The sequence below is a fragment of the Methylobacterium sp. WL19 genome (genome assembly GCF_008040005.1).
Classification (GTDB): domain Bacteria; phylum Pseudomonadota; class Alphaproteobacteria; order Rhizobiales; family Beijerinckiaceae; genus Methylobacterium; species Methylobacterium bullatum.
In genome coordinates this window covers 1-45,642 of record NZ_VRVC01000023.1, presented here as the reverse complement: position 1 = coordinate 45,642, position 45,642 = coordinate 1, and the positions used below count along the sequence as shown (strand labels likewise).

General features: G+C 67.1%; 36 protein-coding genes, 1 tRNA gene, 1 pseudogene and 1 riboswitch. Of the genes and pseudogenes, 13 read left to right on the top strand and 25 right to left on the bottom strand.

Features of this window, described 5'->3' with window-relative positions:
* Together FV220_RS07020 and FV220_RS07015 are read left to right on the top strand one after the other, a co-directional pair.
* Positions 1–277: pseudogene (locus FV220_RS07020) on the top strand (peptidase domain containing protein); the annotation flags it as partial.
* Positions 278–387: 110 nt separating this feature from the next.
* A riboswitch (Fluoride riboswitch) is annotated at positions 388–541 on the top strand.
* A gap of 24 nt (positions 542–565) precedes the next feature.
* A complete protein-coding gene (locus tag FV220_RS07015) occupies positions 566–1,906 on the top strand; it encodes a voltage-gated chloride channel family protein (RefSeq protein WP_187273349.1) in 1,341 nt (446 codons plus the stop codon).
* Between the two features lie 37 nt (positions 1,907–1,943).
* On the opposite strand, the gene FV220_RS07010 is transcribed toward FV220_RS07015, so the two are convergent.
* The 6 genes from FV220_RS07010 to FV220_RS06985 form a co-directional block, all read right to left on the bottom strand.
* Entirely contained in the window at positions 1,944–2,198 is a 255-nt protein-coding gene (locus FV220_RS07010) for a hypothetical protein (RefSeq protein ID WP_018044353.1), read from the bottom strand.
* Between the two features lie 234 nt (positions 2,199–2,432).
* Positions 2,433–3,755, bottom strand: coding sequence for an ATP-binding protein (locus FV220_RS07005; protein WP_147830382.1), 1,323 nt, complete (start codon positions 3,753–3,755; stop codon positions 2,433–2,435).
* On the bottom strand, positions 3,752–4,498 hold the full coding sequence (locus tag FV220_RS07000; protein ID WP_056145144.1) for a response regulator transcription factor: 747 nt from the start codon (positions 4,496–4,498) through the stop codon (positions 3,752–3,754). Before FV220_RS07000 ends, FV220_RS07005 begins: the two co-directional genes overlap by 4 nt.
* A 58-nt stretch (positions 4,499–4,556) precedes the next feature.
* Entirely contained in the window at positions 4,557–4,823 is a 267-nt protein-coding gene (locus FV220_RS06995) for a DUF2312 domain-containing protein (RefSeq protein WP_018044356.1), read from the bottom strand.
* 82 nt (positions 4,824–4,905) lie between these two features.
* Entirely contained in the window at positions 4,906–5,214 is a 309-nt protein-coding gene (locus FV220_RS06990) for a DUF1244 domain-containing protein (RefSeq protein ID WP_056145141.1), read from the bottom strand.
* Positions 5,215–5,910: 696 nt separating this feature from the next.
* A complete protein-coding gene (locus FV220_RS06985) occupies positions 5,911–6,654 on the bottom strand; it encodes a DUF2259 domain-containing protein (protein WP_147830380.1) in 744 nt (247 codons plus the stop codon).
* Between the two features lie 324 nt (positions 6,655–6,978).
* Between FV220_RS06985 and FV220_RS06980 the strand changes: the two genes are divergently transcribed.
* Positions 6,979–7,251, top strand: a complete 273-nt coding sequence (locus FV220_RS06980; RefSeq protein ID WP_147830378.1) for a hypothetical protein — start codon at positions 6,979–6,981, stop codon at positions 7,249–7,251.
* Between the two features lie 84 nt (positions 7,252–7,335).
* On the opposite strand, the gene FV220_RS06975 is transcribed toward FV220_RS06980, so the two are convergent.
* On the bottom strand, positions 7,336–8,082 hold the full coding sequence (locus FV220_RS06975) for an N-formylglutamate amidohydrolase (RefSeq protein ID WP_147830376.1): 747 nt from the start codon (positions 8,080–8,082) through the stop codon (positions 7,336–7,338).
* Between the two features lie 205 nt (positions 8,083–8,287).
* Between FV220_RS06975 and FV220_RS06970 the strand changes: the two genes are divergently transcribed.
* Positions 8,288–9,616, top strand: a complete 1,329-nt coding sequence (locus tag FV220_RS06970; protein WP_056145088.1) for a glycerate kinase — start codon at positions 8,288–8,290, stop codon at positions 9,614–9,616.
* Between the two features lie 124 nt (positions 9,617–9,740).
* Positions 9,741–10,088, top strand: a complete 348-nt coding sequence (locus FV220_RS06965) for a DUF1036 domain-containing protein (protein WP_238253751.1) — start codon at positions 9,741–9,743, stop codon at positions 10,086–10,088.
* Here the strand turns inward: FV220_RS06965 and FV220_RS06960 are convergent.
* Together FV220_RS06960 and FV220_RS25415 are read right to left on the bottom strand one after the other, a co-directional pair.
* Entirely contained in the window at positions 10,057–11,550 is a 1,494-nt protein-coding gene (locus FV220_RS06960; RefSeq protein WP_147830374.1) for a glycosyltransferase 61 family protein, read from the bottom strand. The genes FV220_RS06965 and FV220_RS06960 overlap by 32 nt on opposite strands.
* A 44-nt stretch (positions 11,551–11,594) precedes the next feature.
* The gene (locus tag FV220_RS25415; protein WP_187273348.1) at positions 11,595–11,750 is read right to left on the bottom strand and encodes a hypothetical protein; all 156 of its coding nucleotides are present in this window, start codon (positions 11,748–11,750) and stop codon (positions 11,595–11,597) included.
* 358 nt (positions 11,751–12,108) lie between these two features.
* On the opposite strand from FV220_RS25415, the gene pyk reads away from it, so the two are divergent.
* Positions 12,109–13,545: a pyruvate kinase gene (pyk, locus tag FV220_RS06955; protein ID WP_018044365.1), complete on the top strand. Its 1,437-nt coding sequence runs from the start codon at positions 12,109–12,111 to the stop codon at positions 13,543–13,545.
* Positions 13,546–13,550: 5 nt separating this feature from the next.
* On the opposite strand, the gene FV220_RS06950 is transcribed toward pyk, so the two are convergent.
* The 5 genes from FV220_RS06950 to FV220_RS06930 form a co-directional block, all read right to left on the bottom strand.
* Complete coding sequence (locus tag FV220_RS06950) at positions 13,551–14,567, bottom strand: alpha/beta hydrolase (protein ID WP_147830372.1); 1,017 nt, start codon at positions 14,565–14,567, stop codon at positions 13,551–13,553.
* 6 nt (positions 14,568–14,573) lie between these two features.
* On the bottom strand, positions 14,574–15,218 hold the full coding sequence (locus FV220_RS06945; RefSeq protein WP_147830370.1) for a tetratricopeptide repeat protein: 645 nt from the start codon (positions 15,216–15,218) through the stop codon (positions 14,574–14,576).
* An 84-nt stretch (positions 15,219–15,302) separates the two neighbouring features.
* On the bottom strand, positions 15,303–15,428 hold the full coding sequence (gene ykgO / locus FV220_RS06940) for a type B 50S ribosomal protein L36 (protein ID WP_003601867.1): 126 nt from the start codon (positions 15,426–15,428) through the stop codon (positions 15,303–15,305).
* A 231-nt stretch (positions 15,429–15,659) separates the two neighbouring features.
* Positions 15,660–17,003 (bottom strand): HlyD family type I secretion periplasmic adaptor subunit, encoded by a 1,344-nt coding sequence (locus FV220_RS06935; RefSeq protein WP_018044368.1) that lies wholly within the window; start codon positions 17,001–17,003, stop codon positions 15,660–15,662.
* Positions 17,003–18,763: a type I secretion system permease/ATPase gene (locus FV220_RS06930; protein WP_056145099.1), complete on the bottom strand. Its 1,761-nt coding sequence runs from the start codon at positions 18,761–18,763 to the stop codon at positions 17,003–17,005. The genes FV220_RS06935 and FV220_RS06930 overlap by 1 nt, the downstream gene beginning before the upstream one ends.
* Positions 18,764–19,180: 417 nt before the next feature.
* On the opposite strand from FV220_RS06930, the gene FV220_RS06925 reads away from it, so the two are divergent.
* Positions 19,181–19,594 carry a PilZ domain-containing protein gene (locus FV220_RS06925; protein ID WP_147830368.1) on the top strand — a complete coding sequence of 138 codons (414 nt, stop codon included), beginning with the start codon at positions 19,181–19,183 and terminating at the stop codon, positions 19,592–19,594.
* 30 nt (positions 19,595–19,624) lie between these two features.
* On the opposite strand, the gene FV220_RS06920 is transcribed toward FV220_RS06925, so the two are convergent.
* From FV220_RS06920 to FV220_RS06910, 3 genes are all read right to left on the bottom strand, one after another.
* Positions 19,625–20,860: a DUF1501 domain-containing protein gene (locus FV220_RS06920; protein ID WP_018044371.1), complete on the bottom strand. Its 1,236-nt coding sequence runs from the start codon at positions 20,858–20,860 to the stop codon at positions 19,625–19,627.
* 126 nt (positions 20,861–20,986) lie between these two features.
* The gene (locus FV220_RS06915; protein ID WP_244973563.1) at positions 20,987–22,408 is read right to left on the bottom strand and encodes a DUF1800 family protein; all 1,422 of its coding nucleotides are present in this window, start codon (positions 22,406–22,408) and stop codon (positions 20,987–20,989) included.
* 302 nt (positions 22,409–22,710) lie between these two features.
* Positions 22,711–22,785 (bottom strand) — tRNA-Val (locus tag FV220_RS06910).
* Positions 22,786–23,531: 746 nt separating this feature from the next.
* Between FV220_RS06910 and FV220_RS06905 the strand changes: the two genes are divergently transcribed.
* Both FV220_RS06905 and FV220_RS06900 read left to right on the top strand, forming a co-directional pair.
* Complete coding sequence (locus FV220_RS06905) at positions 23,532–30,938, top strand: type I polyketide synthase (RefSeq protein WP_147830364.1); 7,407 nt, start codon at positions 23,532–23,534, stop codon at positions 30,936–30,938.
* Between the two features lie 55 nt (positions 30,939–30,993).
* Positions 30,994–32,367: an aminotransferase class I/II-fold pyridoxal phosphate-dependent enzyme gene (locus FV220_RS06900; protein WP_018044375.1), complete on the top strand. Its 1,374-nt coding sequence runs from the start codon at positions 30,994–30,996 to the stop codon at positions 32,365–32,367.
* A 169-nt stretch (positions 32,368–32,536) separates the two neighbouring features.
* On the opposite strand, the gene FV220_RS06895 is transcribed toward FV220_RS06900, so the two are convergent.
* The 3 genes from FV220_RS06895 to FV220_RS06885 form a co-directional block, all read right to left on the bottom strand.
* Entirely contained in the window at positions 32,537–33,706 is a 1,170-nt protein-coding gene (locus FV220_RS06895; protein ID WP_018044376.1) for a polysaccharide biosynthesis/export family protein, read from the bottom strand.
* 279 nt (positions 33,707–33,985) lie between these two features.
* The gene (locus FV220_RS06890) at positions 33,986–35,434 is read right to left on the bottom strand and encodes an LTA synthase family protein (RefSeq protein ID WP_147830362.1); all 1,449 of its coding nucleotides are present in this window, start codon (positions 35,432–35,434) and stop codon (positions 33,986–33,988) included.
* Complete coding sequence (locus tag FV220_RS06885; RefSeq protein WP_348642063.1) at positions 35,431–36,921, bottom strand: capsular biosynthesis protein; 1,491 nt, start codon at positions 36,919–36,921, stop codon at positions 35,431–35,433. Before FV220_RS06885 ends, FV220_RS06890 begins: the two co-directional genes overlap by 4 nt.
* Positions 36,922–37,223: 302 nt before the next feature.
* Between FV220_RS06885 and FV220_RS06880 the strand changes: the two genes are divergently transcribed.
* The 3 genes from FV220_RS06880 (at position 37,224) to FV220_RS06870 (ending at position 40,269) form a co-directional block, all read left to right on the top strand.
* The gene (locus FV220_RS06880; protein WP_147830357.1) at positions 37,224–38,531 is read left to right on the top strand and encodes a capsular biosynthesis protein; all 1,308 of its coding nucleotides are present in this window, start codon (positions 37,224–37,226) and stop codon (positions 38,529–38,531) included.
* A gap of 116 nt (positions 38,532–38,647) precedes the next feature.
* Positions 38,648–39,418: an SDR family NAD(P)-dependent oxidoreductase gene (locus FV220_RS06875; RefSeq protein ID WP_147830356.1), complete on the top strand. Its 771-nt coding sequence runs from the start codon at positions 38,648–38,650 to the stop codon at positions 39,416–39,418.
* Positions 39,415–40,269, top strand: a complete 855-nt coding sequence (locus FV220_RS06870) for a formyltransferase family protein (protein ID WP_147830354.1) — start codon at positions 39,415–39,417, stop codon at positions 40,267–40,269. Before FV220_RS06875 ends, FV220_RS06870 begins: the two co-directional genes overlap by 4 nt.
* A 249-nt stretch (positions 40,270–40,518) precedes the next feature.
* Here the strand turns inward: FV220_RS06870 and FV220_RS06865 are convergent, their stop codons facing one another.
* The 5 genes from FV220_RS06865 to FV220_RS06845 form a co-directional block, all read right to left on the bottom strand.
* Positions 40,519–41,385: a porin family protein gene (locus FV220_RS06865; protein ID WP_147830351.1), complete on the bottom strand. Its 867-nt coding sequence runs from the start codon at positions 41,383–41,385 to the stop codon at positions 40,519–40,521.
* A gap of 393 nt (positions 41,386–41,778) precedes the next feature.
* On the bottom strand, positions 41,779–43,431 hold the full coding sequence (ettA, locus tag FV220_RS06860) for an energy-dependent translational throttle protein EttA (RefSeq protein WP_026176022.1): 1,653 nt from the start codon (positions 43,429–43,431) through the stop codon (positions 41,779–41,781).
* A 300-nt stretch (positions 43,432–43,731) separates the two neighbouring features.
* Positions 43,732–44,016 carry a hypothetical protein gene (locus FV220_RS06855; protein WP_147830349.1) on the bottom strand — a complete coding sequence of 95 codons (285 nt, stop codon included), beginning with the start codon at positions 44,014–44,016 and terminating at the stop codon, positions 43,732–43,734.
* Between the two features lie 19 nt (positions 44,017–44,035).
* The gene (locus tag FV220_RS06850) at positions 44,036–44,950 is read right to left on the bottom strand and encodes a DNA/RNA non-specific endonuclease (protein ID WP_147830347.1); all 915 of its coding nucleotides are present in this window, start codon (positions 44,948–44,950) and stop codon (positions 44,036–44,038) included.
* Positions 44,947–45,147, bottom strand: coding sequence for a hypothetical protein (locus tag FV220_RS06845; RefSeq protein WP_147830345.1), 201 nt, complete (start codon positions 45,145–45,147; stop codon positions 44,947–44,949). The genes FV220_RS06850 and FV220_RS06845 overlap by 4 nt, the downstream gene beginning before the upstream one ends.
* A 307-nt stretch (positions 45,148–45,454) precedes the next feature.
* Here FV220_RS06845 and FV220_RS25775 point away from each other — a divergent pair.
* On the top strand, positions 45,455–45,642 hold a 188-nt coding region (locus FV220_RS25775), incomplete at its 3' end, for a hypothetical protein (RefSeq protein ID WP_246689397.1).

Genomic DNA, 45,642 nt, shown 5'->3' with positions numbered 1-45,642 from the left:
CACCCGTTTCGCCCGGCCCGTCGCCGCGGATGCCGATGCCCGCACGCAACTGCGCGCCCTGTTCGAGGTGGCCGCCGCGGAGACCGCACCGGCCAGCCGCGCCTCTCCCGTTCACGTCGCCCCGGCCCGCGCCCGCACCGATGCCGCACCGGCCGGCTTCGTCGCCCAGGCGGAGAGCGGCGTACGCAGCCGTTTCTCCGGACGTAGCCCAGGCGACGACCTCACCGCCGCGCGCTTCACCGGCTCGTCCACCCGTGCGGTGGCTGCCGGGCGCTGATCCTCGCTAACCTGATGGCCTCCGACTTCGGTCGGGGCCGACGCCCGGGCGGCGGCGATGGGGTGCGCAGAGGGCGGAACAGGCTTGACGCGTTGCCCGCCACGGGACACGAAGTCTGCGGCAATGGATTCTGCCGGGCGTGAAGAGTGCCTCACACAACTCCCGATCACGGTCGGTTCTCCCTCGGAGTGCGACGGCGCAGCGGGAGTTCGGTGAGAGACACTCAGCCGAACCGCCATAAGGGCTGATGATTCCTACCCTTTTGCCACGCAGCAAGACGGTGGAACCATGCCTGCTTCCTTTAAGAACCGGATCGCCGATCTGAAGCGCGCCACGATGGTCCGCGTGGCCTGGGCGATCGCGTTCGTCCGCTGGGCTGTGATCCTCGTGCCGATGGCGGCCGTGGTGGGCTCCCTCTGCGCGGCCTTTCTCTGGTGCCTCGACGTCGCCACGAACGCCCGCTTCGCGCATCCCTGGCTGCTGTTCCTGCTGCCTGTTGGGGGCTTTGCCATCGGCCTGCTCTACCACCGCGTCGGGCGCGGCGTGGAGGGCGGCAACAACCTCGTGGTCGATCAGATCCACGAGCCCGGTGGCGGCGTTCCCCTGCGCATGGCGCCGCTGATCGTTCTCGGGACCGTCGTGACCCATCTCTTCGGCGGGTCCGCCGGCCGGGAAGGCACGGCGGTGCAACTCGGCGCCAGCCTCGCCAGCGCCATCGGGCGCCTGGCCAGGCTCGATCCGGCGGGCACGCGCATCGTGCTGATGGCGGGCGTGGCGGCAGGGTTCGGGGCGGTGTTCGGCACCCCCATCGCCGGGGCCGTCTTCGCCCTCGAAGTCCTGGCCATCGGCCGGGTGGAATATGCCGCTCTGATCCCCTGCCTGCTCGCGGCCGTCATCGGCGACTGGGCCTGCCAGGCCTGGGGCATCCACCATTCGCTGTTCCGCATCGCCTATCTGGCGGATGCGACCGGCCCCATCGCCCTGGATCCGATTCTACTGGCGAAAGTCGCCGTCGCGGGTGTCGCCTTCGGGCTCGTGGCCCTCGTCTTCGCCGAGGCCAACCACATCCTCGGCGGGTGGTTGAAGCGCCTGATTCCCTACGCGCCCCTGCGCCCGGTCCTCGGCGGCCTGGCGGTGATCGGCCTCGTCTACGCGGTCGGCACCCGTGACTATCTCGGCCTCGGCGTCACCGTGGCCAATGCGGGAGGCTTGAGCATCGCGAGCTTCTTCGGCCCGGAGGTCCATCCCTGGTCCTGGGCCTGGAAGATCCTTTTCACCGTCGTCACCCTGGCTTCGGGCTTCAAGGGCGGCGAGGTGACGCCGCTGTTCTTCATCGGCGCCGCCCTCGGCAATGCCCTTGGCGGAGTGATGGGGGCGCCCCTCGACCTGATGGCGGCGCTGGGCTTCGTGGCGGTTTTCGCGGGCGCCGCCAACACGCCGCTCGCCTGCACGCTGATGGGGATCGAGCTGTTCGGGGCCACGCACGGCGTCGCCATGGCGGTCGCGTGCTTTGCCGCCTATGCCTGTTCGGGCCATCACGGCATCTACCTGTCGCAGCGCATCGCCGTCTCGAAGGGCGGCGCCGTCGAGCCCGGCTCCACCCTGCGCGAGGCGCGCACCCGGCGTTGAAGCGGCGGGAGGCGGCCACGCACCTCCCGCCCGATCGTCACTTCTTGTCGTGGCTGTGGCCGTGGGCGTGGCCATCCTTGTCGGAATGCAGCGGCTTCCCGTCACGTCCGACCTCCTTGGATTCCTGAACGCGCGGGTCGTCGCGATGGGCCGGGCCGCCCGACACGGTCCCGGTGTTCGGGACCGAGACGGAGGGGTTGCTGGCGTTGCCGTGCCCGTCGATGGCCAGGGCCGGAACCGCGAGGCCGAAGAGGATGCCGGTGGCGGCGAGGCTGCGTGCGAAGCGTGTCATGGTCGGTGTCTCCGTGGTTGCGCGGCTGCTCCGCCGCGTCGATCCAGGAGATGGAAAAGCCGTTTGACGCCCGCACGCCGCCTTCGTGACGAAGTGTGTCATACCGGACCTCGATGAGCCTGACTCATCGAGGTCTGCCCGCGCGACGGCGCGGCGGCGGTCGTCCGCCGGACCTCACCGACCCTGACCTATGGGTCAGGGTCGGTGAGACTTGGTATCAGGTGAGCCCTGGACCTACACGCGCGGCAGGATCAGCTCGGCCCGCAACCCGCCCTCGGCCCGATTGGTCAGGGTGAGACTGCCGCCCTCGGCCTGGATCGCGCGCCGGGCGATGGTGAGGCCCAGACCGGTACCGCCGGTATGGCGATTGCGCGAGGCCTCCAGGCGCGTGAACGGCGCGAACGCGCTCTCCACCTCCTCTGGCGCAATACCGGGGCCGTCATCCTCGATCCTCAGGACGACCGCGACCTCGCCGACTTCCAGGATCATGGCGGCTCGTTCGCCATAGCGCACGGCATTGTCGACGAGGTTCTCCAGGCCCCGCCGCAGGGCGACGGGTCGAACCTCCGACAGTGCCCTGCCGGGCCCGTCATACGTCACGGGCCGGCCGGCATCGGCGGCGGCATTGGCGACGCTCATCGCGAGACTCGCCACGTTGGTGATCCGGCGTGGCTCCGGGTCCGTATCGCCGCGCAGATAAGCCAGCGTCGAGTCGATCATGGCCTGCATCTCGTCGAGGTCGCCGGACATGGCCTGTCCCTCCTTGGTGTCCGCCAAGCGCTCGATGCGCAGGCGCAGCCGGGCGATGGGCGTGCGCAGATCGTGGGAGACGGCCGCGAGTGACTGAGTCCGCTCGGAGACCAGTCCGTGAATACGGTGCTGCATGGCATTGAGCGCGCGGGCGATTCCCCGCGTTTCGTCCGGGCCGGCCTCGGGCACGGCGACCACGGGGCCGTTGCCGATCGCTTCCGTGGCGCGGGTGAGGCTGCGCAAGGGCTTGGCGATCCGATGCACCAGCAGCACGGCGGCGAAGCCGACGAGGATCGCCACCGCCGTCGAGACGAAAGCCCAGGCCCCCAGGCGGGCGAGGTTCGGAGCATGGGCGGAACGGAAGGTCAGCGTGCCGCCATCGGGCAGCGAGAGCGCCCCGCTCAGATCCTGCGCGTGCAGCGCATCCTCCCCTTCCCCCATGGCGAGGACGAGCCCGGGGCCGAGGCTCGGCTGGAGGGCGAGGATGCGGGACCTGAGCGACCAGAGGATGGGATCGTCACGCTCCCGCGGGCGGATCGGAGGGGCCTTCGACCACCCGATCTCGAAATGTGGCGAGGACAGTGCCCTCGCCTCCGTGTCGCGCTCCATCACCGGCCGCCGGATCAGGCCTTCCCGCGCCAGAGCCAGCTGAGTGGCGAGCTGCTGCGCGAAGGCCTCGTCGGCGGCCGCGACCGCCGATTGGCGATAGAGCAGCAATGCCCCGGCATGGACGACCACGATGGCCACGAGCAGTACGGCCATGGTGCGCGCTTCGAGGCTTCGTGCGAGGGCGAGCAGCCGCCTCACCTCCGTTCGACCGTCGCGCTGAAGATGTATCCTGAGCCACGGACCGTCTTGATGATCGCGGTGTGGCCGTCCGGCGGCTCCAGCTTTCGCCGAAGTCGGCTCACCAGGGTGTCGACGCTGCGGTCCGAGGGTGAGCCGAGGCGGGCGCGGGACAGTTCCAGGATCCGCTCGCGGCCGAGGACGCGGTTCGGATGGTCGAGGAACACCAGGAGCAGGTCGTATTCCGCCCCGGACAGGTCGACGCCCGCGCCCTCGGGGTCGCGGAGCGAGCGGCTGCGCAGGTCGAGACGCCAGCCGTCGAAGGCTACGCTCTCGCTGCGGGACGCATCCGGCGCGGTCGCGGCGATGGCGGAGCGCCGGAGAACCGCGCGGATCCGGGCGAGCAGTTCCGGCCGTCCGAACGGCTTGGCCACATAATCGTCCGCCCCGAATTCGAGGCCGAGCACGCGATCCGCCTCCTCGTTGCGGGCGCTGACCATGATGACCGGAACCGTGCTCTTCGCGCGCAGGCTCCGCAGGAGATCGATGCCGGAGGCGCCGGGCAGCATCACGTCGAGGAGGACGAGATCGATGCCGCCCTCCGGCAGGAGCCGCCACATCTCCCCGCCGTTGCGGCAACCGGTGACGCGGTAGCCGTTTTCCCGCAGCAGGCGGGTGACGAGCATCCGCATGCCGTCGTCATCCTCCACGAGGAGGATGTGTGCCGTGCCGGCAAGCGAGGGCGTGTCGAGGAGCTGAGGCATCGTCGCTATCGCCCTGCCCGATGCGCGAAAGGATGGGCCGGCACGCCGCGATGTCGGCCTACACCATGCCGAGGGCCTGCATGTAGAGCTCTAGGATCGCCTCTTCCTCCTGGCGCTCGGCATGGTCCTTCTTGCGCAGGGAGATGATCTTGCGCAGGGCCTTCACGTCGAAGCCGGTGCCCTTGGCCTCGGCATAGACGTCCTTGATGTCGCCGGCGAGGCCGGCCTTCTCCTCCTCCAGGCGTTCGATGCGCTCGATGAAGCTCTTGAGCTGGTCGGCGGCAACCGAGGAGGCATCGACGGCGGGTGCGGCGGAAGCGGCCATGAGCGTCTCAATTCCTGATCTGACGCGCATCGGGTGGGATGCGCCGGAGGAGGCTGGTTAAGCGATCACGCTTACCGGAAGCTTAGTGCGGCTCGGCTTGGGCCTTCGAGAAGGCCGCCTGCTGCTCGGACGTGGCCTCGGCCTGGTTCAGCCGCTTCCATTCCTCATAGGGCATTCCGTAGACGCGCTCGCGGGTCTCGTCCTTGGTGAGGCCGAGGCCGCGCTCGTCGGCGGCGTCCTTCATCCAGTTCGACAGACAGTTCCGGCAGAAGCCGGCCATGTTCATGAGGTCGATGTTCTGGACGTCGCTGCGCGTCTGCAGATGCGCCACGAGGCGGCGGAACACCGCGGCTTCCAATTCCGTCCGGGTGGCGGTGTCGATCTCGGTCATGGCTGTTTCCTCATCCTCGGGCTCGCGGCCAGTCACCGCTTTCGCGCGAGGATATACCATCGCTCCCGCGCGGTCCCGTTTTCGGGCGCATGGCTTTCGGGGGCATGGCGATCCCGGCGCTCCTGCGCGCGCATGACCTCCCGCGGAAATGCGGGTTCATGCGGGAGGCGCCGGACACTTCGCTTGGGATCGCGAATAACGCGGCCCCCTAAGTAGTCACCTCGTTCCCGAGCGGCCAACGGCCTGTCCAGCGCCAGGACTAATGTCCGTAGCTCTTCGGGTGGGTTCATATTCCGCTGAGCCTGCAGCGTCCCTTGGGGATCTTGCCGTCCGGGTCTCGGCTCCGGTGGTCGATCGGGATGAGGAGTTACGGGAACTGTCAGAACGGTTGCGAAACCGGAGGGGCCGACCGTCGCTCCGTGCGGAAGGCCATTCAAAATTGGTGCGGGGCGCGGTTGATCCTGCATGGGTGTCAACGGGCCGGCGCGGCGGAACTGTCGCTGGCACCGCGGCGTCAGCCACGACAGCCTATAAAGCCATTCTGGAAGCCGCACCGAGCGTCGCGCGCACCGGAGAAGTAGAAGCCGTGCACGCGGATGTTCTGGTCAAGCTCGCAATCCTCAACCCCGAAACATAGTGTTGCAGGCTGATTGCCCGGCGCGGCGCAAACCCGAGCGATCTCGTCAGGCGTGAGGGCTAACTGCCAATTGGAACAGCGATGAAACGCCTGTCCGGACCCTCAAAGCCCATCGAATAGACCGAGACGATGGCGACCATACCTGGCGTCATGTCGGGTGCAAAGGAGACGAGACCATCGTACTGTCTGACCACTGCATAAAGCCGATAGCCCCGCGGGCAGCCACGGCTCTCCGGCACGGCGGTATCGCGATAAACCTCGCGAGCTTTTCCATTGACGGTCAAGGTAAGGGCAAAGCCCGATACATACTCCTCGCCCAGGGCCGCGCATTTTGGCGGGGCAATACCGTCCTCGATTGTTGACAGCACCAGCTCATAGTCCTGATCGGGATCCGCCATGCCGTCACCAGGGCGGCCGAAGCGCAACTTGCGCATATCGGTGTTCAGTGCACCATCGGCATTGAGGGCAGCGATATCTACCGGTTCACCAATGTCCAGCTTGTCGAGTATGGGCTTGGCCTTGGCCCGTACGCCGGCCACCGCCGAGGCGATGCTGCCGGTCTCGTTCTCGATTACCTGACGGAAGGGGGTGCCCTCGACCCGGCTCTTGGTGTTGAGGTCGAGAACGTACAGATTGGCATACGCAAAGCCAGAACCGTCCTGGATGCCGAATTCCTCGTAGGCGAAATAAGAGCCGGTGTTGGAATAGCCGATGAAGCCGATCCCGGCGCGGTCTCCGGCTGAGGCCGGCAAGGCCAGCAACATCAGCAAAACGGCCGTAAGCTTGCAGATATTGAATATCAATTCTCTGCTCTCCTAAGTCCCGGCGTCGGCAACCTGTTGACAAGGCCGAAAACCGGCAAGCGACTACCACGAAGTGATGTCGAGTCGCCATTCGTCTCGATGACAGCAATCACATTATGCCACTTGATCTCGGTGATGGCTGCTCCTCGCTCTCTTGCGTCTAACGCATCATGAGGCCTCAAATCAGCGCTCGCCCGGCGTCTCGCGCATGCAGGTGCCAAACCGCACGACGTTGCGGCAGGGTTCGTCCTACATCGGGGCTACACAAGAACTCACGGCCCACCGCCCTCTGACGGAGACCGCGACATTCAATAGGATCCAGTCATGAACACCCGTTTCGCTTCCGCCGTTGCCGCTTTTGCTTTGAGCCTCGGCGCCGTTGCTTCGCCTGCGCTCGCTCAGAGCTATAACGCGCCCGCCGGTATCTCTGCCTACGCGGCCCCCGGCAGTGCAGGCCGTCAGGTCGTCGCCGATGACGATTTGACCACCGGGTCGGTCGTCAGCCGCCGCAGCGTCGATTCCGCCCGCGAAGGCAACGCCGAGCAGAACAGCTTCCCGGTCTGGCAGTACGGCCGCACCTCCGGCGGCCCCCGCTAAACACAGTCTGCTCAAATGACGAAAGCGGCGAGGCGTGAGCCCCGCCGCTTTCGTATGTGCTCTCTGTTCATCACCGAATGACGGTCAGCCGGCTTTCGGCATCAGCGGTCGGAGGAGCTTGGCGAAACGCGCCGCCCATTCGATCTGGCCCGGCTCCAGGGCGATGAGATCCTGCCGGATCTCCACGAGGGCGTTGGGAAGGCCGCGCGCGATGGCGTGGCGATCGATCGTGTCGCCCGGCAGACCGCCGCCATAGGGCTCGTTGTCGCCCACCGTCAGCCCGGCCGGGTCGGCGCGCAGGCCGGCGATGAGGGGCGCACTCATCCGGTCGTCCCCGTCCCACAGGATGCCCACATGCCAGGGCCGCATATAGCCGCGCCACGAGGCCGTGAAACTGTGCATCGTGACGATGGAAGGCGGCACGCCTACCTCCGTGGCCCGCGCGACGGCCGCATCCACCGCCTCGTCGAACGGCACGTAGAAGCGCCGGATGCGCTCGTCCTTGCCGGCTTCGTCGATGCGGGCGTTGCCCGGCACCACCGCACCATCCGACAGGCGCATGACCAGCGTCGGGTCCTCGCGCCCCCGGTTGGGGTCGATGACGAGGCGCGAGAACCGCGTGAGGATGGCCGGCACGCCGAGATGTGCCGCAAGCCGCCGCGTCACGTCCGCCGCGCCGATATCGTAGGCGATGTGGCGCGCGAATTCCCGTTCCGGAACGCCGAGCTGCGCCAGATCCTCCGGTACGTGATTCGAAGCGTGCTCGCAGATGAGGAGGAGCCCGGATGCGGGATCGCCTGGGATCGTCTCGACGGGATGCGGCGGAAACATGAGGTGGTCACGGTCCTTCAGGGCCGATTGGGGGAAAATCCCCCTGGGCAGGCAGGAAACACGCCGCCGGTCGCGTCATCGCGCGCTTGCCGAGGCGGCAGGGCTCGGGCACAGCACGTATAGGCGATCGCGCCGCCACGGCAATAATCCGGCGGACAAGCAATCCGGCCCGCGCGATCGGACCTTGATGAGACACGGACACGCCATGACCGCGCCTTCACACGCCTCGCCCGCTTCCCCCCCTTCGTCCCACGATGCCGCTCGCGGCCTGCTTCTCGGTTTCCTCGACGAGGCGATCGCCGCCGCGCATCCCTCCCGCTGCCTGGTGCCGCACCTGCCCGCGCCGGGGCCCGGCCGGCTGATCATCCTCGGTGCCGGCAAGGCCGGCGGCAGCATGGCCGCCGTGGCGAGCCGGTTCTACCGGGAGCAGCACGGTGTCGACGAGAGCCGCATCGTCGGCCTGGCGGTGGCCCGCCACGGCTACGGCGAGGATGCCCCGATGATCCGCATGGTCGAGGCCGGGCACCCGGTGCCGGACCAGGCCGGCATCGACGCCACCATCGACGCCCTGAAGATCGCGGCCGATGCCGGTCCGGAGGACGACGTGCTGGTGCTGCTCTCGGGCGGCGGTTCGGCCAACTGGATCGCGCCCGCCGGCGACCTCACCCTCACCGAGAAACAGGCGGTGACCAAGGCGCTGCTGCGCTCGGGCGCGCCGATCAACGAGATCAACGCGGTGCGCAAGCACCTCTCCCGGATCAAGGGCGGACGTCTGGCCATGATGGCCCGCAACGCCCGCTCGATCCTGACGCTGGCCATCTCCGACGTGCCGCACGACGACCCAGCGGTGATCGCCTCAGGCCCGACCGTGCCCGATCCCTCGACGCTCGCCGACGCCCGCGAGATCTGCGAGCGCCGCAACATTCCCCTGCCAGAGACCGCCAAGGCCCTCCTCAACGATCCGGCCAACGAGACCCCGAAGGCGGGCGACCCCTCCTTCGCCCGGGCCGAGTACCGCATCATCGCCCGTCCCATCGACGCCCTGAACGCGGCGTCGGAGGCGGCCAAGCGCGCCGGCTACGAGGTCGTGATGCTCGGCCCCGACGTCGAGGGCGAGGCCCGCGAGGTCGCGGCGGAACACGCCGCCCTCGCCAAGGAGATGAAGGCGGCCGGCCGCAAGGTGGCGATCATTTCCGGCGGCGAACTCACCGTGACCATCGTCGGCGAGGGCCATGGCGGCCCGAACCAAGAATACGCCCTCGCCCTCGCGATCGGCCTCGATGGCGAATCGGGCATCCTCGGCATTGCCGCCGATACCGACGGCACCGACGGCGGACGCGGCGAGGCCACCGATCCGGCCGGGGGGCTCGTCGACCCGACGACGCTGGAGCGCGCCCGCGCCGCCGGCCTCGATCCGGCTGCGATGCTCGCGGACAATGATTCGACGAAGTTCTTCGCCACGATCGGCGATCTCGTCCAGCCGGGTCCCACGCGCACCAATGTCAACGATTGCCGCATCATCCTCGTCGGTTAACGGCGTGAGCCGTCGCCGTACGACCCCCTCCCCGCTGCGCGTGGGGAGGGGGAAGGTTCTCTGGCTCGCCTCTCCGCTGGCCGCCCTCTTCCTCACCGCCTCGCCCGCCCGGGCCGATCTGCGGATGTGCAACCAGACCGCAAGCAAGGTCGGCATCTCGCTGGGATATCGCGATACGCAGGGCTGGGTGACGGAAGGGTGGTGGGACGTGGCGCCCAAAGGGTGTGAAACCCTGCTGCGCGGCGCTCTCGCCGCGCGGTTCTATTACGTCTACGCGGTGGACTATACCCGCGGTGGCGAGTGGAACGGCCGCTCGCTCATGTGCACCCGCGACACCGAATTCACGATTCGCGGCGTCGAGGATTGTCTCGCGCGAGGCTACGACCGCAACGGCTTCTACGAGGTCGATACCGGCGAGCAGAAGAGCTGGACGATCCAGCTCACCGACCCGAGCCAGCCGGGGGCGCCTTGAGAGTCTTCTTGAGGAAAGTCGTGAAGGCCGGCAAATCGACTGTCCATGCATCGAAGCCAGGATGCTGGGGTTCGAGCCACGCAGAATATCGATGGCCCTTGACGATTGAAAGGCGAGCGTAATTGAAACGCAGCTGGTACGTCCCATCCATGATCGGAAGGATTTCGATCACTTGAAGGCCGGGTTTCGCGACAATGATGTGAGATAGTCCAGCCCCGTGAGGGGACATGATGACCGAAGCATGCCGGGCGATAGCAAATTGGTGCCAAAGAGGGATCTTTGAGAACTCCATCACGGTGAATCCGAGCTTTCTCGCTACGGCTTCCACATCGACTTCATTCTTCATCACACGCCGGGCGGCGTCTCTTCGTGTCACATAGACACGATCTGGCAGTTCAGCGTTGTTGCTTGCGGCCAAGGTGCTCGCGCGTTCACCAAGTTCTTCGTAGATGCTATCCAGATGGCGCCATCCTGACATACCACGGAAACCGACCCGCGCGACCAACAGGCGTTCGACGAAGACCGATCTGTCGAGCTTTTGAACTGGTTTTCCGAGATCGAGCATCTCAAGAGTATCTTGCTCGAAGCCGGACCGCGCAGCATTGAGGAGGATTTTGCATCCCTCGTTTTCAATCAAACCACTGCTCTGGATCCATGCTAGTCTTGGAAGATAATCAATGAGCCAATGATAAATTCCGCGGCTTCCACGATTGAGACCAAGCGCGAGCGGTATGGTCTCCGTCTGGGTCCTGTCGGTTACATCGAGGGGGAACCCCTTCGAGACGACGATCGCTCTATTCTCGGTCCAAATTTGCCCGGATGGATGGGTGAAAACGTTCCTGTACTCGGAAACTATAGGTTTGAGGGGGCGCGCAATGAGCTTGTTAAAGACTGCAACTTCGCGCTTCAAGCCCTTGAGATGATGCGTGGCAGTGTTGGGCGAAGCAACGAGCTTGACGCTGCCGAAAACTTCCTGAACAGGCTGAGGGGCAAAAATCAGTTCGGATATAGTTGGTTTTATCGATGATCCGCCTCCACTCACCTTTGCGACCAGATCGAGTAGCTCGCGTTTGAGCTTGGCGTCGCGCAGGTGCTTAAAAACGAGGCCAGTCGACTTGAGGAAGCGTGTCGTATCGTGAAGGGATAGCGTGTCTATGAGTAGGCGGGCCGCCAGATGTGCGCGCTTGTTAACAGCAAGTTGCCGCGCAGTCGCAAACTTTACCGCTTGCGGAAGCGCTGCGCTGGGGAGATCCTTTAAAATGCAGCCGATGACATCGTCGTCGGCAAGGATGAAAGCAGCCTGCAAGCGTTGAAGAAGCAGCTGCGGTTGTTGCGTAATGAGCTCAGGGTCGTCAGTAATCGCTATTACCTGGTCCCAGCGATTGGCTGCTGCCTCATCGCGGCAGGTCTTTACTGCTTTTCGTGCGCGGCTAACAGGTGTAGAAGGGGCGCCAAATAGCACTGATCACTAATCCTGTTGTTGATCGAAAATTTGGCCGAGCAGATTCAGGATTTTCCCGCCTCTGATGTGCGGCTAGAAATACGCTTCTGCTTACGCTCCGCCTTCCGAGCCTCAATGTGAGAGTCCTTTCGCGCCTTGATGCGGGCCTGGCGCTTCATTTCGGCTTTTTCCGAACGAGGAGGGGCATGCTGTTCGTTCATCCAACTCACTCCTATCTAATCTCGACACAAACCAGGCGTGGCGTCCAGCATAGCACGTGCGGGGTACAGCATGCCGGACAAGTCTGTAAACCCGGACACCTTCACGAAGCAGGTGATTTTGGGTTGGCAAGGTTCGAGCGTGTAGCCCATGATCCCGCGTATAGTCTCGCAGTCCGCGAAGCTGGCGAACGTGCCCTTCACTCAGATTGCTCCATAGGCGGCAACCGCCCCCTCGGTGGGGCCTGAGAGAACAAGTCTCAGCAGCTTGACGTGTAAGCCGTCGCAGTGCTTCTGGCCCCCTACCCCCAATCGGTCGTTCGAACCCGACGGGTATCCTCAAAAAAACTTGGAGACCGGAGTGAAACGCTCGCGCCGCACGAAGATCATCGCCACCCTCGGTCCGGCTTCCGACACGCCGGAGATGATCGAGAAGCTGTTCCGCGCCGGTGCGGACGTGTTCCGGCTCAATATGAGCCACCTTCCGCGCGAGAAATTGCCGGAGAAGATCGAGGTGATCCGTACCATCGAGCGCGAGTTGCGCCGGCCGATCGCGGTCCTGGTGGATCTCCAGGGTCCGAAATTGCGGGTCGCCGCCTTCGCCGAGGGCGGCGCCATCCTCGAGAACGGCGCCTCGTTCGTGCTCGATTCGGATCCGACGCCGGGCGACATCCATCGTGTCTACCTGCCGCATCCCGAGATTCTCTCCGCGCTGGAACCGGGCCACGTCGTCATCATCGATGACGGGAAGTTGCGCCTGGTCGTGACCGAGGTCTCCGAGGGACGCGCGGTGACCGAGGTCGTCATCGGGGGCAGGATTTCCAACCGCAAGGGCGTGTCCCTGCCCGACACCGTGATCCCGGTGGCGGCGATGACCGAGAAGGATCGCGGCGATCTCGAAGCCGGGCTCAATGCCGGGGCGGACTGGATCGCGGTCTCCTTCGTTCAGCGTCCCGAGGACGTGGCCGAGGTGAAGAAGGTCGCCGCCGGCCGCGCCCTGGTCATGGCCAAGATCGAGAAGCCGCAGGCCCTCACCCGCCTCGACGAGATCATCGAGATCTCCGACGGGATCATGGTGGCGCGCGGCGATCTCGGCGTGGAGATGCCGCTGGAGCAGGTGCCGGGCGTGCAGAAACGGATCACGCGCGGTGCGCGGCGCCTCGGCAAGCCCGTCGTCGTCGCGACGCAGATGCTCGAATCGATGATCACGGCACCGGTGCCGACGCGCGCCGAGGTCTCGGACGTGGCGACCGCCGTCTACGAGGGTGCCGATGCGGTGATGCTGTCGGCCGAGAGCGCGTCCGGCGCCTTCCCGATCGAGGCGATCTCGATGATGAGCCGCATCGCCGAGCAGGTGGAGCGTGACGCCCTCTACTGGACGATCCTCACGGCGCAGCGTTCGGAGCCCGACGCCACCGCATCGGACGCCATCGCGGCGGCCGCCCATCAGATGGTCGACGCCCTCAACCTCACCGCCATCATGGCCTGGACGCATTCGGGATCGACGGCCCTGCGTCTCGCCCGCTCGCGGCCCAACGCCACGATCATCGCGCTGACGCCGAAGCGCGAGACCGCCCGGCGACTGGCCATGTGCTGGGGCACGCACCCGATCGTGACCAACGATGCCAGCGACGTGGACGACATGGCCTTCCGCGCGGCGAAATTCGCCGTGCGCGAGCGCTTCGCCGAGATCGGCGACCGGGTCATCGTGGTGGCCGGCGTGCCGTTCGGGACACCGGGCGCCACCAACCTCGTGCGGATCGCCTTCGTCACCCGCGATCACGCCGCGAGAGCCTGATCGGATCAGCGCGCGACGGGCTGCTCATGTCTCGTCGCGCCGATCCGGGTGGCGAGCCCTTCGACCGCATCCACGAGGGCGTCCGTCGCCATGTATGGCACCATGTGCCCGATGCCCGGCAGGAGAACGAGCCGGGCGCCGGGGATGAGTTTGGCGAGGGGGGCGGCATGGCGCGTCGCCGGAACGGCGGCATCCGCATCGCCGGAGACGATCACTGTCGGAACGGCGATCTCACCGTAGCGTGGAGCCTGGGCCGCCAAGGCGGAGGGCAGGCCGATCAGGTCTTCGAGATTCGCGAGCATCGTCGCGGGGCGCAGCACCAGGGCTGAGCGGCTCCGCTCGAGATAGTCCGCGGGGAGTTCCTGCGGCCGGAAGGCCGCACGGCCTGCGCGTTCCAGATAGTAGAGGCCGATCGGTGTCGCGACGGTGCGGCTGAGCAGCCATGCGACCGGAGGCTTCAGGGCGAGACGGTAGTACCACGGCAGAGGCGCCATGGCCGGAAACGGCATCGCCACAGGCGCCACCAGGACGAGACCCGAGACGACTTCGGGATGGTCGAGGGCGATGGCGGTGGCCAGGGCGCCGGACCAGGAATGGCCGAGCAGGACCACCGGGCCGGTCCCCATGCGCTCGACCGCCTGTGCGATCGCATGGCCCTGCACCGCGGGGCTTCCCCCATCACGGCCGCCGAGGCGGTCGCTCCAGCCGTATCCGGGCCTGTCGAAGGCAATGACGCGAAAGCCGTCCTGGGCGAGCCTGCGGCCGACGCCTTCCATCGGGTCGGCCGCGTTGGCGGAGGCTCCGTGAAGAAGCACGACGGTCCCCTTCGACGACGTCGTCGGGCCGGCCTGGATGGTGGCGAGCCGCCCGCCATCCACCTCGATGAAAGGCCCCTGCGGCGGAAACCGGGCGCCGACCCGCAAGGTGACGATCAGGGTGACGAGGGCTCCGCCCGCGAGAACGCTGACGATCACCCCGAGCATCGCGCCCGCGATCAGGCCGAGCCAGTGGAGGAGAACCATGTCCGGTTACAGGTCCCGGCCGTCGATCTCAGGGACAAGCCGGTCGATGGCGCTCTGGAGCTTCTCCATGCGCGGATATATGGCGGCGGCGCGGCGGAAAGCGTCCAGGGCGCGACGCTTGTCGTCCATGGACAGATAGATCCGCCCCAGCGCAGCCCAGGCCTCGTAATGCCGTGGTTCCAGCACCAGCGTCCGCTGCAGGTCGGCCACGGCGTTGGTCTGGTCGGTGAGAAGCCAGAACACCGTGGCCCGCCGGTTCCAGCCCTCGGCCCATTGCGGCTCGAGGGTGGTAGCGCGGTCCATCAACTCGACGGCGAGGGCATAGTCGCGGCCCGACATCGCCTGACGGGCACGTTCCGTGAGAAGGTCGGCGGTGGCGCTGCCGGAGCGCCCGAGGCGCTGCTCGATCAGGCGGGAGATGCCTTTGGCCTCCGCATCGTCCTCGGACGCCTTCAGCCTCGCATAGAGATCCTCGAGGCTCGGCGCCTGCACTTTCTTGGGTGCATCCTTGCCGTTTTCCTCGCCTTGTCCGGTCTCACGGCCCTGGCTCTGTGGCGGCAGAGCGTCGGCTGACGACACCCCAAACGAAAAGACCGCCGCGCTCAGGAGCGCAGCGTTGAACAGAATGCCAAAATGCCGGGACAGCGTCATGAAAGCGAGCTTCCTCGCCCTTCACGCCGCCGTCAACAGGCCGGCTTGACGCGGCTGCCCCGAATTGCCGGGCAGCCCGCAGCCTCAGCCCTGACGGGCCTTGAAGCGCTTCTGCGTCTTGTTGATGACGTAGACGCGGCCCTTGCGGCGCACGAGCTGGTTGTCGCGGTGACGGCCACGGAGGGACTTGAGGGAGTTGCGAATCTTCATCGGTCTCACGTCGGCCGGGTTTGAGCCCGCCGCCTGTCCATAGGGTCTCGGGAACGAGGCACCTCGGTAAGGCGTCCTCGGCGATGGCAGTTCACGCATCGCGGAAAGGCGGTTGCCATATCAGGCTTGAGCGCCTGAAGGCAAGGTGCAACCGACCTGCCGGGGATGCGGATTCTTCAAACTTTCGCCCCGGCGCACGGCCGGGGCCTTCTCGTCCGCCGTTGGACGCCCTCAGCGCTCGCGCCAGGCCTTGGCGATCTGGTCCGTCAGGGGCTTCGTCAGGTAGGAGATGACCGAGCGGTCCCCGAGTTGCATGAAGGCCTCCACGGGCATGCCGGGCACGAGTTGGACCTTGCCGAGGCGCTCCACCTGATCCTCCGTCATGCGGATGCGCGCGGTGTAGTAGGTCATGCCGCTCTTCGGGTCCTGCGAGACGTCGGCCGAAACCCGGCTCACGATTCCGTCGATCTCGGGCGTCGTCCGCTGGTTGAAGGCCGGGAAACGTAGGACAGCGCGCTGATCGACGCGCACGTTGTCGATGTCCTGCGGCTGGATCCTGACCTCGACGATGAGCTTGTCGGCGTCGGGCACGATGAGCATCGCCGGCTCGCTGGGAACCACGAGACCGCCGATCGTATGCACCGTCAGCTGGTGGACCGTGCCGTTCTGGGGCGAGCGCATGTCGATACGCTTGAGCTGATCCTCGGCGGCGATTCGCTTCTCCACATATTCGGACCAGCGGCCACGGATCTCGGCGAGCTCCTTGCCGGTCTCGGTCCGCATGTCCTGGTCTATCTGGAAGATCTGCAGCTCGATCTCGGTGATCTTGCCCTTGGCGGATGCCGTGGAGGCGATGAGTTGCCCGCGCTCGCCCTGCAGCCGGGCGCCGTCCCGTTCCAGGGCGGTGACGCGGGAGAGCGGCACGAGGTTCTTGCCGTAGAGCTCGCGCACGCCCTTCAGCTCGGTTCCGATCAAGGCCGTTTCCCGCTCCTTGGCGGCGGCCTGTTCGGTGAGACCCTTGATCTCCTCGCCGAGCTGGGAGACGCGCTCGCGCAGCTGCGCCTTCTGGCCCTCGCGGCCGGCGACGCGGGCTTGGAACAGGCGGGTCTCGCTGTCGACCAGATGGGCGACGGACGGATCCTTCGCCTTGCGGGCTAGAAGGTCCGGCGGGAAGGTGATCTCGGACGCACCGTCGCGCTCGGCCTCGTCACGCGCCCGACGGGCGGCGAACTCATCGAGCGCCTTCAGGATGATGTCGAGATTGGCGCGGGTCTGGGTCTCGTCCAGGCGGATCAGGATGTCGCCGGCTTTCACCCGCGCGCCTTCCTTCACCCGCAACTCGCCGACGACGCCGCCGGTGGGGTGCTGCACCTTCTTCACGTCCGATTCGACCATGAGCTGGCCCGGCGCGATCACGGCACCCGAAATCATCGTGAAGGTGGCCCAGCCGCCGATTCCGATGACGAGGACGGCGCCGACTCCGATCGCGGCGGCGAGGTGACGGCGGATCGACCCGTTGGCGGTGGGCCGGATTTGAGCGGCGGGGAGCCCGGTGGGCGACAGTGCGATGGCCATCACGCGCTCTCCTGCAGGGTGGCGACGTTCGCGCCGGTACGTTGTGCGGCGACGGGCTCGGCGGCGGGAGCCGGAGTCGACCGGAGGACGCGCTTGAGCACCTCGTCCTTGGGGCCGAAGGCCTGGGCGCGCCCGTCGGCCATCATCAGGATCATGTCGACGGCGGCCAGAGCGCTGGGGCGGTGCGCCACGACGATGCAGATGCCGCCGCGCTGCCGCACCCCGACGATGGCCTGGGTCAGGGCGTTCTCGCCCTCCCCATCGAGATTCGAATTGGGTTCGTCGAGCACCACGAGGAAGGGGTCGCCATAGAGCGCCCTCGCCAGTCCGACCCGCTGGCGCTGCCCTGCCGACAGGCCCGCCCCGCCCTCGCCGATCCGGGTGTCGTAGCCTTCCGCCAGGCGCAAAATCATCTCATGGATACCCGCTGCCTTGGCGGCCGAGATGACCGCACCCGATTGGGCATTGGGATCGAACCGGGCGATGTTCTCGGCGATGGTGCCGGCAAACAACTCCACCTCCTGCGGCAGGAAGCCGATATGTGGCCCGAGATCGGCGCTCGACCATTGGTCGATGGCCGCGCCGTCGATCCTGACCTTGCCGCGCACGGGCGGCCAGACGCCGACGATGGCGCGGACGAGGCTCGACTTGCCCGAGGCGCTCGGGCCGATGATTCCGAGCCCCTGCCCCCGCTGCAGGGACAGGCTGACATCCTGCACGACGATGCGCTGGGTTCCCGGCGGTGCGAGGGTAACGTTTTCGGCCACGAGGCTCTGCGACGGAGCGGGCAGAGCATGGGGCTGTTCGACGGCGGGCAGGCGCGCGAACAACTCCGAGAGCCGTGCCCAGCTCTGGCGCGCCTGCACGAATCCCTTCCAGTTGGCGATGGCGAGTTCCGCCGGAGCCAGGGCGCGGGCGACGAGGATCGACGAGGCGATGATGACGCCCGCCGAGGCCAGGTTGTTGATGACGAGCCAGGCTCCGAGGGCGAGCACGCCCGATTGCAGTGCCATGCGGAACACTTTCGAGCCCGCTCCGAAACCGCCCGCGACGTCCGAGACGGCCATCTGAGACTGCATGTAATCGCGGTTGGCGCCGCCCCAGCGATCGGCGAAGCGTCCCTGCATCCCCATGGCGGCCAGCACCTCGGCGTTGCGGCGCCCGGCTTCCGCGAGGCCGTTGCGACGCATGCCGTGGGCGGTTGCGGTCTGGGTCGGGGCGCGGGTCGACCGATCCGTGGTCAGGGCCAGGACCGCTAGGACCGCCGCGCCGACGAGGGCCGCGATACCGATGAGCGGGTGGAACAGGAAGCAGATGAAGACATAGATCGGCATCCACGGCAGATCGAAGAAGGCCGAGGGCCCCGTGCCGCCGAGGAAGGCACGCAACTGGTCGAGGTCGCGCAGGGGCAGCAGCCCATCGCCCGGGGTCGCGCCCTTCAGGGGAGCCCGCACGACGATGTCGAACACTCGCGCCGAGAGGGCTTCGTCGAGCGAGGCGCCGACGCGCGCGAGGATCCGCGAGCGGATCGTCTCCAGGACGCCCTGAAATCCGTAAAGGACGAGAGCGAGGATCATGAGGCCGATAAGTGTCGGAACGCTCCGGCTCGGAATGACGCGGTCATAGACTTCGAGCATGAAAAATGAACCGGTCAGATACAGAATGTTCACCAACCCGCTCATCACGGCGACGCCGATGAACGCCGTTCGGCAACTTGCCAATGCCGAAATGATTTCGGCCGATTCCCGCCCCTTAGCCACTGCCGCCCCCGCCGTCGCGTTCGATTGTCAAGTTTAGTGTGAATGGTAGTCTGCGATACCGTTTGGGAACGGCGGCCCGACACTCGCCTCCTTTATAAGAAAAGCGTGAAGTCGAGAACTCGAAAACATGCTGCTGCGGTTGGATTATGGCCGTCTGTGTCCGGAGGGCCCATCTCTCGCGACATATGCCCCCGGCTCTCGCCGCCTCAGGGGGGGGGGATGAACCGCTTCTTCCCCCCCGAGACGTGGCCTTCGTATTCGGAAGAGGAAACGATGCGGTCGGCACAGGTGAGTGGTCGACGACTTGCTAGCGCGTGTCGGCTGCTGAGCCCGTAAAGAAACCCCGAGCAAGCATGGTCCGTAAACGTTCTCGGCCTATGGTGGTTCGAGAAACGGTGAAGCGCCGGAGCGTCTTACGTGCGGTCGGACAAAGAAACGGAAACGTCTCCAGAGCCGGTATCACGGCGCGAGGACCGTAACTCGACGAACTGGATAGCCAACGTTCGGCTTCCCGATGGTCGGGAAATCCCATGCACCGTGAAGGACGTCTCGAAATCCGGCGCCAAGCTTGGTATTCCAGCCTACCACGCGCTGCCCGAGTCGTTCCTGCTCCGCATCATCGGCCGGGACTTCGTCTGCATGGTGAAGCTCGCCTGGAGGCGCGGCGACTATGTCGGCGTGAGGATCGAGCGCGTCGGCAAGGTGGCGCCACCGCGCGTCCGGGACGAGCCGCCGCAGCCGGTGGCGACCTCCTTGGACAAACCGGAGGCGATCGACGAACCGGGCGGCGTCGGTATTCCTTCGCGCAGACGGAAACCATCGTCCTTCTGACGCGGGATCGAAGTGGTCTCCGTGACCGCGTCAGGCCCGGATCAGGTCCCTCATGCCGGGCGCTTTCTCGCTGCCGGGGAAGACCTTCTCGGAAAGAACCTTCTCCTCGAAGCCGAACTGGTCGATCAGCAGGCCCTTCATCACGGCGCGCAGATCCATCGTCGGAGCGAGATCGCGGCCTTCGAACAGGGCGCTTTCCTTGAGGCTCGGCCAGTCGGCGATCACCCGCCCTCCCGCCACCGCTCCACCGACGAGGAAGGCGACCGTGGCCGTGCCGTGATCCGTGCCGGACGAGCCGTTCACATGCACCGTGCGGCCGAATTCGGTGACGATCAGCACCGATGTCTGGGCCCAGGAGGCACCGAGCCCCTCCTTGATCGCCGCCATGCCGGCATCGAGGGAAGCGAGGTTCTTGGCCAGGCGCCCTTCATAGGGGCCTTGCGAAGAGTGGGTGTCCCAGCCGTCGAAATTCATTACGGCGATGCGGGGGCCGGTCACCGGCGCCATGAGCGAGGCCGCGGCGCGGGCGGCCGAGGCGAAGCTGTTGGGGCCCTTCAACGGCTGCTTGCCCATCGCCGCCATGCTGGGATCCGAAGCGATGAAGTCGTCGACCTGCACGCCCTCCCTCAGAGCATTGGCCAGGGCCTGGTCCTTGTCGTCGTAGAGGGCCTGAAGCCGCATCAGCGTATCGGCCGAGGCGTAGGGCAGAGTCTGTGGCTGCCATGTCTCGACCTGGGCCGGACCGCGAAGGATCAGCGGTGTCGTTGCGCTCACGGAGAGAGCCTTGGCCGGCCTCAACTCGATGCCCTTGGCCTTGGGAATGAGCGAGAGCGCGCGGTTGAGCCAGCCGGTATCGACTCCGGTACTCGATCGCGTCATCCCGTTCTCGAGGACCTCCTGCGCGTCGAAATGCGAGCGGGCGCGGTAGGGGGTGGCGACGGCATGGAACAGCGTGGCCTCGCGCTTGGCATAGAGATCCGCCAGGTTCGGCATCGCCGGGTTGAGCGAGAACAGCGGGTCGAGCCGAAACGGCGTATGCGTCGGGGACAGCTTGAAGTCGGAGCGGATCGCCGCGAATTGCGGATCGCCCACCGGCATCACCGCCGAGAGGCCGTCGAGGCCGCCGCGCAGCACCACCACGAGGAAGCGCGGGTCGCGGCCGGAGGCGGCCCAGACCTTGGGCACATAGGGCCATGCGAAGAGGGCGCCGGCACCGAGCAGCAGGTTGCGGCGCGTGGGCAGGTGGGCGTGTTCCTGAGGGTTCATGGGGTCATCGCCTCTCGACCGGCTAAGCAGAGTTCGCAAAAGTGGTCATCGGTTTTGCGCCTTGAAACCTGCGACATTCCAAAGGCTTGAGCGAGGTGAAGCAGTGGCTCGCCAACGCGAACCCGCTCAGCGCCGCTGGAATTCCGGGCTCAGCATCAGCAGGGCCAAGGCCTGTTCGGAGCTTTCCCCCTGCCTGATCACGCGCCGTGTCTCGTCCGAGAAATAGCTGCCGATCCGGTCGTCCACGAGCTTGCGGATGTCCACGTGATCCGCGTTGAGCGTCGCGCATTGCTGCGCCCAGTCGATCCGGCTCTTGATACCGTCCGAGGTCACCCAGGCATCGTCCTCCTCGGCCCAACCCTTCGGGGACGGGGCCGCCAGGAACGGCTGGCCCATGGCGAGGAGCGAGGCCTTCGGAGACGGTCTGACCGGCGCTTGCCCGAGGAGGCGGCCGGTCGCGGCCAGGAACTCGAGCGGCGGGCGCAGCTTCACGGGGGCAGCGGCCCAGGCCTCGTCGCTCCGGATCAGGGCGGTGGTCACGGCCTTCAGATCGCCGTCGCTGTCCCTGAAGACTTTGGCGAGGCTGTTTTGCAGCGAGTCCGACACTTTTTCCGAGACGAAGGCGCGTGCCATCCGCCGCGTCACGTAGCGCGCCGTGGATGGGTGACGGGCGAGGTCGGTCAGGACGGCGAGGAATTCATCGGCTCCCGCCTCGGCGTAGCGCTTGCCGAGGATGGTCTTCGGCCCGGGCTGATGCTGGCGTTCGCGGAACACCACTTCGCCAAAAGTCTCGGATTGCGGCTTGAGATCCACGGTCCAGCCGGTGAGGACGGAGGCCAGGGCGGTGACGTCGGCCTGGCTGTAGCCACCGTCGACGCCGAGGGTGTGAAGTTCGAGCACTTCGCGCCCGAGATTCTCGTTGAGGCCGGATTTCTTGATACGACCGACCTTGGAATCGGGCCCGATGGACGATGCGTTGTCCAGATAATAGAGCATGGAGGCGTGCAGGATCGCCGCCTTGGCCATGTCGTGAAAGCGGCTGAGAATGAATGGCCGAATGGCTTCACGCTGGAACGAGCCTGCCGTCAGGCTGGATTTCCCCTTACCCGCGCCGACGGTGAAGTGGTTGCTCCAGTGCAGGAACAGCCGCTCGTGCAGGGGCGCCTTCGTCGCAGCCGCCAGTCTCAGCCAAGCGATCAACTCATCGGGGTTTTTCGTGGTCGGAGCCTGCGTGACTGCGGTCTCGGGCTCCATCATGCCGCCAGCCATCGACGGCTCGGTACCGGGCGCCATGGCCATGGCGCCGTCCTGTTTCACCTTGGCATTGCCGGACCCCGTATCCGCCATCGCCTCGCGACGTTGCCGCGCAATCTGACGGCGTTGCATCATCGCCTGCAACTGGTCGCTGCTGGACATCAGCTTGGCTTCGGGGACCGTCAGCGGCATGTCGAGCTGGGCACGGACGTAGCCGCGCGGATCGTCCACGGCGGATAGATCGATGGCGCCGCATCCGAGACCGAACCGTCCGACCGCATTCGAGAATGCCAAGTTTCGGCTCATCATCATCTCCGGCATCCGGGACCGCTGGCCGAGATGCCCGGCACCGAATGAAAGCGCTCGTCTTACACGATCTGTCTGAGGCGGTTCTGTGACCGGGCCTTCGGCTCACGCAAGCGTGACAGTGGCGGGCATCGGCCGATCGAACCACGACTACATCGGACCAGACTCGTCGACAGGATCCCGTGCAGGTTATGCCCAGTGCGTGAAAACCGGTCCGGGACCAGGCACGAACGAGAAAAGGCCCCGTTTCCGGGGCCTTTGTTCTCTCGACCATTCCACTGAAAGAGGAATGGTGGGCGCGACAGGGATCGAACCTGTGACCCCTACCATGTCAAGGTAGTGCTCTCCCGCTGAGCTACGCGCCCCGGCTGAAGCGTTTCCGCTGCAGCGAGGAGCGGCGTATAGCTTTGGGTCGGAACGGGCGTCAAGGGCCTTTCGTCCGGAAAGAGCGTGTTCCGGTAGCGCAAGCACGCTTTCTCCGATGGCGCCGCCTCCTCCCACGAGGCCTGGGACGCGGCTGTCATGTTGCGCTGCGGCGACAAGGGGTGGAGTAGACGGCAGGCTCGGCACGAGGTTGATTTTCACGGCCGGCTCAAGATTGGCTAGATACTTGATGGGTTATGATTTCGGCAGAAAATTAAACGATCATGTGGGCCATTTTTATTCATAAATTCAAATTTATATCTGTAACAGTTGAAACTCATAATAAGTTATGTTTCTTGAAATGCATGTTAAAAGAAAGATTCTGCTTGAGGTAAGCACGGTGGTGTCATGAATTTTCCATATTGATCGATCCATCCCAGTTTTATGATGTGATTGTTTCAATCGATGTAATGTCGCGGCTTTTTTGCAGATGATCGATCTGGTCCGTATGCTTCTGGCGGGATCGATGATTGGAATGTTCTATCGTCGACGTGTCTGATGCAGGGTGTGTGATTTATATCAGCCCTCGAGACTGCCCGTATCCTGATGTCTGCCTGGCCTCCGTGCTGCAGCAAAGCTGCCATGGGTTGGACACGGTTCCGGCTGCATATTATGCATCACAGGGTCGCCGGTCCGTTGCGAGTGCGAGACGGTGGTTTCCTCGATCAAGAGCGTGTGCGAATCGAACGTGATCAAACGTACAGACATAGCGATCGTCGGCCGTTCGTGCCGGTTGCCCGGCGCTGCCAGCGTCGACGGCCTCTGGCAGCTTCTGAGCGAAGGACGATGCGCCGTTGGCCGCATCCCTGAGGATCGCTGGTCGCTGGAGCGGTTCGGTCACCCGCGCGCTCAGGAGCGCGGCAAGAGCTACACGTGGTCGGCGGGCGTTCTCGACGACATCTGGTCGTTCGATCCCGGCGTGTTCGGCATCTCGCCGCGCGAGGCCGAGCAGATGGACCCGCAGCAGCGGCTTCTCCTCGAACTGACCTGGGAGGCCCTGGAGGATGCGGGTTTGCGTCCCTCCGCCGTGGCGGGGTCGCAGATCGGCGTGTTCGTGGGCGCCTCGTCCCTCGACTACGGCAACCTGCGCGTCCTCGATACGTCGTCGGGCGATGCCTATGCGGCGACCGGCAACACGCTCTCGATCCTGTCCAACCGGATCTCCTATATCTACGATCTGAAGGGGCCGAGCTTCACCGTCGATACGGCCTGTTCCTCCTCCCTCGTGGCGCTCGATGCCGCCGTCGCGGCGATCGCCAGCGGCCGGATCGACACCGCGGTGGTGGCAGGCGTGAACCTGCTCGCGAGCCCGTTCAACTTCATCTGTTTCTCCAACGCGCAGATGCTGTCGCGCACCGGGCTCTGCCAAGCCTTCTCGGCCAATGCCGACGGCTATGTCCGGTCCGAGGGCGGCGTCGTTCTCGTGCTGAAATCGGCGCGTCAGGCGGCCCGCGACGGCGATACCGTGCGCGGCGTCATCGCGGCGAGCGGCGTGAATTCCGACGGCCGGACCACCGGCATCTCCCTGCCCTCCGGCTACGCACAGGGTGCCCTGCTCGAACAGGTCTACCGCGAGGCGGAGATCGATTTCGACGCGGTTGCCTTCGTGGAGGCGCACGGCACCGGCACGGCGGTGGGCGATCCGATCGAGGCCGGCGCCATCGGCGGAAAGATCGGACGTCCCCGCAAGGAGCCGCTGCCGATCGGCTCGATCAAGAGCAACATCGGCCATACCGAGCCGGTCTCGGGGCTCGCCGGTCTTCTGAAGGCAAGTCTCGCCCTGGAGCACGATCTGCTGCCGCCCTCGCTTCACGCGGCCGAGCTCAATCCCGATATCCCCTTCACCAAGCTCAATCTCTCGGTGGTCACCGCGCCGTTGGCGATCCCGCGTGGCCGCGGCGAGCGTTTCGCCGGCGTCAACTCGTTCGGCTTCGGCGGCACCAACGCCCATATCGTCCTCACCGACGGAGCGCCGGCCCCCGCCGCGAGCGATGCCGGGCGCCCGCCCGAATTGCTGCTTCTTTCGGCCCAGAGCCGTGCGGCCCTCAACGAACTCGCCCTCGACTACGCCGAGCGGTTCGAGCAGGCCGATGACGCCCAGACCGTGCGCATCGCCGCCGCCGCCGCCCATCGGCGCGAGCGCCTGTCCACCCGCCTCGCCATGCCCCTCGACGTCGACCTGCCCGCCACCTTGCGCGCGGTCGCCGATGCCGAGGAGACCGATATTGCCCGCGTCGGCACTGCCGTGGACCGCAATGCGGAGGTCGCCTTCGTCTATTCCGGCAACGGCAGCCAATGGGTCGGGATGGGCCGCGAGGCGTATGAGCGCAGCGCCACCTTCCAATCCGCCTTCGACCGGATCGACGTCCTGTTCGCCGAGATCTCGGGCTGGTCGCTGAAGGAAGCCCTGTTCGCCGAGGACCTCGCCGAGCGCATGGTCCTCACCCGGGTCTCGCAGCCCCTGATCTTCGCGATCTCCAGTGCCTCGACCACGGCCCTGAAGGCCGCCGGCCTCGTCCCCTCCTTCGTCCTCGGCCACAGCGTCGGCGAGATCGCGGCCGCCGAGGGTGCCGGCATCCTGAGCCTGGAACAGGCGGTGAAGGTCATCTTCTACCGCAGCCAGCATCAGGAGACGACGCGGGGTCTGGGCACCATGGCCGTGCTGCTGGCGCCCGTCGAGGAGATCGAGATCTTCCTCAAGGATTATCCGAGCCTCGACATCGCGGCCTATAACAGCCCGAAGGCCGTCACCGTGGCGGGCCCCGTCGCCGATATCGACGCGGCCATGAAGGCGCTGGCGCGCAAGCGCCGCCGTGGTCGCAAGCTCGACCTCGCCTATCCCTTCCACGGCCGGCTGATGAACCCGACCGAGAAGCCGCTGCTGCGCGATCTTGCCGGGCTCACGCCTCATCCCGGCGCTATCGCCATGGTGTCCACCGTGACCGGCACGGTGCTCCCCGGGGGGGAGTTCGACGCCGGCTATTGGTGGCGCAACATCCGCGAGCCGGTGCGCTTCTCCGATGCGGTCCAGGAAGCGACCCGCAAGGGTGCCCGGATTTTCGTCGAGGTCGGTCCGCGTGCGACCCTTCTGCCGCATATCGGCGACTGCATCGAGCCCCTCGGCATCGAGAACGCCACGGTGGGCGTTCTCACCAACAAGCCCGTCGGCAGCGACCCCTTCGCCCGCGCCCTGGCCTCGGCCCTCGTCCACGGTGCCGCCGTCGACGAGGCGGTGGTCTTCGGCGAGAACCCGAAGGGCGACGTCGCCCTGCCGTCGTATCCGTGGCAGCGCCGGCCCTTCCGCCTGTCCGAGACATCGGAAGGCGTCGGTGCGGCGACCGCCCGTGTCTATCACCCGCTCTACGGTTCCCGGTTGTCGCCGGACGGGCTCGAATGGCTCGGCCATGTGGACATCGCCACGGTGCCCGATCTCGACGATCACCGCATCGATGGCCAGGCGATCCTGCCGGGTGCGGCCTTCATCGAGATGGCGCTGGGCGTCGCCCGCGAAGCCATGCGCAGCGACGACGTCGTGCTGGCCGAGTTCGAGATCCTGTCGCCGATGGTCTTCGCCGAGGAGGCACTTCGCGAGGTCGCCGTTCGGCTCTCCGGCAGCGGTAATCAGATCCAGATCCTGAGCCGGCCGCGCCTGACCCAGGCGGGCTGGCAGCTGCACGCCTCCGCCAAGGTCGTGGACGGCACCTTCGCCGCCCGGCCGCGGCAGGACATCGACATCCCGGCCGAGAACGCCGTCGAGGGTGCCGGGCTCTATTGCCTCGCCGCCGCCTCCGGCCTCGATTTCGGGCCGAGCTTCCGGCAGGTCGCCCTCAGCGCACGCGTGGACGAGACGACCATCGTCTCCCAATTGAAGCCGGCCGAAGCCGATCTCCGGTTCGGCCTCGTGCCGGCGCGGCTGGACGCCTGTTTCCACGGCCTGATCCTGCTCTTCGCCGACCTGATGGGCGAGGGCTCGACCAAGGCCTACGTTCCGGTGCGCTTCGGCGAGATCAGGCTGATCCGGCCGGGCGCGGTCATCGCGCGGGCGATGATCCGCACCCGGCGCTGCAACGAGCGCAGCATCCTGGCCGACTTCACCTTGGTGGACGAGGCGGGCGAGGTGATCGCCACCCTGCGCGAAGGCCGCTTCCAGGCCCTGCGCACCAAGTCCGGTCAGGATCTCGCCGCCTATGCCATCGCGCAGCGGTCCGAACTCGCCACCGAACCCACCGCGATCCCCCTCGACCGGCGTGCCCGCATCGCCGATGCCGTCCGGCCCGGCATCAAGGCGGCCCTCGCCCCGGCGGATGCGGCCCTCTCGCCGGGCCATCTCCTCCTCGAAGGCTGGGCCACCTCGCTGGCCTACCGCATGGCCGAGGGGCTGCAGCGCTCGGGCACCGTCGCCATCGACGAGCGTGTGCCGGAGGCGATGCGGCCCTGGCTGCTGAACGCCCTCTACGCCCTCGAGAGCAGCGGGCTCGCCACCCTCGACGGAACGCGCTGGACCCTGCGCAAGGATGTCACCCTGCCCGCGCCCGACGAAATCATGCGCTGGATCGCGGCCGACCATCCCGAACTCTCCGCCGAGCTGGTGCTCACCGCGGATCTCGGCGCCGTGGTCGCCCGCCTCGTGGCCGGTGAACTCGCCAGTCCGCCGACCCTGTCGCAGAACGCCCTCGACGCCTTCGTCCTGCGCAGCGCCACCGCCCGCGCATCGTCCGACGTCATCGCGGCTGTCTGCGAGGGAGCACGAGCGGACCTGCCGAAGGACCGCTCGCTGCGCCTTCTCCAGGTCGGGTTCGGGCCGCTCTCAGCGCAGGCCGCCGCCATCGCCGACGACATCGCCGCCCAGCTCACCGTGTTCGAGACCGATCGGCGCCTCGCCGAGCGCGCCCGCCTCGCCCTGCCCCGCGGCGTCACCGTGATCGAGGACGAGGCGGATCTGACGGAGGGCGGCTTCGACGCGATCCTGGCGAGCAACGTCTTGCACCGATCCGAGCGCGGTCTCCTCGGCAAGGTCGCCGATGCCCTCGCCACCGGCGGGTTCCTCTTGGCGGTGGAACCGGGTGCGTCGCTGTTCCGCGACCTCGTCTTCGGCCTGATGCCGGATTGGTTCGAGAGCGTGGACGGCATGCCGCTGGGTCGCCTCGACGACATCACCGGCTGGCAGCGTTCGCTCAGCGATACCGGCCTCGTGCGCATCGCCGTCGACCGGGCCGCCTCGGCCAATGGCGACGATCTTCTCTTCCTCGCCGAGGCGCCGGTGCGGGCCAAGGCCGCCACCGGCCAGACCTTCACCTTCATCATCGGATCGCGGGATTCTTTCGCCGCCGAAACCGCTTCCTCGCTGGCGACGCTCCTCGTCGCCGCCGGCGTCCACGTCTCGATCATCCTCGATTCCGAGCAATCCCTGCTCGAACTCGAACGGGAGACCCCCGACACGGTGGTGTTCCTCGCCGGGGCCTTCGGTGCCGGCGGCGAGGCCGCAGACCGGCTGCGCGAGCGCTGCCTCGGCCTCAAGCGCTGCGTCGAGCATCTTGGGACGCGCCAGACCCGTCTCTGGGTCGTCTGTCCCGGCGCGACGCGCCATGACGGGGCGGGCGCGGTGGAAGCCGGTCTCTGGGCCTTCACCCGCACCCTCGCCAACGAGGTCGCCAATCTCGACATCCGCCGCATCGACCTCACCGAGGCGATGCCGACCAAGATCGCCTCCGAGCGCCTGCGCGACGTGATCCTGTCGGGCACCCCCGAGACGGAGATCGTCCTCGACGTCGATGCCACCCGCGTGATCCGGTTCTCGCCGGGGCAGCTCTCGCGCCGCCCTGCCGTCGATGCGGTGCCCGCGCCGGCCGCGCAGCTGGAGCGCAGCGCCACGGGAGGTCTCAACGACATGCGTTGGGGGCCGGCCGAGCGGCGCACTCCCGGACGCGGTGAGGTAGAGATCGCCGTAGAGGCCACCGGCCTCAATTTCCGCGACGTTCTCTGGGCATTGTCGATGCTTCCCGAGGAGATCCTCGAGGACGGCTTCGCCGGACCGCGCCTGGGTCTCGAAGTCGCCGGCCGTGTGGTTTCGGTGGGCAAGGGCGCCGCGGCGTTCAAGGTCGGCGATCGCGTCGTCGCCTTCGCCCAGTCGGGCTTCTCGACTCACATCGTCGTGCCCGAACTCGTCGTGGCGCCGAGCCCTCCCGGCCTCGACCCGCAGGCGGCGGCGACCGTGCCGGTCGCCTTCCTCACGGCCTATTACAGCCTCGTCAGCTGCGCCCGCCTGCGGCGCGGCGAGTGGGTGCTGGTCCATGGCGGCGCCGGCGGCGTCGGTCTTGCCGCCCTGCAGATCGCCAAGCTGAAGGGCGCGCGCGTCATCGCCACCGCCGGCTCGCGCGAGAAGCGGGCGCTCGTGAAGGCGCTGGGGGCCGAGCACGTCCTCGATTCCCGCTCGCTGGCCTTCGTCGACGAGGTCCGCCGCATCACCGGCGATGGCGTCGGCGTGGTGCTGAACAGCCTGTTCGGCGAGGCGATGGAGCGCAGCCTGAACTGCCTGAAGCCGTTCGGCCGCTTCATCGAACTGGGTAAGCGCGACTACGTCGCCAACACCCATATCGGCCTGCGGCCGTTCCGCCGGAACCTGTCGTATTTCGGCGTCGACCTCGATCAGGTGCTCCAGCACCAGGGTGAGGACGGAGCGCGCCTGTTCCGCGAAGTGATGGCCCTGTTCACGGAAGGCGGTCTCAAGCCCCTGCCGTTCCAGCCCTTCACCGCCGACGAGGTCTCGGACGCGTTCCGGCTGATGCAGCAATCCGGGCATGTGGGGAAGATCGTCATCGCCCCGCCGAAGCCCGGCAGCATCGTGGTCGAGCGCAAGTCCGATTTCCGGGTCTCGGCGGAGGGCGTGCACGTCGTCACCGGCGGGCTCGGCGGCTTCGGCATCGAGGCGGCCCGGTGGCTCGCCGACCGGGGAGCCCGTCACCTCGTGCTCGTCGGGCGAAAGGGCGCATCGAGTCCGGAAGCCAAGCAGGTGGTGGCCGATCTCGCGGTCCGCGGCGTCAGCGTCGCCGCGATGGCCTGCGACATCACCAGCCGCCGGGCGGTGGACGACCTCATCGAGGAGGTCGAAAGCGGCGGCCGCAAGCTCGCCGGCGTGATCCACGGGGCGATGGTGCTGCAGGACGGCCTCATCGCCAATCTCGACGCCGCTTCCCTCGACGCGGTGATCCGCCCGAAGGTCGTCGGGGCCGAGCACCTCGACGCCGCGACGCGGGGCCGGTCGCTCGATTATTTCGTCCTGTTCTCGTCGGCCACGACCTTCATCGGCAATCCCGGCCAAGGGGCCTATGTCGCCGCCAACGGCTTCATGGAGGGCCTCGCCCGTCGTCGCCGCGCGCTGGGACTGCCCGCCCTCGCGGTCGCCTGGGGCGCCATCGGCGATGTCGGCGTGCTCGCCCGCAACCGCGCGGTGATGGAGACCCTGGCGGGCCGTGTCGGCGTCACGCCCATGGACGCCCGCCGCTCCCTCGACCTCATGGCCGAGGCCCTGGAAGGACAGGGCTCGTCACCCGACGATGCCGTCCTCGCCATCGCGTCGATGCACTGGGGCAAGGCGCGCGAGCGCCTCGCCACCATGCGCTCCCCGAGCTACGGCGACCTCGGCTCGGACCAGCAGGCGGAAGCCGGCACGGTGGCCACCATCGATATCGGCGGCCTGCTCAAGAGCCAGGACCTCGATGCCGTGCGCAAGACCGTCTCCGACGCCATCGTCGAGGACATCGCCCGCATCCTGCGCCTGCCCAAGGACGATATCAGCCGCGTGCGCCATCTCTCCGAGATCGGCCTCGATTCGCTGATGGGCGTGGAACTAGGCGCCAGCCTGCAGGAGCGCTTCGCCCTCGACGCGCCGCCTTCGGGCATCTCCTCGGGATTGACCGTGGTGGAATTGGCGGAGACCCTGATCCAGTCGGTGGCCGCCCCCGTGGACGACGCGTCGGCGGCGGTGATGAGTCTGGCCCAGCGCCATGCCAGCGAGGGCGTCGACGTGCGCACCCTCGAGCCGTTCCACGAGCTCGTCGAGCAGAACAGCCTCCAGATCAAAGAAATCCTGCCGTAAGGGAGGGCTGGCCCGAGCCAGCCCTCGTGATCCGCAACTGGAAGACCCTATCCGTATGTCCAACCCACCCCGTCCCGACGGTGGCCGCGCGGCACTCGCGGGCTTCGTCACCAATCGCCTTGGCCGCAACGCCAGCCGTCAGGCCGCCCCGCGCCCGGAGGCGAAGACGACGGACGCCTCGGTGCAGAAGTTCGAGTCCCTGCCCGGCTACCGGGAATTGCGGCTGCAGCGTTCGGCCGCCGACCTGATCGGCCTCGGCAATCCGTTCTTCCGGGTCCACGAGACCAAGGCCGGCGCCACCACGCGCATCGCCGGCAAGGGCTTCATCAATTTCTCGTCCTACGATTACCTCGGGCTCAACGGGCACCCGGATGTGAGCGAGGCGGCGCGCCGCGCCATCGACGAGTACGGCACGTCGGCCTCGGCGAGCCGAATCGTCGCGGGCGAGCGGCCCGGACATCTCAGCCTCGAACAGGCGCTGGCCGAGCATTACGAGACGGAAGCCTGCGTGGTGATGGTGAGCGGGCACGCCACCAACGTCACGACCATCGGCGCCCTGCTCGAACCCGGCGACGTGATCTTCCACGACGCCTTGAGCCACAACAGCATCGTCACCGGGGCGCAGCTCTCGGGCGCCCAGCGCCGCTCCTTCGCCCATAACGATCTCGACGCCCTGGAGACCCTGCTCGGTGCCACCCGGCACGAGCACCGCCGTGCGCTCATCGTGGTGGAGGGTCTCTACAGCATGGACGGCGATGCGCCGGATCTCGCCGGCCTCATCGCTCTGAAGCAGCGCTACGACGCCTGGTTGATGGTGGACGACGCCCATGGCCTCGGCGTCCTCGGCCGGAGCGGGATCGGCCTCGCCGAGCATTGCGACGTCGATCCGCGCCTCGTCGACATCTGGATGGGCACGCTGTCGAAGACGCTGTCCTCCTGCGGCGGCTACATCGCCGGGCCGGCCGCGCTGATCGAGTATCTCAAATGCACCGCCGGCGGCTTCATCTATAGCGTCGGCCTGTCCCCGCCGCTGGCCGCCGCCGCCGAAGCCTCGCTCGCCCTGATGCATGCGGAGCCGCACCGGGTCGAGCGCCTGCGCCAGAACGGCCACCTGTTCCTGTCCTGCGCCAGGAAGCACGGGCTCGATACCGGCACGAGCCTCGGCCTCGCCGTCATTCCCGTCATCGTCGGGGATTCGCTGAAATCGGTGACCCTGTCGGACCGCCTGTACAAGCGCGGCATCAACGTGCAGCCGATCATCCACCCGGCGGTGCCCGAGCGCTCGTCGCGCCTGCGCTTCTTCATCACCTCCGAGCATACGCCCGAGCAGATTCGCGAGACCGTGGCGGCCGTGGCCGAGGAACTCGCCGAGATCGAGAAGGGCGGCTCGCTGATCGAGCAGCTCATGGCCAAGCGCGGCAAGCCCTGAGAGCATCCTGGCCGGCTTGGCCGGGCAGGCGGCGCGGCATCACCCGCGACGAGTGTGATCCTGAGGCCGGCACCATCGGCCGGATGGCGCGACGCGGAAGCCCCCGTATCGCGAGGGCAGCGCGTAACGATCGAGCGATCCGCCGTCCTGCCCCTACGGGGCTCACCCTTCAGAAAGCGCCACCCACGCGGACGCCGGTGGTGATCGGCTGGGACGCCGCCGCGAAGACCGAGAGGACCTTCTTGACCTCGGTGAACGGCGCGTTCGAGACGTAGATCATGTCGCGGTTGCGCATGCGGAAGGCCTGGGTGAGGAACAGGCTGTTGGGGTCGCGCATGTCGAAGCGATAGACCACCGGCACGAGCGGCGTGCCGAGGAGCGGGCTGCCGGGCTTCAGGCGGCGCACCACCGGAGCGGGCTCGAAGCGGAACAGGAAGGTGCCGGTGGGGTCGGCATCGGCGTCGCTCTGGCCGCGCGCCTTGGCCAGCGCCTGCGCCAGGGTGATGCCCTCGGCCTGGAACGGGATCTCGTTGGAGGTGCCCAGTGCTCCGATGGCCAGGAAGGTCTGGGGATCGCGCACCAGGGTGAGGTTATCGTTGGGGCGCAGGTAGATGTTCTCTTTGGGGTTCGACACCACGGTGGTCAGCGGCACCGTTGCCGTCCTGCCGTTGCGCGACAGGCGCACGAAGGTCTCGCTGACCGGGGCTTTCACGCCGCCGGCCGTGGCGATGACATCGAGGATGCGATCGCCCTGGGTGCCGAGCGGGACGCGGGCGCCGCCCACCGCCTCACCCCCGACGGTGACGGATTGCGAGACCGGCCGGCTCACGGTGACGATGACCTGCGGCTGGATCGCCTTGCCGGCGAGTTCGGTCTCGATCAGCGCCTGGACGTCCTGGGCACGGCGCCCCGCGACTTTGATCCGGCCGGCATAGGGCACCGAGATGGCCCCGTCCCGCGAGACGATCTGCTCGGGCAGCTGCGCCGCCTTCGAGCCCGCGGACATCGAGTTGACCGTGAGCGGACCGGAATAGAGGCCCCCCGAGCCAGCTTCGAACACCGAAACGGCGACCGCGTCACCGATCCCGATCACCGGTTCCGAGGGCATGCGTCCGTCACCGAACGAGGACAGCAGGCTGTCGAGGGGGCGTCCGCGCAAGGCCTCCACCACGGCGGAGTTCACCTCGATGAACTCATAGCGGGCGAAGGTCCCCTCGCTCGTCGCCTGATCGCTTCCTTCCACCACGGCGGAGGTCGACGGACCGGCGGCGGGCAGGAAGGCGTTGCAGCCCGACACCGTGACGGCGATGGCGATGGCCAGCGTGGCTTTGGGTAACATCGAACTCTCCTCAGACCCGCCCCCACGACGAGTGTCTTGTCGGATCACGTGTCGGTCGGCGGATACGAACCGTCCGTCAGCGCCGGTCTCGGTCGCCAGCCGTGCCGGCCGGTGCGAGGCCGGTCGTCACGAACGGTCCACTCTTGATAGCGCCAAATCTCTTCGATCGTTTAACGATCGTTCCACTATCCCATTGTCGGAACGATGCGCGGGTCCGCCTCGGTCACGTTCGTGTCAGCACGATGGTGAGGCGATAGCCGATCCCGGTCGCTCTGCCGATCACCCCTTGATGAGTGACCGGAGGAAACGGCCGAGCTCGGGGGCGGTGGAATCGACCCGCTGTGGACCGTCACGGAAGGTTCCGAACCCGAAAACGGCATAGTCCGTGGTCGTGTCGCCGAAGCCCGGCCGGCAGGTGGGCAGGGACGGGGCGTGATCGCCATAGACGCATAGGATCGCATCGCGCCCCTCGAGGCCGGCGATCAGGGTCTCCATGGCCCGGGCGGTATGGGCGACGTGGTGGAGATACTGCGCCAGCGGATCGTCGATGCCGTCGAGCCGGCCGGGCTTCCACGGCCCATGGTTCTCCATGGTCACGGCGAATACGAAGACGGGTGTCGTCGCTGCCTCGACCTCCGCGAGGATGCGCGCCGCCAGGGCCTCGTCGCCGATATACGGCCCAATGCGCGGGGCACCGGCAAAATCCTCCTCCATCACGAGGCGCGCGAAGCCGAACCGCCGCATCACCTCGGCACGATGGAAGAAATCGCGGTGGAAGGGATGCACGAAGACGGTCGCGTATCCCGCCCGCAACGCCCGCCGGGCGATGCTCGCCGGCTCGTCGCCGCCGTTGCTGAGATAGGGATCGTAGCGTCCGAATCCGAGGCTGTCGGGCTCTCTTCCGGTGAGCACCGCATGTTCCGTCCGCATCGTATAGGCGCCGTGGGCCGGGACCGTCAGCCGGCCGTGGCGCGAGGCGCGGGTCCGGATCGTCTCCATGAGCGGCAGGGCCGGCCCGCCGAGCCGCGTCGGGTCGACGAAGGATTCGAGCTGGACGACGACGACCACTGGCGGCGGATGAGATTGGCCGAGGGAGGGGTCGTCGCCTGCCTCCGGCGGCGGTGGTTCGCGTCTCCAGCGCAGGGCATAGGCGATGATCGTGGCCGGCAGCCCATAGCGCGCGCAATCCGCATCGAGATCGGGCCGGGGAAACCGGGCCGCGAGCCACTGCGCCGGACGTCCGGTGCCAAGCGAAGAGGCCAGCCCGACCAGGAGGCATGGCAATCCGATGAGGGCGACGAGGGCGACGCTCGGCTCTTCTGGCAGCGCCGTGGACTCGATCCAGTACCACAGGGCGACCAAGGCGAGGCTCGCCCCGAGGGGGATGGCCATGTGCGGGTCTGTGAGCGGCCGCGTATAGTAGAGGTCTGGATGGCGCGGCACCTGCCGCAGCAGGGCGAAATCGCTGAAGACCAGCGGCTCGCCGATCACTGCCTGTTTCAACCGGCTGACGACGACGAGGATCGCGACGGTGAGAAGGCAGGAGAAGGCCGCGAGCCAGGGACGCCACGAGAAGCAGAACCAGAAAGCCGTGAGCAGCGCGTAGCCGGCAAGGCGCAGGGCCAATTCGGCGGGACGACGGCCGATGGGCCGGCGACCCGCACCGTCCCACGCCTCGATGGCGAGGGAGCCGATCAGTGCCATGGCGAGAGCGGCGGGGATCGTCATGCCTTGTCGCCACCTTTGCCGATCCCCCGCCGCGCCCGGATCAGGCGGACGATGGGGTTCAGCACGGCGTAGCGCAGGCGCATGACGATCTGTGCCCGGCGGCTGAGGGCGAGCTTCGATGGCGCCGCCGCTTCGCGGCTCTCGCTCAGCCGGTCGAGGAGCAGTTCGGGCGTGCACGGCTTCATCGCCACGGGGTCGAGATAGAGCGGGTAGACGAGGAGCGCGCCTGCCACGAGTTCGTCGAGGGCGAGCCGCCGCCCCTTGTCGGCGCCGGGCGCGAGGTCCTCGGTCAGCCCCCAGCCGGCGTAGAAGGGGCGGCCATGGACCGCCACGCTCAAGCCCCGGATCAGGGCCTCGAACCCTGCGAGCGAGGTCATCGTCTCCACATGGTGCGCCCGGTCGAGGAGATCGACGATGGAGAGGCCGGCCACGATCCTGTCGGCCAGGGCCAGAACTTCGGCCTCCGGGATCGCGCCCGGCCGGAACCCGGCCTCCACGTCGGGATGCGGCTTGTAGAGGAGGAAGTCCGTCGGATTGCGGGCGCGGGCCGCGCGCAGGAGTTCGAGATTCGAGCGGACATGCGGCGAGCCGTGCCGCACCGAGGCATCGTCCTCGACCTGGCCCGGCACCAGCACGATGCGCCGGTCCTCGGGCCAACCCGATGCGTCTCCGGACAGGCCGACATTGTATTTCGTCAGGCGCCGTTCCACCACGAGTCGGCGCAGGGCCGATGCCCGGGCCACGAGTTCGGGCGGAAAATCCTCGGTCTTGAGGATGCGCGAGAGGCGGCTTTCGGTGCGGGGATCGTAATAGATGCCGCTGTCGTCCACCACGATGGAGGCGCCCGGCTGCAGGCTCGCCCCGAGGCCGACCGAGCGTAGGAACCCATCCTCGATCCGCGCGAGGGGAATGCCCTGTTCCGCGCAGAGCGCCGGCAGTCGTTCAGGCATCCGCGTCGCCCAGGCGAGGATGCGGGCACGACTGGCCCTGGCCTTCGCCACGGCATCCTCGGCGTTCATGGCGTGGACGGGCTTGCCGGACGGGCCGCCGACGAAGACATCGAGGGCTGGCCGCTTCCAGCGCGAGATGCCGACGAGGACGGTGGGGCGGGAATTGTCCCGGAACCGGCCTTCCAGCCATGCCACCTTGTCGCGGCATTCCCCGAGCGAAATCGGTCTCCGCGTCCATGGGTCGAATGCGTGGATCCCGGCCTCTCCCCCGAACGGCGCGCCGTCGAGCGTCAGACGCAGGGTCGAAAGTCCCTTCGCCGGCGAATCGTAGGGGCTGAGCAGGGGGCCCGGTTCGACGGTGAGAATCGCGCGACCGGCAAGCCGCAGGATCGACGCCGTGAGGCCGCCCCGGCCCCAGACCACGCCGATCGTCCCCGGCGTCCAGACCCGGCCGAAACGGAGGCCTGTCACGGATTCGATCTCAGCCCGCAGGGCCCGGACGGGCCGGCTCGCGGTGAGTAGCGATCCTGTCGCTATCGATGCGGCCGAGGCAGGTGGCGTCGAAAGATGGGGCAACGGCAATCGCTGATCCGGTTCGGGAGGGGCACCCATACGACGATCCGCGCCCTCAGGCGATCCGATCTCGCCTCGCGACGGACCATCGGTGTCGGGGTTCGACGGGGTCGACAAGGCGCCTTGTTGCCGACACATCACGCCCCCAGGAATTCCATCGACGAGGCCGTGCTACGCAATTGCCGCGTTGCACCATTCGTGCAATGAGGGCGACGTACGTGCCCATTCGACACGCCCGCCTAGGGCGCAGGAGCAAGCACTTCCGCATGTTGCCGACACGCGTAGACATCACGCGCGAGAGGCCGGCGACCTTCCTGTTTCTGCAGGGGATCGCCTCGCCGTTCTTCGCCGATCTGGGTCAGGCGCTGCTCAAGCGCGGCCATCAGGTGCGACGTATCAATTTCTCCTCGGGCGACTGGCTGTTCTGGCGCCTCGGCTCGGACAATTATCGTGGCCCCCGCGAGGGCTGGGACGCCTACATCGCCGACTACATCGTCCAGCACGGCGTGACGGATATCGTCCTGTTCGGCGATTGCCGTCCTTATCATGTCGCCGCGCGCGAAGCAGCCGAGCCCTTCGGCATCCGCATCCATGTGTTCGAAGAAGGTTACCTGCGGCCGAACTGGATCACGTGTGAGCTCGGCGGCGTCAACGGCCATTCCTCGCTGCCCCGCTGTGCGGACGAGATCCGCGCCATCGCCCGCCGCCTGCCGCGGCCCGGTCGCGCGATGCCGGCGAGCGGCGACATGGCCCGCCGCAGCCTTTGGGACGTGGCCTACAACATCGCCAATATCGGGTTTCCCTACTTCTTCCCGCATTTCCGTAGCCATCGGCCGATTCATGTGGCGGCCGAATATGTGGGTTGGATCAAGAAGTTCGCCGGCCGGAGCCGCACGCGGCGCCAGGCACGGGAGCTCAACGAGATCTATGCGGCGCGCAAGGAGGAGTACTTCCTGCTGCCGCTGCAACTCGACAGCGACTATCAGATCCGTGTCCACTCGCCCTTCCTCGGGGTGGAAGGGTTCATGGATCGCGTCATCGCATCCTTTGCCGCCCATGCGTCCGAGAGCTCGAGACTGCTGATCAAGCTCCACCCGCTCGACAGTGGACTGGTGAACTGGCGCAAGCACGCCCGTAACTCCGCCCGGCGCCACGGTGTGGACGAGCGGCTCGATTTCATCGATGGCGGCGACCTGCCCAAGCTCATCGCCGGCAGCCGGGGCGTGGTGCTCGTGAACAGCACAGTCGGGATGCTGTCCCTCGAACTCGGACGTCCGACCGTCGCCGCGGGCGAGGCGATCTACAACCTGCCCGGCCTGACCCATCAGGGCGGCCTCGACACGTTCTGGACGAAGCCCGAAGCACCGGACATGGCGCTGATGGCGGATTTCCGCCGTGTCGTCCTTCACCGGACCCAGGTGAATGGCGGCTTCTTCTCCCGCCCGTCCATCGACCGGGCTGTGGCCGGCAGCGTCCTGCGGCTGGAATCCAGGCTTCCGGCCCCGGCCCTGGCGGCGGCACAGGCGATCCGCGAACGCTCGACGAGAACCCCAGAACTCGCTCCCGTCTACTGAGCGATCGCCGCGCCTCGGTTCATTCCGAGCAGGCCGCTGCGTCCCGTTATCGGTACGGCATGATCTCCTCCCAGAGCGGGTTCCCGTTTGCCGGAATGATGCTCTAGAACAGGCCCATGCCCGTCATCCTCATCACCGGTGCCTCGAGCGGTATCGGCGCGGCCCTTGCCCGGCATTACGCCGCGCCCGGCACACACCTCGTTCTCAATGCGCGCGGCATCGACAGGCTGAATGCCGTCGCCGCCGCGTGCCGCGATCTCGGCGCAACCGTGTCGATCCGTTCCCTCGACGTGCGCGACAGGCCGGCCGTGGCCGAATGGCTGCGCGAAACCCACGCGGCCGCGCCCCTCGATCTCGTCATCGTCAATGCCGGCATCAATGGCGGCCATCCCGGCGGAGAGATCGAGACCGAGGCGATGGCGTTCGAGACCGTGGACGTGAATCTCAACGGTGCCCTGAACGTCGCCCTGCCCTGCGTCACCCTGATGCTGGCGCGTGGCAGCGGCCAGATCGCCCTGGTCTCGTCGCTCGCCGCCTTCGCGCCCCTGCCCGACGCTCCGGCCTATAGCGGCACCAAGGCGGCACTGCTCGCGCATGGCCTGGCCTTGCGCGCCAAGCTCGCCCCCCGAGGCGTCAAGATGAACGTGGTGACGCCCGGCTATGTGAAGACCACCATGGGCGGGGATTACGAGGGCTGGCGCCCGATGGAGATGAGCGCCGAGGAGGCGGCCGCCCGTATCGCGCGCGGCCTCGCGCGCGATCTCGACATCATCGCCTTTCCCGAGCCCCTCGCCTCCCTGGCGCGCGGATCGGCCCTGCTGCCGGAGGGACTGCGCCGCCGCTCCATGCGCGGCTTCCGGTTCAAGGTCGGACGCAACAAACGATGACCCGCCCGCGCATCGCCCTGTTCGTGCTGGAGGCCCTGCCGAATGCCCGTGCCGTACGCCGGTTCGTGCGGGATCACGCCGAGGATATCGCTTTCGTCGGCCTGTCGAATGCCGAGCGTCCGAGTTCCGGCGGCTTAAGTGGTCAGGTCCGGCGACACCTCGCCCGCTCCGGCCCGGCTTTCCTGCCCTATCTCGCGGTGAATTTCGGCCTGCCCGATCTGCTGGCTCCGGCATCGGGGCTGCTGAGGCGGTTGACCGGGGCCGGAGACGCGACCACGGCGACGCCGCTCAAGGCGTTGTGCCGAACGCTCGGTATTCCGACCCTGCGGATCGACGACGTCAACGGACCGGACGCGGCCCGGGCCTTCGAGGCCCATGCTCCGGATCTCATCGTCGCGTTCCATTTCGACCAGATCTTTTCGGCCGCGACCCTGTCGCTGGCGCCGCTCGGGGGACTCAACCTCCATCCCGGCCTGCTGCCGCGCCATCGCGGGCCGGTTCCGACGATCCACGCTCTGGCGGAAGAGAATCCCGCCTTCGGAGTCACGATCCATCGCCTGACGCCCGCCATCGACGCGGGGGCGATCCTCGCGCAGGAAGCATCGGACCTGCCGTCCGGCACCACCGCCACCCGTGCCGCGATCCTGCTGCATGAGCGAGGGCGCATCCTGCTCGACCGGGTGCTGGACGAGATCGCATCCGACACGCTGAAGGAGGGGATCACGCCGGAGGCCCTGCCCTATTGCCACTTCCCGGACCGCGCGCTGCTCACGCGTCTGGCCAGCCAAGGGCGAAAGCTCATCGACAGCGCCGACTTGCGGGCTGCGCTGGGCGTGAATGCGAAGGCCTGAATACGTGTCGCAAACAGATCGCGCGGGCGGCTTCGCTGGACTGGTCGGCCGATAGGCTGCGCGACCTATCGAACGGCTGGAGAAACGGTCTCGAACGACCGCCATCGCCATTGGGCTACACCCGGGCCGGCACGGCGGTATCATGGCCTTGTTTCCAAACGAACATGGCCCGATCCAGAGGATCGAGCCATGTCGTTGACCGTCGAATTGGCTTGCCGGGGGCGCGGTGCGCTCCGGCGGGCGGTGACTTCAGAGGCCGCCGAACTTGTAGTTGAAGCCGGCCTTGATCAGGTTGCCCTCGGTGCTGAACCGCGAGGTGTAGGAACCGGTGGAGGGAGCGCCGAGGCCCGTGTTGTTCACCAGCACGTTGCGGCTGCCGAGATCGTAATGCAGGTACTCGGCCTTCAGCGTGATGGCGCTGGCGCCGATGAAGCTGCCGATGAAGTTGAACCGGTTGAGGAAGCTGTCGGTGGGGATCGCCCACTCGATGCCGCCGCCATAGGCGTAACCGGTCTCCATGTCGTTGTAGCGGCCGGCATAGGCCAGAGCGCCGGCGCCGTTGAAGAAGTTGGCGCCGTAATTGACGTTGCCATAGGCGAAACCGCCGGTGCCGTAGACCAGGACCGTGTCGAAAGCGTAGCCGATGCGGCCCTGGACGGTGCCGAGATAGTCGAGGCGCTGGCGCAGGTTAGCGGGATTGAGGGGGCCTCCCACAGTGCTGCTGGGGCCGAAATAGGCGTAGCTCTTGCTGATGTCCGTCCAAGTCACGTCGGCATTGACGCCGAGGACGAAGCCCGAACCGGGGGTGAGCTGGTAGTTGTAGCCGATGCCGCCACCGACATTGCCGATGCCGTCCTGCTCGGAGCGGAAGGTGCCGGGACGACGGTCCAGGCGCACGTTCTCGCGCGTGTTGAACTCGTTGCCGGTGGTGCGGATCGTCTGATTGTCGCTCCAGGCGTAGGAGCTATGGGTGCCGAGGTAGAAGCCGGTCCAGGTGAAGACCGGGACGGGCGAGAACACTGCCGGGGGAGCGGCGCGGCGCGGAAGGTCCGCGGCCGAAGCGGCGCCGGCCAGAAGAACGGAGGCGGTGCCGGCGAGAAGAAGCTTCGCGATCATGATGAGGATTGTCCGTGGGGGCTGACCTTGAGGTCAAATTAGCCCCTCCCCCACGGCTCGCCTATGACCCGCGAGCCACACCCTAACGTAGAAACGAGCGTCGTAGGCCGATCTCTATCGATACGGCGGCGGCCCCCCTCAGAAATTCCGTTCTGCGGAGCGAAAATCCGAAGACATCGAGATCGGTAACGTTTCGATCATCTTTGCTTCAACACTGGGCCTCCTGCCGAAATCGTGCCGGTCTATGCGAAGGTCGGGCGAAGTTCTGGAGGATGGCCTGGCAAGAACGATGCCGCTACCAGCTCGATCCGGTGCGGCATCGTTGCCTCGGCCTCTCGCCCGGCCATGGGCCGGCCATACGAAAACGGCCCGGTCTTGGACCGGGCCGCGTCGTCAGCGCGAGAACTTCTTGTACTTGATCTTCTTCGGCATGAGGGAATCGGCGCCGAGGCGGCGCTTCTTGTCCTCCTCGTAATCCGAGAAGTTGCCCTCGAACCATTCCACATGGCTCTCGCCCTCGAAGGCGAGGATGTGGGTCGCGATGCGGTTCAGGAACCAGCGATCGTGGCTGATGATCACGGCGCAGCCGGCATAATCCTCCAGCGCCTCTTCGAGCGCCCGCAGGGTCTCCATGTCGAGATCGTTGGTGGGCTCGTCGAGGAGCAGCACGTTGGCGCCGCCCTTTAGCGTGCGGGCCAGGTGCACGCGGTTACGCTCACCGCCCGACAGCGTGCCGACCTTCTTCTGCTGGTCGGAACCCTTGAAGGCGAAAGCCGCGCAATAGGCGCGGGAATTGATCTCGCGCTTGTTGAAATAGATGATGTCGTTGCCGCCCGAGACCTCCTGCCAGACCGTTGCGCCGGGATCGAGGGCGTCGCGCGACTGGTCGACATAGCCGAGATGCACGGTCTCTCCGACGGAGATGGTGCCGCCGTCGGGCTTCTCCTGGCCGGTGATCATCTTGAACAAGGTCGTCTTGCCGGCGCCGTTCGGCCCGATGACGCCGACGATGCCGCCGGGCGGCAGCTTGAACGACAGGTCCTCGATCAGCAGCCGGTCGCCGAACGCCTTGTTGAGGTGGTCGAACTCGATGACGTTGTTGCCGAGCCGCTCGTCGATGGGGATGACGATCTGGGCCGAAGCGTCGATCTTGTCGTTCTGCTTGGCCACCAGCTCGTCGTAGCGGGTGATGCGGGCCTTCGACTTCGACTGGCGCGCCTTGGGCGAGGCCGAGATCCATTCCTGCTCGCGGTTGATGGCGCGCTGGCGGGCCATGTCCTCGCGGCCTTCCTGGGCGAGGCGCTTCTGCTTCTGGATCAGCCAGGCCGAGTAGTTGCCCTCGTAGGGGTAGCCGCGGGTGCGGTCGAGCTCGAGGATCCAGCCGGTGACGTTGTCGAGGAAGTAGCGATCGTGGGTCACGATCAGGATCGCGCCGGGATATTGCTTCAGGTGGCCTTCGAGCCAGTTCACCGTCTCGGCGTCGAGATGGTTGGTGGGCTCGTCGAGGAGCAGCAGTTCCGGCTCCCAGAGCAGCAGCTTGCAGAGCGCCACGCGGCGGCGCTCGCCGCCCGACAGGGTGGCGACGGGCTGCTCGTCGCTGGGGCAGCCCAGCGCCTCCATGGCCTGATTGACCTTGGAATCGAGTTCCCACAGATCCTTGGCTTCGATCTGGTCCTGGAGGGCGGTCATCTCGTCCGCCGTCTCCTCGGAATAGTTCATGGCGAGTTCGTTGTAGCGGTCGAGCAGCGCCTGCTTCTCGGCGACGCCCTCCATCACGTTCTCGCGCACCGACTTGTTCGGATCGAGCTGCGGCTCCTGCGGGAGGTAGCCGACGCGGGCGCCCTGGGCGACGAAGCCCTCGCCGGTCCACTCGGTGTCGATGCCGGCCATGATCTTGAGCAGGGTCGACTTGCCCGAGCCGTTGATGCCGAGCACGCCGATCTTGGCGTCCGGATAGAACGACAGGTTGACGTTGTCTAAGATCTTCTTGCCGCCGGTATAGGTCTTGGTGAGACCCTTCATGTGGTAGATGAATTCGCGCGCCATGAGCGTCCGGTATCCTTGACTGTTGCGGGGCGGCTTGGCGCGGGGGCGCTGGATCGGCCGCCGGAAATGGCGTGGGTGGGCCTTGCCGCGGAGGTCGCGCGCCATGAAAAGCGGCGCGCGTTGCTCCGGTCTGCCCGGGCCGTCCCGCGTGCGGCGGCGTCGAACGGCGGCGAGCCGTCCTCGAAACCGCACCGCGTCGGACGATGGCTGGAAGTATCAGGGCGACGGGTCAGCGGCAAGAACGGGTATGCTGCGCGAGCGGGCGAAGGCCGGTCTTTCCGAGCCCGCCCCGTCGTCGGATCACGCGAACGGGTTCTCGACCGTCCGGGAGTTCGATGCGGCGCGCGGCGCCTCGTCCGGCAGGTCGCTGGCTTCGAGCGCGGCCACGATCGCGTCGGCGACCGCCTTGAGCTTGCGTGCGCGATCCAGTCCCATCCTGTCGCGCGGCAGGTCGAGGCTGCCGTGAACGGCGATCGACCCCGACCCGTTCTCCACGGAGAGCCCCCCGATGGTCTCCACGGTGGCGTCGTCCGCGAAGGGCGTGAAGGTCGGGGGAGTCGCCTCCGTCTCGGCCGTCGTCTTCATGTCCGTCTTCCCCGCATCGTCAGAAGATCGACCTCAGCACCTCGCGGAGGAGGCGCCGCGCGATGCGGTGAAGCGCTGCGAGCGCCCATTCGCCGAATCCCGGTTCCTCGCGCATGCGCCCTTTTGGACGCTCGCCGGCCGTGTCGCCCCTGGAATAGGTGCGCGGCTCGGGCAGGTCCATCGCCGTCGCGACGAGGCCGGGAAAGACGTCGATGCCCGACAGGGTGGTCAGTTCGCCGAGGGGGACCGACCGCCATTCGGCATCGGCCCGGTTCGCCGCGAGATAGGCCGCCGCCTCCCTCCGCGCGGGATCGTAGACCGCCTTGAAAAGGGAGGTGGGCACGAGGACGCGGCCGTCGAGGGAATCGATGGTGCTGCCCGCATAGATCGTCCCGGTGACCACGAAGAGGCGCCCGCGCGCGACCGCGAGGCGGCGGACGCTCTCCTCGATCGCCGCCCACAGGCCCCGGTTCAGGGTACGATCCTGGGGCACGACATTGGCGAGACTGAACGATTCGGCCTGCGCCGCCGCGCTCGGCATATCTCCGGCCGGCGCCATGTGGCCTCGGTCGAACCCGCTCCGGACGTAATCGTCGAGCCGGGCGCGGACGGAATTCGGCAGGCGGTCCTCCTCGTGGAAGGAATCCGTCCGGTCGACGGTCCGCGCTTTGGCGACGCTCGCCCGCGTCAGGAGTTCGGAAGCGTAGACGGGGGTGCGCGACACGCCCGAATGCAGCACCGCGAAGGCTTCGTAGCAAAGGCTCGTCGTCTCGCGGGCGAGCTTACGGTTGACGAGAACCGGCTCCTGTCCGTTCGCGAAGATCGAGGCGCAGGCAAACCCCGCCTCGCCCTCGCTCGCCGGCCACGCCAGCCCGACGAGGAGGAGGCATGCCGCAGCCGAGCGCCGCCCGTTCCGCCGAACCGGAATGCTCAATGGCAGATCCGCACCTTGCGCGTGCCCGAGGGCGTCGGCCGCCAGCGATAGGCGCAGGGCCGGCCGAGTGTGCCGCCGAACGGCTCGACCCGGCGGTCGGGTTGCTGCGACGAGCCTGGATTCCGGCAGCCGTCGAGCCTGTCGCAGGGCAGCTTCAATTCGAGGACGGGCGCCGGGATCGAGAGCGGCGAGGCCACTAAGGGTTCAGGACAAAGCGTCACACAGGCCAGGAGCCCCATCGACAGTAGTGCGGACAGGCGGCGAAAGCAGTTCATCTCGGCTCGCAGCGAAGTCGTCGATGGCGGAAAAGCCATTCTTCGACATTGATCGATCGGCCGCAAATCCTTAACTCCCGTGGCCGTTCGAACGCTCAAAAGCTTGGGAAGCGGTCAGCGGCTCTGCAACGTCGGCGTGGTATTGACCGATAGTGGCGTTATAGTGCGCGACGACCTCGCGGCGCGGAACGTTGTCATCACCAGGATCGTCGGCCCCTGCCCGAAGCCGATAGCGGCAGGTGGGGCGCCCTGTCGATCCGATATCAGATTCAAAGAAGTGAGTGAGCCATTGTCACGGATAGAAACCTCGATCCTCGACGGGCTTGACGAGACGTCTGCTCTTCGCGCGCTTCCCGAGAGCCAGCTTCAGGCGGTGGCGGACGCTGTGCGTCAGGAGATGATCGACGCGGTGTCGGT

What these genes read in the sequence shown, in the direction of transcription:
- FV220_RS07015 (WP_187273349.1), top strand. Translation starts at nt 566, where the DNA reads ATGCCTGCTTCCTTTAAGAACCGGATCGCCGATCTGAAGCGCGCCACG.
- FV220_RS07010 (WP_018044353.1), bottom strand. Translation starts at nt 2,198, where the DNA reads ATGACACGCTTCGCACGCAGCCTCGCCGCCACCGGCATCCTCTTCGGC.
- FV220_RS07000 (WP_056145144.1), bottom strand. Translation starts at nt 4,498, where the DNA reads ATGCCTCAGCTCCTCGACACGCCCTCGCTTGCCGGCACGGCACACATC.
- FV220_RS06995 (WP_018044356.1), bottom strand. Translation starts at nt 4,823, where the DNA reads ATGGCCGCTTCCGCCGCACCCGCCGTCGATGCCTCCTCGGTTGCCGCC.
- FV220_RS06990 (WP_056145141.1), bottom strand. Translation starts at nt 5,214, where the DNA reads ATGACCGAGATCGACACCGCCACCCGGACGGAATTGGAAGCCGCGGTG.
- FV220_RS06980 (WP_147830378.1), top strand. Translation starts at nt 6,979, where the DNA reads ATGAACACCCGTTTCGCTTCCGCCGTTGCCGCTTTTGCTTTGAGCCTC.
- FV220_RS06975 (WP_147830376.1), bottom strand. Translation starts at nt 8,082, where the DNA reads ATGTTTCCGCCGCATCCCGTCGAGACGATCCCAGGCGATCCCGCATCC.
- FV220_RS06970 (WP_056145088.1), top strand. Translation starts at nt 8,288, where the DNA reads ATGACCGCGCCTTCACACGCCTCGCCCGCTTCCCCCCCTTCGTCCCAC.
- FV220_RS06965 (WP_238253751.1), top strand. Translation starts at nt 9,741, where the DNA reads ATGTGCAACCAGACCGCAAGCAAGGTCGGCATCTCGCTGGGATATCGC.
- FV220_RS25415 (WP_187273348.1), bottom strand. Translation starts at nt 11,750, where the DNA reads ATGAACGAACAGCATGCCCCTCCTCGTTCGGAAAAAGCCGAAATGAAG.
- FV220_RS06950 (WP_147830372.1), bottom strand. Translation starts at nt 14,567, where the DNA reads ATGGTTCTCCTCCACTGGCTCGGCCTGATCGCGGGCGCGATGCTCGGG.
- FV220_RS06945 (WP_147830370.1), bottom strand. Translation starts at nt 15,218, where the DNA reads ATGACGCTGTCCCGGCATTTTGGCATTCTGTTCAACGCTGCGCTCCTG.
- ykgO (WP_003601867.1), bottom strand. Translation starts at nt 15,428, where the DNA reads ATGAAGATTCGCAACTCCCTCAAGTCCCTCCGTGGCCGTCACCGCGAC.
- FV220_RS06935 (WP_018044368.1), bottom strand. Translation starts at nt 17,003, where the DNA reads ATGGCCATCGCACTGTCGCCCACCGGGCTCCCCGCCGCTCAAATCCGG.
- FV220_RS06920 (WP_018044371.1), bottom strand. Translation starts at nt 20,860, where the DNA reads ATGAACCCTCAGGAACACGCCCACCTGCCCACGCGCCGCAACCTGCTG.
- FV220_RS06900 (WP_018044375.1), top strand. Translation starts at nt 30,994, where the DNA reads ATGTCCAACCCACCCCGTCCCGACGGTGGCCGCGCGGCACTCGCGGGC.
- FV220_RS06895 (WP_018044376.1), bottom strand. Translation starts at nt 33,706, where the DNA reads ATGTTACCCAAAGCCACGCTGGCCATCGCCATCGCCGTCACGGTGTCG.
- FV220_RS06890 (WP_147830362.1), bottom strand. Translation starts at nt 35,434, where the DNA reads ATGACGATCCCCGCCGCTCTCGCCATGGCACTGATCGGCTCCCTCGCC.
- FV220_RS06880 (WP_147830357.1), top strand. Translation starts at nt 37,224, where the DNA reads ATGTTGCCGACACGCGTAGACATCACGCGCGAGAGGCCGGCGACCTTC.
- FV220_RS06875 (WP_147830356.1), top strand. Translation starts at nt 38,648, where the DNA reads ATGCCCGTCATCCTCATCACCGGTGCCTCGAGCGGTATCGGCGCGGCC.
- FV220_RS06870 (WP_147830354.1), top strand. Translation starts at nt 39,415, where the DNA reads ATGACCCGCCCGCGCATCGCCCTGTTCGTGCTGGAGGCCCTGCCGAAT.
- FV220_RS06865 (WP_147830351.1), bottom strand. Translation starts at nt 41,385, where the DNA reads ATGATCGCGAAGCTTCTTCTCGCCGGCACCGCCTCCGTTCTTCTGGCC.
- ettA (WP_026176022.1), bottom strand. Translation starts at nt 43,431, where the DNA reads ATGGCGCGCGAATTCATCTACCACATGAAGGGTCTCACCAAGACCTAT.
- FV220_RS06855 (WP_147830349.1), bottom strand. Translation starts at nt 44,016, where the DNA reads ATGAAGACGACGGCCGAGACGGAGGCGACTCCCCCGACCTTCACGCCC.